Origin of the sequence: Ramlibacter sp. AN1133 (genome assembly GCF_037890035.1) — a bacterium.
GTDB lineage: Bacteria > Pseudomonadota > Gammaproteobacteria > Burkholderiales > Burkholderiaceae_C > Ramlibacter.
This window is the reverse complement of the sequence record NZ_JBBKTQ010000027.1, coordinates 1-56,123: the sequence shown is the minus strand read 5'-3', so window position 1 is coordinate 56,123 and position 56,123 is coordinate 1. Positions and strand designations below refer to the sequence as shown.

General features: G+C 70.1%; 50 protein-coding genes and 1 riboswitch (1 of these 51 running past the window's edge). Of the genes, 33 read left to right on the top strand and 17 right to left on the bottom strand.

Features of this window, described 5'->3' with window-relative positions:
* Positions 1–1,251, top strand: the 3' portion of a protein-coding gene (locus WG923_RS25795; RefSeq protein WP_340353887.1) for a response regulator. The gene continues 387 nt to the left of window position 1, outside the view; the window shows 1,251 of its 1,638 coding nt (coding positions 388–1,638); its start codon lies off the left edge, out of view; the stop codon is at positions 1,249–1,251.
* Between the two features lie 137 nt (positions 1,252–1,388).
* On the top strand, positions 1,389–1,817 hold the full coding sequence (locus tag WG923_RS25790; protein WP_340353886.1) for an Hsp20/alpha crystallin family protein: 429 nt from the start codon (positions 1,389–1,391) through the stop codon (positions 1,815–1,817).
* An 85-nt stretch (positions 1,818–1,902) separates the two neighbouring features.
* On the opposite strand, the gene WG923_RS25785 is transcribed toward WG923_RS25790, so the two are convergent.
* Complete coding sequence (locus WG923_RS25785; protein WP_340353885.1) at positions 1,903–2,640, bottom strand: hypothetical protein; 738 nt, start codon at positions 2,638–2,640, stop codon at positions 1,903–1,905.
* Between the two features lie 185 nt (positions 2,641–2,825).
* Here WG923_RS25785 and WG923_RS25780 point away from each other — a divergent pair, with 185 nt between their 5' ends.
* Positions 2,826–3,200, top strand: coding sequence for a hypothetical protein (locus WG923_RS25780; RefSeq protein ID WP_340353884.1), 375 nt, complete (start codon positions 2,826–2,828; stop codon positions 3,198–3,200).
* 118 nt (positions 3,201–3,318) lie between these two features.
* Here WG923_RS25780 and WG923_RS25775 read toward each other — a convergent pair whose 3' ends face one another.
* Complete coding sequence (locus WG923_RS25775) at positions 3,319–4,164, bottom strand: ATP-grasp domain-containing protein (RefSeq protein WP_340353883.1); 846 nt, start codon at positions 4,162–4,164, stop codon at positions 3,319–3,321.
* A 125-nt stretch (positions 4,165–4,289) separates the two neighbouring features.
* Between WG923_RS25775 and WG923_RS25770 the strand changes: the two genes are divergently transcribed.
* Together WG923_RS25770 and WG923_RS25765 are read left to right on the top strand one after the other, a co-directional pair.
* Positions 4,290–5,315 carry a tellurite resistance/C4-dicarboxylate transporter family protein gene (locus tag WG923_RS25770; RefSeq protein WP_340353882.1) on the top strand — a complete coding sequence of 342 codons (1,026 nt, stop codon included), beginning with the start codon at positions 4,290–4,292 and terminating at the stop codon, positions 5,313–5,315.
* 140 nt (positions 5,316–5,455) lie between these two features.
* The gene (locus WG923_RS25765) at positions 5,456–5,818 is read left to right on the top strand and encodes a hypothetical protein (RefSeq protein ID WP_340353881.1); all 363 of its coding nucleotides are present in this window, start codon (positions 5,456–5,458) and stop codon (positions 5,816–5,818) included.
* A gap of 6 nt (positions 5,819–5,824) precedes the next feature.
* Here WG923_RS25765 and WG923_RS25760 read toward each other — a convergent pair whose 3' ends face one another.
* The gene (locus WG923_RS25760) at positions 5,825–7,288 is read right to left on the bottom strand and encodes an LVIVD repeat-containing protein (protein ID WP_340353880.1); all 1,464 of its coding nucleotides are present in this window, start codon (positions 7,286–7,288) and stop codon (positions 5,825–5,827) included.
* 124 nt (positions 7,289–7,412) lie between these two features.
* On the opposite strand from WG923_RS25760, the gene WG923_RS25755 reads away from it, so the two are divergent.
* A complete protein-coding gene (locus WG923_RS25755) occupies positions 7,413–7,688 on the top strand; it encodes a hypothetical protein (RefSeq protein ID WP_340353879.1) in 276 nt (91 codons plus the stop codon).
* Between the two features lie 49 nt (positions 7,689–7,737).
* Here the strand turns inward: WG923_RS25755 and WG923_RS25750 are convergent, their stop codons facing one another.
* From WG923_RS25750 to nthB, 3 genes are all read right to left on the bottom strand, one after another.
* Positions 7,738–8,100, bottom strand: a complete 363-nt coding sequence (locus WG923_RS25750; protein WP_340353878.1) for a nitrile hydratase accessory protein — start codon at positions 8,098–8,100, stop codon at positions 7,738–7,740.
* Positions 8,097–8,813 carry a Crp/Fnr family transcriptional regulator gene (locus WG923_RS25745; protein WP_340353877.1) on the bottom strand — a complete coding sequence of 239 codons (717 nt, stop codon included), beginning with the start codon at positions 8,811–8,813 and terminating at the stop codon, positions 8,097–8,099. The genes WG923_RS25750 and WG923_RS25745 overlap by 4 nt, the downstream gene beginning before the upstream one ends.
* A 92-nt stretch (positions 8,814–8,905) precedes the next feature.
* On the bottom strand, positions 8,906–9,580 hold the full coding sequence (nthB, locus tag WG923_RS25740; RefSeq protein ID WP_340353876.1) for a nitrile hydratase subunit beta: 675 nt from the start codon (positions 9,578–9,580) through the stop codon (positions 8,906–8,908).
* Between the two features lie 84 nt (positions 9,581–9,664).
* Between nthB and WG923_RS25735 the strand changes: the two genes are divergently transcribed.
* The gene (locus WG923_RS25735) at positions 9,665–9,937 is read left to right on the top strand and encodes a hypothetical protein (RefSeq protein ID WP_340353875.1); all 273 of its coding nucleotides are present in this window, start codon (positions 9,665–9,667) and stop codon (positions 9,935–9,937) included.
* On the opposite strand, the gene nthA is transcribed toward WG923_RS25735, so the two are convergent.
* Entirely contained in the window at positions 9,931–10,557 is a 627-nt protein-coding gene (gene nthA, locus WG923_RS25730) for a nitrile hydratase subunit alpha (RefSeq protein ID WP_340353874.1), read from the bottom strand. The genes WG923_RS25735 and nthA overlap by 7 nt on opposite strands.
* Before the next feature lie 41 nt (positions 10,558–10,598).
* Complete coding sequence (locus WG923_RS25725) at positions 10,599–11,021, bottom strand: RcnB family protein (protein WP_340353873.1); 423 nt, start codon at positions 11,019–11,021, stop codon at positions 10,599–10,601.
* A 293-nt stretch (positions 11,022–11,314) separates the two neighbouring features.
* Between WG923_RS25725 and WG923_RS25720 the strand changes: the two genes are divergently transcribed.
* From WG923_RS25720 to WG923_RS25695, 6 genes are read left to right on the top strand one after another with little or no spacing between them, the layout of a single operon-like run.
* Positions 11,315–13,339: a ribonucleoside triphosphate reductase gene (locus WG923_RS25720; RefSeq protein WP_340353872.1), complete on the top strand. Its 2,025-nt coding sequence runs from the start codon at positions 11,315–11,317 to the stop codon at positions 13,337–13,339.
* 28 nt (positions 13,340–13,367) lie between these two features.
* On the top strand, positions 13,368–13,559 hold the full coding sequence (gene nrdD, locus WG923_RS25715; protein ID WP_340353871.1) for an anaerobic ribonucleoside-triphosphate reductase: 192 nt from the start codon (positions 13,368–13,370) through the stop codon (positions 13,557–13,559).
* Positions 13,543–14,241 (top strand): anaerobic ribonucleoside-triphosphate reductase activating protein, encoded by a 699-nt coding sequence (locus WG923_RS25710; RefSeq protein WP_340353870.1) that lies wholly within the window; start codon positions 13,543–13,545, stop codon positions 14,239–14,241. The genes nrdD and WG923_RS25710 overlap by 17 nt, the downstream gene beginning before the upstream one ends.
* 45 nt (positions 14,242–14,286) lie before the next feature.
* On the top strand, positions 14,287–15,156 hold the full coding sequence (locus tag WG923_RS25705) for an alpha/beta fold hydrolase (RefSeq protein ID WP_340353869.1): 870 nt from the start codon (positions 14,287–14,289) through the stop codon (positions 15,154–15,156).
* Positions 15,153–16,115, top strand: a complete 963-nt coding sequence (locus WG923_RS25700) for a Bug family tripartite tricarboxylate transporter substrate binding protein (RefSeq protein WP_340353868.1) — start codon at positions 15,153–15,155, stop codon at positions 16,113–16,115. The genes WG923_RS25705 and WG923_RS25700 overlap by 4 nt, the downstream gene beginning before the upstream one ends.
* A 2-nt stretch (positions 16,116–16,117) precedes the next feature.
* A complete protein-coding gene (locus WG923_RS25695; protein WP_340353867.1) occupies positions 16,118–16,606 on the top strand; it encodes a cupin domain-containing protein in 489 nt (162 codons plus the stop codon).
* 117 nt (positions 16,607–16,723) lie between these two features.
* Here the strand turns inward: WG923_RS25695 and WG923_RS25690 are convergent, their stop codons facing one another.
* Positions 16,724–17,749: an AraC family transcriptional regulator gene (locus WG923_RS25690; protein WP_340353866.1), complete on the bottom strand. Its 1,026-nt coding sequence runs from the start codon at positions 17,747–17,749 to the stop codon at positions 16,724–16,726.
* Between the two features lie 112 nt (positions 17,750–17,861).
* Here WG923_RS25690 and WG923_RS25685 point away from each other — a divergent pair, with 112 nt between their 5' ends.
* Genes WG923_RS25685 through WG923_RS25660 form a run of 6 tightly spaced genes read left to right on the top strand, consistent with a single transcriptional unit; the run spans position 17,862 to position 25,769 of the window.
* Positions 17,862–19,535 (top strand): AMP-binding protein, encoded by a 1,674-nt coding sequence (locus tag WG923_RS25685; RefSeq protein ID WP_340353865.1) that lies wholly within the window; start codon positions 17,862–17,864, stop codon positions 19,533–19,535.
* Positions 19,532–21,154 carry a carboxyl transferase domain-containing protein gene (locus WG923_RS25680; protein WP_340353864.1) on the top strand — a complete coding sequence of 541 codons (1,623 nt, stop codon included), beginning with the start codon at positions 19,532–19,534 and terminating at the stop codon, positions 21,152–21,154. Before WG923_RS25685 ends, WG923_RS25680 begins: the two co-directional genes overlap by 4 nt.
* A gap of 58 nt (positions 21,155–21,212) precedes the next feature.
* Entirely contained in the window at positions 21,213–22,337 is a 1,125-nt protein-coding gene (locus WG923_RS25675; RefSeq protein ID WP_340353863.1) for a hypothetical protein, read from the top strand.
* Positions 22,334–23,116 (top strand): enoyl-CoA hydratase/isomerase family protein, encoded by a 783-nt coding sequence (locus WG923_RS25670; RefSeq protein WP_340353862.1) that lies wholly within the window; start codon positions 22,334–22,336, stop codon positions 23,114–23,116. The genes WG923_RS25675 and WG923_RS25670 overlap by 4 nt, the downstream gene beginning before the upstream one ends.
* An 11-nt stretch (positions 23,117–23,127) precedes the next feature.
* Positions 23,128–23,775, top strand: coding sequence for a DUF4126 domain-containing protein (locus WG923_RS25665; RefSeq protein ID WP_340353861.1), 648 nt, complete (start codon positions 23,128–23,130; stop codon positions 23,773–23,775).
* Positions 23,775–25,769 (top strand): acetyl/propionyl/methylcrotonyl-CoA carboxylase subunit alpha, encoded by a 1,995-nt coding sequence (locus tag WG923_RS25660; protein ID WP_340353860.1) that lies wholly within the window; start codon positions 23,775–23,777, stop codon positions 25,767–25,769. The genes WG923_RS25665 and WG923_RS25660 overlap by 1 nt, the downstream gene beginning before the upstream one ends.
* A gap of 178 nt (positions 25,770–25,947) precedes the next feature.
* On the opposite strand, the gene WG923_RS25655 is transcribed toward WG923_RS25660, so the two are convergent.
* Positions 25,948–27,021 (bottom strand): alpha/beta fold hydrolase, encoded by a 1,074-nt coding sequence (locus tag WG923_RS25655; protein ID WP_340353859.1) that lies wholly within the window; start codon positions 27,019–27,021, stop codon positions 25,948–25,950.
* An 89-nt stretch (positions 27,022–27,110) separates the two neighbouring features.
* Here WG923_RS25655 and WG923_RS25650 point away from each other — a divergent pair, with 89 nt between their 5' ends.
* The 6 genes from WG923_RS25650 to WG923_RS25625 all read left to right on the top strand — a co-directional run bounded on the left by WG923_RS25650 (position 27,111) and on the right by WG923_RS25625 (position 32,131).
* The gene (locus tag WG923_RS25650; RefSeq protein WP_340353858.1) at positions 27,111–28,031 is read left to right on the top strand and encodes a 2-hydroxyacid dehydrogenase; all 921 of its coding nucleotides are present in this window, start codon (positions 27,111–27,113) and stop codon (positions 28,029–28,031) included.
* Positions 28,032–28,035: 4 nt separating this feature from the next.
* Entirely contained in the window at positions 28,036–28,944 is a 909-nt protein-coding gene (locus WG923_RS25645; protein WP_340353857.1) for a hydroxymethylglutaryl-CoA lyase, read from the top strand.
* Between the two features lie 2 nt (positions 28,945–28,946).
* Entirely contained in the window at positions 28,947–29,450 is a 504-nt protein-coding gene (locus tag WG923_RS25640) for a YbaK/EbsC family protein (RefSeq protein ID WP_340353856.1), read from the top strand.
* Positions 29,447–29,674, top strand: a complete 228-nt coding sequence (locus tag WG923_RS25635; RefSeq protein ID WP_340353855.1) for a DUF1289 domain-containing protein — start codon at positions 29,447–29,449, stop codon at positions 29,672–29,674. Before WG923_RS25640 ends, WG923_RS25635 begins: the two co-directional genes overlap by 4 nt.
* Positions 29,671–30,318: a 2-hydroxychromene-2-carboxylate isomerase gene (locus WG923_RS25630; RefSeq protein WP_340353854.1), complete on the top strand. Its 648-nt coding sequence runs from the start codon at positions 29,671–29,673 to the stop codon at positions 30,316–30,318. Before WG923_RS25635 ends, WG923_RS25630 begins: the two co-directional genes overlap by 4 nt.
* Before the next feature lie 109 nt (positions 30,319–30,427).
* A complete protein-coding gene (locus WG923_RS25625; protein WP_340353853.1) occupies positions 30,428–32,131 on the top strand; it encodes an MFS transporter in 1,704 nt (567 codons plus the stop codon).
* A gap of 175 nt (positions 32,132–32,306) precedes the next feature.
* Here WG923_RS25625 and WG923_RS25620 read toward each other — a convergent pair whose 3' ends face one another.
* Both WG923_RS25620 and WG923_RS25615 read right to left on the bottom strand, forming a co-directional pair.
* Positions 32,307–33,356, bottom strand: a complete 1,050-nt coding sequence (locus WG923_RS25620; protein WP_340353900.1) for an ABC transporter substrate-binding protein — start codon at positions 33,354–33,356, stop codon at positions 32,307–32,309.
* A gap of 143 nt (positions 33,357–33,499) precedes the next feature.
* A complete protein-coding gene (locus WG923_RS25615) occupies positions 33,500–33,808 on the bottom strand; it encodes a hypothetical protein (RefSeq protein WP_340353852.1) in 309 nt (102 codons plus the stop codon).
* 161 nt (positions 33,809–33,969) lie between these two features.
* On the opposite strand from WG923_RS25615, the gene uvrA reads away from it, so the two are divergent.
* The gene (gene uvrA / locus WG923_RS25610) at positions 33,970–39,843 is read left to right on the top strand and encodes an excinuclease ABC subunit UvrA (protein WP_340353851.1); all 5,874 of its coding nucleotides are present in this window, start codon (positions 33,970–33,972) and stop codon (positions 39,841–39,843) included.
* A 63-nt stretch (positions 39,844–39,906) separates the two neighbouring features.
* On the opposite strand, the gene WG923_RS25605 is transcribed toward uvrA, so the two are convergent.
* On the bottom strand, positions 39,907–40,440 hold the full coding sequence (locus tag WG923_RS25605; protein WP_340353850.1) for a porin family protein: 534 nt from the start codon (positions 40,438–40,440) through the stop codon (positions 39,907–39,909).
* Between the two features lie 195 nt (positions 40,441–40,635).
* On the opposite strand from WG923_RS25605, the gene WG923_RS25600 reads away from it, so the two are divergent.
* The 3 genes from WG923_RS25600 (at position 40,636) to WG923_RS25590 (ending at position 43,114) form a co-directional block, all read left to right on the top strand.
* Entirely contained in the window at positions 40,636–41,178 is a 543-nt protein-coding gene (locus WG923_RS25600) for a hypothetical protein (protein ID WP_340353849.1), read from the top strand.
* A gap of 89 nt (positions 41,179–41,267) precedes the next feature.
* The gene (locus WG923_RS25595; protein ID WP_340353848.1) at positions 41,268–42,233 is read left to right on the top strand and encodes a tripartite tricarboxylate transporter substrate binding protein; all 966 of its coding nucleotides are present in this window, start codon (positions 41,268–41,270) and stop codon (positions 42,231–42,233) included.
* A 110-nt stretch (positions 42,234–42,343) separates the two neighbouring features.
* A complete protein-coding gene (locus WG923_RS25590; protein WP_340353847.1) occupies positions 42,344–43,114 on the top strand; it encodes a gamma-glutamyl-gamma-aminobutyrate hydrolase family protein in 771 nt (256 codons plus the stop codon).
* A gap of 175 nt (positions 43,115–43,289) precedes the next feature.
* Here the strand turns inward: WG923_RS25590 and WG923_RS25585 are convergent, their stop codons facing one another.
* The 3 genes from WG923_RS25585 to WG923_RS25575 form a co-directional block, all read right to left on the bottom strand.
* The gene (locus WG923_RS25585; protein WP_340353846.1) at positions 43,290–44,087 is read right to left on the bottom strand and encodes an HAD family hydrolase; all 798 of its coding nucleotides are present in this window, start codon (positions 44,085–44,087) and stop codon (positions 43,290–43,292) included.
* Positions 44,088–44,101: 14 nt separating this feature from the next.
* Positions 44,102–45,361, bottom strand: coding sequence for a S41 family peptidase (locus WG923_RS25580; RefSeq protein ID WP_340353845.1), 1,260 nt, complete (start codon positions 45,359–45,361; stop codon positions 44,102–44,104).
* A gap of 67 nt (positions 45,362–45,428) precedes the next feature.
* The gene (locus WG923_RS25575; protein ID WP_340353844.1) at positions 45,429–47,069 is read right to left on the bottom strand and encodes a peptide chain release factor 3; all 1,641 of its coding nucleotides are present in this window, start codon (positions 47,067–47,069) and stop codon (positions 45,429–45,431) included.
* An 89-nt stretch (positions 47,070–47,158) separates the two neighbouring features.
* Between WG923_RS25575 and ligD the strand changes: the two genes are divergently transcribed.
* The 3 genes from ligD (at position 47,159) to WG923_RS25560 (ending at position 53,238) form a co-directional block, all read left to right on the top strand.
* Positions 47,159–48,418, top strand: coding sequence for a non-homologous end-joining DNA ligase (gene ligD / locus WG923_RS25570; RefSeq protein WP_340353843.1), 1,260 nt, complete (start codon positions 47,159–47,161; stop codon positions 48,416–48,418).
* Positions 48,419–48,559: 141 nt separating this feature from the next.
* Positions 48,560–52,375 (top strand): DUF7379 domain-containing protein, encoded by a 3,816-nt coding sequence (locus WG923_RS25565; protein ID WP_340353842.1) that lies wholly within the window; start codon positions 48,560–48,562, stop codon positions 52,373–52,375.
* A gap of 23 nt (positions 52,376–52,398) precedes the next feature.
* Positions 52,399–53,238: a M12 family metallopeptidase gene (locus WG923_RS25560; RefSeq protein WP_340353841.1), complete on the top strand. Its 840-nt coding sequence runs from the start codon at positions 52,399–52,401 to the stop codon at positions 53,236–53,238.
* 37 nt (positions 53,239–53,275) lie between these two features.
* Here the strand turns inward: WG923_RS25560 and WG923_RS25555 are convergent, their stop codons facing one another.
* Entirely contained in the window at positions 53,276–54,352 is a 1,077-nt protein-coding gene (locus tag WG923_RS25555; protein ID WP_340353840.1) for an ATP-dependent DNA ligase, read from the bottom strand.
* Between the two features lie 66 nt (positions 54,353–54,418).
* Positions 54,419–54,489: riboswitch (S-adenosyl-L-homocysteine riboswitch) on the top strand.
* Positions 54,490–54,555: 66 nt separating this feature from the next.
* Between WG923_RS25555 and ahcY the strand changes: the two genes are divergently transcribed.
* Positions 54,556–55,992 (top strand): adenosylhomocysteinase, encoded by a 1,437-nt coding sequence (gene ahcY / locus WG923_RS25550; protein ID WP_340353839.1) that lies wholly within the window; start codon positions 54,556–54,558, stop codon positions 55,990–55,992.
* Positions 55,993–56,123 lie beyond the last annotated feature (131 nt).

The window sequence follows — 56,123 nt, the reverse complement described above, 5'->3', positions numbered from 1 at the left end:
GAGCTGCACCGCAAGGGCCGCGAGCTGGAACAGGCCAACCGCAGCCTGAGCGAGCTGAACGCCTCGCTGGACCAGCGCGTCACCGAACGCACGCTGGAACTGCAGAAGAGCGAGTCGCGCCTGCTGGAAGCCAACCGCCGCAAGGACGAATTCCTGGCGACGCTCGCCCACGAACTGCGCAACCCGCTGGCGCCGGTGCGCAACGCGATCCACTACCTGAAGCTGCGCGGCCCCGACACGCGCGACGTGCAGTGGGCCAGCGAGGTGATCGACCGCCAGGTCACCGCGATGGGCCGCCTGATCGACGACCTGATGGACATCAGCCGCATCAACCAGGGCCGCATCGAGCTGCGCCGCCAGCTGGTGCCGCTGGACGCCGTGCTGGCCGACGCGGTGGAAACCACGCAGCCGCAGATCGACGGCGCCGGCCACAAGCTCAGGCTGCTGCAGCCGCCGATGAAGCTGATGGTGGATGCGGACCGCGCGCGGCTCGCGCAGGCCTTCGCCAACCTCCTGAGCAACGCGGCCAAGTACACGGATCCGGGCGGGCAGATCGAGGTGCGCGCCGTCAGCGAGGGCGGCCGGGCCGTGGTGTCCGTCCACGACAGCGGCATCGGCATCGCGCCGCACCGGCTGGAGAGCGTGTTCGAGATGTTCTCGCAGGAGGAGCCGGCGCTGGCGCGCTCGCGCGGCGGCCTCGGCATCGGGCTGGCGCTCACGCGCCGGCTGGTGCAGTTGCACGACGGCGACATCACGGCGTGCAGCGAGGGCGCCGGCAAGGGCAGCGTGTTCCGCGTCTGCCTGCCGCTGGCCGCCACGCTCGTCGACGACGCGTCCACGGGTGCGCAGCAGCGGCCGGCCGCGGCGGAGGGCAGCCTGCGCATCCTGGTGGCGGACGACAACCGCGACGCCGCCGAGACGCTCGGCATCCTGCTGGAGGTGATGGGGCACGAAGTCAGGACGGTGCACGACGGCCAGGCCGCCGTGGAGGCCGCCGCCAGCTTCGATCCGGAACTCGTGCTGCTGGACATCGGCATGCCGGGCCTCAACGGCTACGACACCTGCCGGGGCATCCGCGCCCAGGCCGGTGGGGCGAACCGCACGGTCGTGGCCGTGACCGGCTGGGGCCAGCCGCACGACGTGCAGAGCGCGCACGATGCCGGCTTCGACCGCCACCTGGTCAAGCCCGTGGACATGGAAGCACTCATGCAGTTGATCGGCGACCGGGTCGCGGCCGGCGGGCGGGGCTGAACGGCGCAGCCGCGCCGAACTTGATGCGCAACAAGTTCGGGCCCACAAGGCGCTTGCCGCGCTGGCGACGAGCCTCCATATTTCCAGGGGAGGCGGCAGCGACGCCGCCGTGTGGAAGCATTGACAAGGAGGACACCATGAACGCGCTGACGAGACGCGGGGGCCTGTTCGACGAACTGTTCCGCGATTTCGCCCCAGGCTATTTCATCCAGCCCCTGCACGGGGATCCGCTGCCGGCCCAGATCAAGATGGACGTGCAGGAACGCGACGGGTCCTTCGAAGTGCAGGCCGAGATTCCCGGCGTGAGCAAGGAAGACATCCGCGTCGAGATCGACGGCAGCATGCTGAGCCTGCAGGCGGAAGTCCGGCAGGAAGACCGCCAGGAAGGCGGCGAGGGCCGGCCGCTGCGCAACGAGCGCTACTACGGCGCGGTGTCGCGCACCGTGCAACTGCCCGCCGAAGTGGACGAGGCGCAGGCCAAGGCCCGCTACGAGAACGGCGTGCTGCGGCTGACGCTGCCGAAGAAGCAGGAAGCGAAGTCGCAGCGGCGCGTGACGGTCGAATGAGCGGCCAAGGGAAGGGCCTTCCGGATGGAAGGCCCTTTCGATACGACAGGGCGTGCGGCCGGGAGGCCGCGCCCCGCAGCGCGCGTCAGCGGCTGTAGAAGCCGTAGCGCTGGCCCGTGTTCACGTGCGCCGCGATACGCTGGTTGCCGCTGCGCAGGATGACCTCGGCATCGCGGAACGCACCGGGGTCGTCACGCCGGCGCAGCGTGTATCTGCCCACGTAGACGCCGGGGCGCACTTCGCGCAGGGGCAGGTTGCGCACCACCTCCGGCACGTTCACCGCCACGCGGGCGCGGGGCGTGCCTTCCACGCGGAAGCGCAGCACCTGGCCGGGCTCGAGGTCGTCCGAAGGCGACATCGTGAACGCGCTGACCGTGGCAGTCGTGGCCGGGCCTGCGCCCATGCCGAGCGACTGGAACGACGGCGGGAAGTCGAACGCGACGGCCACCGGGCCTTCGCCCCAGCCCGCGCGCACCGTCATGGCCTGCCGCGGATCGATGCGTTCGCCGCGCCGGATCACGTGCGTGCCGACGTATTCGCCCGGGGCGCGCTCGCGCAGCGCGATGCGGATGCCGCTGGCGCCGAGGGTGGCGTTGGCCCAGCGCGCGTCGGGCGTGCCGTACACCTGCACCCGCAGCGTGGCGCCCGGGCTCAGGCCCGCATCGGAGTTGAGCGACATGTTGGTGATGCGACCGGGCGCGACCTGCGCCACGCGGTACTGCGGCGCGTATTGCGCCGCGGCCGGCTGGGCCACGATGGCGGCACCGAGGGGAGCCAGCAGCAGCAGGGCCGCGGCGACGTTCTTGCGAAGAGTGGGTTTCATGGAATCTGACCTCCTGTGGATTGCGGTTTCCATGGAGGTGAGATTAGGGCGCGCCCCATGAACGCATGGTGAACGGACACGAGGCTCCCGTAGGAGCAGCGCGTTCGGCGCTGCGGAAGCCGGCCTACATCGCGGATGCCTCGGCAGCGCGCGCCGGTCGCCGCGCGCGGCCTATCATCGCGCGCATGACGGCAGCCGCGCTCCATTACCTCGACTTCGACTACAGCGAGGACGCGCACGGGCACGGCTGCTTCGATGCGATGGCCTCCGCGGCGCCGGCGCAGCTGCGCCGTCTGCAGGACGAAGTCGCGCGCGTGCTCGATTGGGCCCATGCGCAGTTCGGTGCCCCGGGCGCGCTCGACGAAGGCGGCGAGTGGGATTGCGAATTGCAGGCGGTGCGCGAGGTCGCCACCGCGCTGGAGGTGCGCCACCGCAGCGGCGCGGGCCTGGAGTTGCACCCGGGCGCGACCGGCGAGCCGCGCGTGACGATCAGCGTCACCCTGACCGGGACGGCCGCCTTCTGCACGGCGCTGCGCGAAGCCTTCGCCCTGGAGTCTTGATTTTTTTCGGGCTCGGCCCTTCCACTTCAGCAGGCTGGCGGCGGCGGCGCCGCGAGGGGGTCACCGGCCCCGCGCTTCCACGTCCCGCCTGCCGCCAGCCTGCATGGAACCCTCGTGCTCACGCCACCGCACCCTGCAGGAGCCCGGCCCATCCGGCCGAGACGTGCAGCGTCGGCGGCTGGCGCTGCAAGGGGACCTGGCCGCCCAGCACGTTCTCGATGTGGCGCGCGAGCAGCGCGGCGCCCTGCGCCACGCCCGCGAGGCAGGGTGCGCGGTCGAAGTCCACGACGACCGGGCCCTCGCGTCCCTGCACGATCTCGATCCCGTACACGCTCAGGCCGAACACGCGGCCGCAGCGCAGCGCGATGTCGTGCAGTTCCGCCGTGACGGGAACGGCGCCGCCCGCTTGGCGTTCCGTCGCGAACACCAGCTCGCCGATCGCCTGCAGTCGCAGGTCCGGCCCGCGGCGCTCGATGAACTCCTGCACCAGCACGGGCTGCTCGCGCAGCGGGATGCCGACCAGGTCGTCCGGACCGTGCGCCACCACGTTCTTCGCGCCGCCGCAGTCCCGGTAGGGCTTGACGATCACGGTGCGGTCGGAGGCCAGTTCGCACAGCATCGCGAAATCGGCCGTCACCCACGACCGCGGAACCGGCACGCCAGCGGCCGCCAGCCGGCTCGCGGCGGTGATCCGGTTCTGCGCCAGGGCGCAGGCCGGGTAGGGGTTGAGGAACTGGCCGCCGCGGTCATGCAGGACGGCCGCCACGCTGAGGGCGAGTTCGCTGCGCGATTCGAGCACGTAGAGGTCGTGCCGCACGCACAGCCGGTCCGGACACAGCAGCGCCGCCTCCGGGATCCCACGGGTCACCGTGAAGCCCCGGTCGGCCAGCATCGCCATCGCCGACACGAAGGTCGCGCATGGCTGCAAATGCGCCTGCTCGTCGAGCAGGAAATGGATCTTCATGGGCTCCGATGCTAGGCAGCGAGCCGCGCCTGCGCGAGGTCAGGTGGTGACGGCCGGCCCGTACTGCCTGCGCGAAATGCCGGCACCTTGGTTCTTCTCGGCCGAACCGCGTTAGATTTGTGAGGATGCGTTTCTCCTCGCCTTCCTTCGCGCTGGTCATGGCGACGGGCATCGTCGCGATCGCGGCGCGCCAGCAGGGCTGGCCGCGGCTCGCGCTGCTGCTGTTCGACTCCAACGTCGTCGCCTGGCTCACGCTGTCGCTCGCCTCGATGTGGCGGCTGGCGCGGCACCGCGGGGACGTCGCGGGCGACCTCGCGAGCCTGCAGCGCGCCCCGGCCTTCTTCACGGCGGTGGCGGGCACGGGCGTGCTGGCCGGCGGCATGCTGGTGCTCGACGTGAACTTCGTCTTCGCGTGCGTGCTCGGGCTGCTGGCGCTGGTGCTCTGGTTCGTGCTGACCTACGCCGTGTTCGCGGCGGTGATCACGGGCGAGGACAAGCAGCCGCTCGAACGCGCCATCGGCGGTGCCTGGCTGCTGGCGGTGGTGGCCTGCCAGTCGGTGGCCGTGACCGCGGCGCTGCTGTCGGGGCATTTCGCGCAGCCCTGGCGCCTGCAGCTCAATTTCCTCGCGCTGGGCATGTGGCTGTTCGCGGGCATGCTGTACACGTGGATCATCGCGCTGATCTTCTACCGCGCGCTGTTCCTGCGCTTCGCGCCGGCCGACCTCGCGCCGCCGTACTGGATCAACATGGGCGCGATGGCGATCTCCACGCTCGCCGGCGCGCAACTGGTGGCCAACGCGGCGCAGGCGCCGTTCCTGGAGGCGCTGCTCCCCTTCCTCAAGGGCTTCACCATCCTGTACTGGGCCACCGGCACGTGGTGGCTGCCGCTGCTGGTGGCCCTCACCGCCTGGCGTTACCTGGTGCGGCGCGACGCACTGCGCGCCGAGGGGCTGGACTGGAGCATGGTGTTCCCGCTCGGCATGTATTCGGCCGCGACGCACCACATGGATGCGCACGTCACCGCGGGCCTGCTGGCGCCGCTCGACACCTGGTTCTTCGGGCTCGCGCTGCTTGCCTGGGGCGCCACGGCCCTGGCGCGCACCTCCTTGTGGTGGCGCGGAGCGCGCGCTCGCGCGCCGGTCCCGGACTGACACCCGTCTCTGGTCCGGTACGGTACCGTTCCGGTGATTATTCCTTTAGGGAATCTTCTCATCCGTGGAGCGACGGAGCGCCTTGCGGCCGCGTATGTACGGCTTGTAAAGTCGGCCTCCCGTCACAGCGCAGCCGTCCCATGATCTCCCACTCACCCGAACAGGCCGCCATCGCGTCCGAACTCGAACGGCAACTCACTGCGTACGAGGACGGCCTGCGCGAGCTGCTGCAGCGGCGCTGGGATCCGGAGCTGTACCGCGAACTGTCGGACCGCTTCGACGGGATGCAGATGCAGGCCACGCTGCTGCCCAAGCTGGCGGCGAGCTGGACCGAGCTGCTGATCACGCGCGTCGACCTCACGCATGCCCTGTGGGCGCTCAGTTCGCCCAGCCGCGTGAACGGCAAGGTCGTGGCGTACCACGCCCGGCACAAGGTGCTGATCGAGGAAGTGCGGCGCAAGTGCCGCGAGTACATCGCCAAGGGCGAGCGCGTCAGCGCCTGATCCCCTTCACTGCAGGCCCGCCAGCGCCCGCCCTTCCGGGGTGAGCCGCAGGATGTGCAGACCCGTGTTGGCCCGGTCCACCGCGTAGACGTAGCCGCGCTCGTCGACCTCCACGTTGTTGGTCTGGATCGCGATGCGGCAGCGGTCGCGTCCGTCCACCTTCACGCAGCGCGGCGCGGTGTTCGCGGTCGTCGCCGGGATGTAGAAGCCGACCTCGCGCGGCTGGAACGGGTTGCGGATGTCGAGCGCGCGCACGCCCGCATTGAAGTGCGCGAGGAACACCAGCTTGCGGTAATACACGGCCGCGAAACTCTCGTTCGACGAGTGCGTGCCGAAGCGGCCGCCGCGGCTGCAGAAATGCCCGCTCGCTTCCGGCACCGTGAAGCTGGAGATGAACTGCGGCCGCGTCTCCACCGTGATGTCCAGCAGCCAGGCCATCTGCCGCGGCTCGGCGCACTCGTTGGCGATGGCCTCGTTGACGACCAGCAGCACGTCGCGCCGGGCCTCGCGGTCGTGCGCGAACTCGGGCACCTCCAGGCCGAGGATGGGGAAGGTGGTGTGGGCGCCTGTCATGGGCGCCATGTCCAGCCGCGCGACCTGCGGCGCCAGCAGGTTCTCGCTGGTGGGTTCGCGCGGCCCGCGCAGCAGCTTCTGCCGGTCGACGATCTGGACGATGCCGTTCTTGTTGGTGCCGTAGCCGAAGTAGACGCGGTTGCCGGCGGGGCCGGTGGAGATCGCGCCGTGCAGTTCCTGCGGCGCATCGCCGGTCGCGCCCGGCTGCTGCCCCGGCAGGCCGAAGTTGCGGATGAACACCGGCCGTGCCGGGTCCGACAGGTCGTAGACCTGCGTCATGCGGCGCGTGCGCCAGCCCTCCAGGCCCGACACCAGGTAGGCGATGCCGCTGTCGCATTCCCAGAAGTTCTTGTGCGTCCCCTTCAGGCCGCCGAGCTGCGCCAGGCGCACGGGCGCGGCGGGATCGCTCACGTCCCATACTTCGTGCGCCGAATTGCCGAAGGTGCGCAGCATGTAGAACTTTGCCGCGTCCGCCTTCGGCAGGCCGCGGCCGGAGCACACCCGCACCATCTGCGCGCCGCCGGCCTCGTCCAGCCCTTCCTCGCCCGGGACGTGGGCCAGCAGCCTCGGGTTGGCGGGGTCGGTCACGTCGAGGATCGAGGTGCCGTTGAATTCCGCGCGGCCGGTGAGCGGATTCAGGGGGCGCGGGTTCTGCGCGCTGCCGCCGTGGTGGCCCACGTACAGGATCCAGCGGCCGTCCTGGTTCTGGAGCGTGGGCTGGTAGGCGCTGCGGGCCTGCAGGTCGTGGTGGCCCACCAGTTCCATGTTGCGGGCTTCGGCGGCGTGCTGCGCGCGCGCGGCGGCGCAGGAGAGCAGGGCGGCCGCCAGCGCCGCGCAGGCGCGGAGGGTGGCCATCGCGTGCGGGCGCGCGCCGTTGACGTTGAGCGGGACGGTCATGCGGCCTCCGGGATGGGAGACGCACACTAGTTCTGCGGTGTCACGCCGTCAATGGAATATTTCCCGCCGACCGACAGGGCCCCCCGAGGCAGTGCAGACTCCGGCCAGGAACAAGGAGCTTCCGGTGATCGTCGTCTTCTGGATGGAACATGCGCAAGGGCAAGGACAGCCGCAGGCGCGCAGCTTCGCCTCGGACGCGCTGGCGCAGGCGCTGCGCTGGGCGGAGGAACTGCGCGCGCGCCGCAAGGCCGGCGAAGCGATCAGCCACGTGGCGATCCAGTCCGAGCTGCCCGAGGCCGTGGGCCCGGCGGGGGTGGCGGATGCGCCCGCGGACTATGCGCACTACAAGCGGCGCATCGATCCCGCGATCCCGCTCGGGCGGCCCTCGGGCGGCAGCTAGGAGCCTGGGCGGCAGCGAAACGCGCAGGCTCGTTGCCCTGCCGCCGGGGCTAGTCGCCCGAAAAGTCCGAGGGCTGCAGTTCGATCGGCTGGCCGTGCGGCGTGCGGTCGGACGCGTGGTCCCAGGCTTGCTGGTAGCGCTGCAGTTCGACCGGCGACGAGGCGCCCTTGTCCGCCACGATCTGCTCCAGCGCCTCGAGCCACTGGCGGTAGTAGGCGTCGGCGGCGTCCTCGCCCGGCTGCGCCGGCGCGGTCTGGATGCGCTCGGCCAGCGCCTTCGCCCATTCGGTCCAGGAGAACAGGCCGCGCTCGTACAGCGCGAGCGTCATCGCGAAGGCCTGCGCCTGCCAGGGCGCGCGGAACACGGGCCCGTTCTCGTCGCGCGGCTGTCCGGGGAGGTTGCCGAGGCTCATGCGGGTGGGGACAGCATGCGTGCGTACTCGGTGCGCACGAAACCGTAGCAGCGGCAGGCCGCGGCTTCCAGCCCGTCGCGGTCCGTCACCTGGATGCGGCCGCGGCTGTAGCGGATCAGCCCCCGCTGCTGCAGCGACCCCGCCACCTGGTTCACGGTGGCGCGCCGCTCGCCGAGCATCTGCGCCAGGAATTCCTGCGTGAGGTCGAACTCGTCGCCGTCCACGCGGTCGTGCGTCTGCAGCAGCCAGCGCGCGCAGCGCTGCTCCACGGCATGCGCGCGGTTGCAGGCCGTGCCCTGCGCGATCTGCACCATCAGCGCATTCGCGTAGCGGTGCAGCACGCGGCCGAACGGGGGCTGCGCCGCCACGCACTCGCGCAGGTCGGCCGCGCTCATGCGCCAGCCCGTGCCCTCCACCTGCACGAACACGCGGCCGAAACTGAGCTGCGCGCCCAGCAGCAGGCCCACGCCCAGCATGCCCTCGCTGCCGATGGTGGCCACCTCGACGTCCGTCTGCGCGGCCGCGGAGCCGAGCATCGACAGCACGCCGGCGGTGGGGAACCAGGCGTGCGTCATCGGCGCCTGCTCCAGGTACAGGTCCTCGCGCAGCGCGAGGGGCACCGGGACCAGCCGCGGCGCGAGGGCGCGCAGCGAGTCGTCGTCGAGGAGCGCGAGCAGGCGGTTGCCCCGCACCTCGGAATGCACAGTGTCCATGCGCTCGTTCTGGAAGGGAAGAAGTGGCCGAGTGCCCGTTATAGCGCCAAGCGCTCCCTTTGAGGGGAGCCATCCAGGGACCAACTGGGCCGTCACGCGAAATCCAGGTAGGCTTCCCACGCATCGATGGACACGCGCAGTCCTGGGGCGGCATCCGGCCCCCACAGTTCGGCGCCCTCGAACACCACCGTGTAAAGCGGCTGCGGGTCCTCGCCCAGGCCCCGGGCGTGGGCGTCGGCGAAGACGTGCGCGCCGTGCACCCTGGCGATCGTCCCCACCTTGCCGCGCGCGTATCCGGGCAGGCGCGTGTGGTGGGGCACGGGCCGGGCGCGGGTGCGCACGCGATCGCCGGGCGCGAAGCGCGGCGCCCGCGCGTCCGGCCGCACGGTGGGGGAGCCGGCCGCGAGCGCGGCGGCGACCTGGTCCGCCCGCAGCACCCGCGCGAGCGGCACCGGCGGATGCAGCATGCGCCCGGCCGCGAGTTCATCGGCATGCAGCTGCCCGCGCTCGAGCATCAGCTTCTCCAGCGCCGCGAGCCAGATCTGGTAGTAGGACAGGCGCAGGTAGCCGGGCAGCGTCTCGCGCGCCGAACGGCTCATGTCGATGTTCCAGCTGCCGGTGGCGCCCATGGCGAGCACGAGCGCGAGGGCCGCGGGCTCCCACGCGGCGTGGAAGCGCACGTCCTCGTCTTCCGGCTGCACCGGGCCGAAGCCGGGGCGGCCGCCCAGGTCGGCATGGGTCGTGTACGACGCGGCAGGATCGGTCATGCGGCCATGATGGCATGCGGGGTGATCGCGCGCCAGCGGGTGCCTGCAGGCCGCGCCGCATAATCGGCGCGGGAGGTGAATCGCATGGACAACAGGCACCTTGCGTTGCTGCTGGCGGCGGTGGTGGGCAGCGGCGCGCTCGCCGGCTGCGGGGGCGGCGGCGGCAATCCGGGCCAGTGCAACGGCAGCCCCGCGGTCTGCGGCGAGGGGGACGCGCCCGCGACCACGAGCGGCACGAGCACGACCACGACCACCACGACCGGGACGACGACCAACACCGGCACGACCACCACCACCGGCAGCACCGCGGCCAGCGCGCCCGCCGAAACCAACTTCACCGCCGGCACCGGCTATTGAGCCGGCGCCTTCGGCAGCCCGGTGCCTATCATCGAATCGCGCGTGACCAGCTCGGCGAGCTGCTCCTCGCTCATGCCTTCGGTGCCCGGGGGGCGCTGCGGGATGACGAGGTAGCGCACTTCCGCCGTCGAATCCCACACGCGGACCTGCTTGCCGGGCGGCAGCGTGACGCCGAATTCCGCCAGCACGCCGTGCGGATCGCGCACCGCGCGCGAACGGTAGGGCGCGCTCTTGTACCAGACCGGGGGCAGCCCCAGCACGGGCCACGGGTAGCAGCTGCACAGGGTGCACACGACCATGTTGTGCACTTCGTCGGTGTTGGGCAGGGCCACCATGTGCTCGCCCTGCCGGCCGGTGTAGCCGAGCGATGCGATTGCCGCGGACGCATCGCGCATCAGCCAGTCGAAATACGCCGGATCGGACCACGCCTTGGCGACCACGCGCGCACCGTTGCGCGGGCCGATGCGGGTCTGGTAGGTCTCGACGATCGCGTCCAGCGCGCCCGGGTCGATGTAGCCCTTCTGCGTGAGGATCGTCTGCAGCGCGCGCACGCGCAGGTCGGTCTCGTCGAGATCGCTGTGCGCGTGCGGATGCGCTTCGGAAGGGTCGTGCTCGCCCATGCGCGCGACTATGCCGCAGGCGGCACGGGCATGCAATCTCGTCAGCCGATCAGGCTGCGGAGGATGTCGACCACCAGGTTGTTGTTGGACACCAGCACGACCTGGTTGTCCACCACCGCGTAGCGGTAGCCGGCCGGCGGCGGCGGCAGCGTGCTGCGCACCCGCTGCGGGACCACGAACACGGCGCCCGGCGGCAGCGCCTGGCCCACGACGACCCGGTGGGCGTGGCCCGGGGGCAGGCAGCCGTTGTGCTTCCTGGCCAGGCCCGGCGGGCAGGCGCGGTTCACGTGGCGGGGCTCGGCGATCACGACTCGCCGCTCGATCACGCGGACTTCGTCGCGGTCGCGGTCGTCGTGCCCGCGGCCATGGCCATGGCCGTGCCCGTGGCCGCCATCCGCCAGCGCGGGCCCGACGGCGACGGCCGCCAGCAGGGCGGCGAAGAGGGTGTTCTTGGTGAGCTTCATGGGGAGTCTCCTGTCCAGGTTTCGTCCCAGCATTGCCCCGTTGTGCCCGCGCGATTGTAGGAACGCCGCGCGTGTCCGCGAGCGCCGGGACGGACCCGGGGTGCCGGGGCGACACACGCCTGTGCCGTCGCCTGCGCCAGAGCCAGTGCCCACTCCGAGGTCGGCCGCCACGCTGCCGGCGGGTCGCCGCCCGTCACGCGGCCGTGGAAACTTGAGCTGGATCAAGACACTAGATGTAGGGTGTTGCCGATACTCCGGGCGCTACATATAGCGTTTTGAGGAGGGAAGAGACGATGAACGTGGCCCTGCATCCCGCGCCGCGGGAAGTGATCAAGCGCAGCGGCGAACGCGCGCCGTTCGATGCGAGCAAGATCGAGAACGCGCTCGCCCGCGCCGGTGCCGCCAGCGGCGAATTCGACGCCGACGAAGCCGCGCTGCTCTCGGCCCAGGTGCGCAAGGTGCTGATGTTCCGCTTCCACGGCCAGGCGCCCCAGATCGAACAGATCCAGGACGTGGTGGAGCAGACGCTGATCGCCGCCAACCACCTGAAGACCGCGCGCGCCTACATCGTGTACCGCGAGCAGCACGCGGCCATGCGCCGCGGCCGCCAGACGCTGGTGGACGTGCAGGCGTCGATGAGCGAGTACCTCTCCCGCACCGACTGGCGCGTCAACGCCAACGCCAACCAGGGCTACTCGCTGGGGGGCCTGATCCTCAACGTGGCGGGCAAGGTCACGGCCAACTACTGGCTGTCGCACGTCTACACGCCGGAGATCGGCGACGCGCACCGCAGCGGCGACATCCACATCCACGACCTCGACATGCTCTCCGGCTACTGCGCCGGCTGGTCGTTGCGCACGCTGCTGCACGAGGGCCTGAACGGCGTGCCCGGCAAGGTCGAGGCGGGGCCGCCGCGGCACATGTCGTCCGCCGTGGGGCAGGTGGTCAACTTCCTCGGCACGCTGCAGAACGAGTGGGCGGGCGCGCAGGCCTTCTCCTCCTTCGACACCTACATGGCGCCCTTCATCCGCAAGGACGGCATGACGTACGAACAGGTGCGCCAGTGCGTCCAGGAACTGGTGCACAACCTCAACGTGCCTTCGCGCTGGGGCACGCAGACGCCGTTCACCAACCTCACCTTCGACTGGACCTGCCCGGACGACCTGCGCGAGCAGGTGCCCGTGATCGGCGGCGAGGAAATGCCCTTCACCTACGGCGAGCTCGGCGCCGAGATGGACATGATCAACCGCGCCTTCATCGAGGTGATGATCGAAGGCGACGACAAGGGCCGGGTCTTCACCTTCCCGATCCCCACGTACAACATCACGAAAGACTTCCCCTGGGAGTCGGAGAACGCCACGCGCCTGTTCGAGATGACGGCGCGCTACGGCCTGCCGTACTTCCAGAACTTCATCAACTCGGAGCTCGAGCCGAACATGGTGCGGTCCATGTGCTGCCGCCTGCAGCTGGACGTGCGCGAGCTGCTCAAGCGCGGCAACGGCCTGTTCGGCAGCGCGGAGCAGACCGGCAGCCTGGGCGTGGTGACGGTCAACTGCGCGCGCCTGGGCCACCTGCACCGCGGCGACGAGGACGGCCTGCTGCGCGCGCTGGATCGCCTGCTGGAGCTGGGCAAGCAGAGCCTGGAAACCAAGCGCAAGCTGATCCAGCGGCTGATGGACCAGGGGCTGTTCCCGTACACGAAGCGCTACCTCGGCACGCTGCGCAACCACTTCTCCACGCTGGGGGTGAACGGCATCAACGAGATGATCCGCAACTTCAGCGCGGGCGAACACGACATCACCAGCGCCTGGGGCGAGGCCTTCGCGCTGCGCCTGCTCGATCACGTGCGCGAGCGCATCGTCGCTTTCCAGGAAGAAACCGGCCACCTGTACAACCTGGAAGCCACGCCGGCGGAGGGCACCACCTACCGCTTCGCGCGCGAGGACCGCAAGCGCTGGCCCGGCATCCTGCAGGCGGGCACCGACACGCATCCCTACTACACCAACTCGTCGCAGCTGCCGGTGGGCTTCACCGACGATCCCTTCGAGGCGATGCAGCGGCAGGAAGCGCTGCAGTCCAAGTACACCGGCGGCACCGTGCTGCACCTGTACATGGGCGAGCGGCTCTCGAGCGCCGAAGCCTGCCGCACGCTGGTGCAGCGCGCGCTGACGCGCTTCCGGCTGCCCTACATCACGGTCACGCCGACCTTCTCGATCTGCCCCACCCACGGCTACCTCGCCGGCGAGCACAAGTTCTGCCCGAAGTGCGACGAGGAGCGGCTGGCGCGCAAGCGTGCCGCCCTCGCGCTGGCCGCCTGATCCCCTTGAAGCCACGAAAGGAGTGCGCATGACCGTCCCCCCCAACACCCTGCAGCCGGACTTCGTTCGCTGCGCCGACGGCGTCGAGCTGTCCGACGAGGAGCGCCAGCCCTGCGAGGTCTGGACCCGCGTGATGGGCTACCACCGGCCCGTCGCCAGCTTCAACACCGGCAAGAAGGGCGAGCACCAGGAGCGGCGCTTCTTTGCCGAACCCTGCTGACATTGCCAGCACCGCCCGCCTGCGGGTGGGCGGCCTGCAGCGCTGGACCAGCATCGACTTTCCCGGCCGGCTCGCCGCGGTGGTCTTCTGCCAGGGCTGCCCCTGGCGCTGCAGCTATTGCCAGAACCCCGAGCTGCTCGATGCGCGAGCGGGGCCGCAGCTCGCCTGGGAGGAGGTCGTGAACTTCCTGCGCGGCCGCCGCGGCCTGCTCGACGGGGTGGTCTTCTCCGGCGGCGAGCCGACGCTGCAGTCGGACCTGGGCGCCGCGATCCGGGAAGTGCGCGGGCTCGGCTTCGAGGTCGCGCTGCACACCAGCGGCATGTACCCCGAGCGCCTGCGCGAGGTGCTTCCGCTGCTGGACTGGGTCGGCCTGGACATCAAGGCACCGTGGCACCGCATGGACCCCATCACGGCTTCGCGCGGCAGCGCCTCGCGCGTGCTGGATTCGCTGCTGCAGGTGCTCCTGAGCGGCGTGGCGCACGAGTGCCGCACCACCTGGTCGCCGGAGCTCTTTCCCTTGCACGAATTGCACACGCTGACGGAGGAACTGGCCGCGCTGGGTGTCAGGCGCTGGTGCCTGCAGCAGCTGCGCGGCGGGACGATGCCGCATGCGGCGCCGTGGCGCGGCGACCTGGCGCTGTTCACTTCGCGGTTCGACGCGTTCGAATTCCGGCCTGCGTAGAACCGCCCTTGCCAGCGGGCGCTTTCGCTGGCACAAAGGCGCCCCATGCCTGTGCAGAACATCCGGGGCGTCCAGATCCACTACGAAGTGACGGGGGAGGCCGGCCCGTGGGTCGCGCTGGTCACCGGCGGGCGGCGCGGCTTCGCCGAGTTCCGCTCGCTGGCGCGCAGGATCGCCGATCGCGGCTTCCGCGTGCTGCTGCACGACCGGCGCAACACCGGCGCCTCCGACGTGCTGATCGAGGGCGAGGAGGGCGAGGAGGAGATCTGGGCCGACGACCTGGTCCTGCTGCTCGAAAAGCTGGATGCGCTGCCGGCCTTCGTCGGCGGAACCTCGTCCGGGGCGCGCCTGTCCATGCTCACGTACCTGCGCCATCCCGAAGCCGTGCGCGGCCTGCTGCTGATGCGCGTGACCGGCGGCGCGTTCGCGGCGGGGCGGCTGCCGAACATGTACTACGGCCAGTTCATCGAGGCGGCGCAGCAGGGCGGCATGGCCGCCGTCTGCGCCACCGAGCAGTACCAGGAGCGCATCGCGGCGAATCCCGCCAACCGCGAGCGCCTGATGGCGATGGACCCGCGCAAGTACATCGCCGTGATGCAGCACTGGCTGGAGATCTTCAACCGCGGCCCGCGCGCGCCGGTGCTGGGCATGGCGGAGGAGGCGATGCGCTCGATCCGCGTGCCGACGATCGTGGTGCCTGGCAACGACAACACGCATTCGTCCGCCAACGGCCTCGCGGCCGCGAAGCTGATTCCCGGCGCCGAGCTGTTCCGCCTGCCGATCGAGGACCAGGACGTGCCGCTGCTGCCCTTCTCGGACTGGGCGCCGCAAGAGGAAGCGCTCGCCGACGCGCTCGCGCGCTTCATGCGCCGCGTGCTCGCCGGCCACACTGCTGCAAGCAAGGAGACGACGTGAAGATCCTGGGAACCCTCTGGCTCGCGTGCCTCTGCGCGCTGCCCCTCGCGGCCGCGGCGCAGGGCTATCCCAACAAGGTGGTGCGCATCATCGAGCCGGCGGGGCCGGGCAGCGCGGTGGACGTGTTCGCGCGCAAGCTCGGCGAAGGCCTCAGCACCAGGTGGGGCCAGTCGGTGGTGATCGACAACAAGCCGGGCGGCAACAGCGCCATCGGCGCGCGCGAGGCGGCGCGCGCGGCACCGGACGGCTACACGCTGTTCCACGCCAACATCAACAACTCGTTGAACGACCTGCTGCTCAATGACGCCTGCTGCAGGCTCAACGAGGCACTGCTGCCCGTCACGCTGCTCACCGCCACGCCGCTGGTGATGGTGGTGAATCCCGGCCTGGGCGTGAAGACGCTCAAGGAGTACCTCGAGCTGGCGAAGAGGGACCCGCAGGCCCTCACCTTCGCCTCCGGCGGCACCGGCTCGGTGACGCAGTTGGTGGGCACGAAGCTGAACATGGCCACCGGCCTGAAGATCCAGGAAGTGCCCTACAAGGCGATCGGCGCCGAGATGCCCGACCTGCTGGCCGGCCACGTCAAGACCGGCTACCTCGCACCGGTGGTGGTGGCACAGCAGATCAAGGCCGGCAAGCTGGTGGCGCTGGGCGTCGCCGGCAACCGCCGCATCCCGATCCTGCCGGACGTGCCGACGCTCGCGGAGGCGGGCCTGCCGGGCGTGGAAGCTTCGGGCTGGAACGGCCTCTTCGTGCCCGCCGGCACGCCGAAGGAGATCATCCAGCGGCTGCAGGCCGACATCGCCGGCGTCATGGAGACGCCGGCGTTCAAGGCCGATGCACGCGAGCTGGGCTACGAGCTCGGGGGCGCGAGCGCCGAGGAGTTCTCGGCCTACATCAAGTCCGAAGTCAGCAAGTGGGGCGGCGTGATCCGCGACGCGAAACTCAAGGCGCAATGACCATGGCACAAGCTCCTTCCGTGCGCCGGGTGATCACGGGCCACGATGCCAGCGGCAAGGCGATCGTGAAGATCGACGAGGTCTGTACCGATTTCGTCGAAGGCCGGCCCAACGGCTTCCTGCGCAACATCTGGACGACCGACACCACGCCGGCCAGCAACGACGGCCAGGACGATGCGAGCGCGCGGCCGGGCCGCTTCACCATGATCGAGAACGGCACGGTGTTCCGCATCCTGCATTTCCTGCCGGGCGTGCAGAAGCGGGTGCACCGCACGGACTCGATCGACTACCTGGTGGTGATGGCGGGCGAGATCGACATGGAACTCGACGAGGGCGAGCAGGTGCACCTGAAGGCCGGCGACGTGATGGTGCAGCGGGGCACCGTGCACAACTGGGTGAACCGCGGCACGGAGCCCTGCACGATGGCGGTGATCCTCGTCCACGCGAAGCCGGTGGAAGCGGGCGGCAGGACGCTGAACGCCTTCGGTTGAAGTCCGTGCGCCAGCTTCGGCCCTGGCAAGGTCGAAGTCGCACCCATGCAGCAGCCGCCGCCGCTGCCGCGGCCCGACGCGCGGATGCCGGCCCTGCCGGCGCGCTGAGCGACGCGGCTAGGCACCGCGCCGGAACTCCCCCGGCGACACCCCCGCCCATTGCCGGAACGCGCGCGCGAAGCTCTTCTCGTTGCGAAAGCCCACGGCCGCTGCCACCTGCTTGACCGGCCGGGTCGTGCGCCACAGCAGTTCGCGGGCGCGCTCCAGCCGCACTTCGTCCTTCAGCTGCTGCAGGCTCGCGCCTTCTTCCTTCAGTTGCCGGTGCAGGGTGCGCGACGACACGTTCAGCAACTCCGCCAGCGCCTCCGCGCTGTGGCTGCGCTCCGGATGCGCGGCGAGCGCCTGCCGCACCTGCGGCACCAGCAGTCGGTCGCGCCGGTACTGCAGCACCGTGATCGACAGGGCGCGCTGCAGCATCTGCGCGAGCGCCTTCTCGTCGCGCCGCAGCGGCAGCTTCAGGTACTGGGCATCGAAACGGATCTCCGCCTGCGGGGCTTCGAACTGCAGCGGCGCCGGGAACATGTGCGCATAGGCGTCCGCGTGCGGCGGCGCCGCGAAGGGGAAGCTGGCGGCCTGCAGCGGGATGCGCGAATCGACGTACCAGCAGGCCAGCCCGTGCACGTTGCGCAGGAGGAAGGCGAGGCCCAGCTCGCGCACCTCGCGCGGGATCGGCCGGCGTTCCTCGATCGCGATCGCCGCGACGGCGCCGGTCACCGTCAACGACAGCCGCACGTCCCCGGTGAGCAGCCCATGGTGGCGGCACCAGCGCTTGAGCGCCACGCCGAGGACGGGCGCGCTGAGCGAGGCGCGGGCCAGCATGCCGTAGCTGCCCCAGGGCAGGCGCCGGCCATAGGCGCCCAGGCCCTCGTCGTCCAGCTCCTCCATGGCGGCCGCCGACAGCAATTCCATCTGCCGCGCCGTGATGCGGGCCTCCGCTTTCTGCAGCTGGGCTGGCGTGATCTGTGCCTTCTTGAGCGCCCGTTCGGGCCCCTGGCCGTGCATCCGGTAGGCCGCCGCGATCGCTCGGGCGAAGGCCATCGGGGTGACGGCGGCGGGCGGGCGCCGGACGGACGGGCTGGGCATGGCGGCCAGTGTGGTCGAGCTTGGCAGGATTTGCAACCCGACGCGGCCGCCCCCGCAACCCGCTTGGCCCTATGCTGTCCCCCTGCGCCTGATCCGAACGGAGACAAGAAACGTGCTCGCCCAGCCTTCGGTCGCCCATGCCCGCGGCGACACCGCCACGCCGCTGCTCGAACAGACCATCCCGGCGTTCTTCGATGCCATGGTGGCCCGCCAGCCGGACCACCCCGCGCTGGTGAGCCGCCACCAGGGCCGCCGCTACAGCTACCGGGAACTGCAGCGCGAAGCGCGCCGGCTGGCCAGCGCCCTGCTGGGCCTGGGCCTGGAGCGCGGCGACCGCATCGGCATCTGGTCGCACAACAACGCCGAGTGGGTGCTGATGCAGCTGGCCACCGCGCAGGTGGGGCTGGTGCTGGTCAACGTCAATCCGGCCTACCGCACGGCGGAACTGGAATACGCGCTGAACAAGGTGGGCTGCAAGGCGCTGGTGACGATGGCGCGCTTCAAGACGAGCGATTACCTGGGCATGCTGCGCGAACTCGGCCCGGCGCGCCTGCCCCACTTGCAGCACACGGTCTGGATCGATGTCGCCGGCGAAGGCGCGGAAGAGCCCGGCATGCTGCGCTTCTCCGACCTGCTGGCGCGGGGCCGCGTCGACGATCCGCGCCTGGACGTCATGGCGGCGGCCCTGCAGGCCACCGACGCGATCAACATCCAGTTCACCAGCGGCACCACCGGCTTCCCCAAGGGTGCCACGCTGACCCATCGCAACATCCTCAACAACGGCTTCTTCATCGGCGAGGCGATGAAGCTCACGCCGGCCGACCGCCTGTGCATCCCGGTGCCGCTGTACCACTGCTTCGGCATGGTGCTGGGCAACCTGGCTTGCTTCACGCACGGCGCCACCATCGTGTATCCCAACGACGCCTTCGATCCCCTGGCGGTGCTGGAAACGGTGCAGGCCGAGCGCTGCACCGGCCTGCACGGCGTGCCGACCATGTTCATCGCCGAACTGGACCACCCGCGCTTTGGCGAGTTCGACCTGTCCTCGCTGCGCACGGGCATCATGGCCGGATCGCCCTGCCCGATCGAGGTGATGAAGCGGGTGGTGAAGGACATGCACATGCACGAGGTGACCATCGCCTACGGCATGACCGAGACCAGCCCGGTCAGCTGCCAGAGCAGCACCGACACGCCGCTGGAAAAGCGCGTGGCCACGGTCGGACAGGTGCAGCCGCACCTGGAGGTGAAGATCGTCGAGCCCGGCACGGGCGAGGTCCTCGCCACGGGCCAGCCGGGCGAGCTGTGCACCCGCGGCTACTCCGTGATGCAGGGCTACTGGGACGACCCGGAGAAGACGCAGGAGGCCATCGATGCGCAAGGCTGGATGCACACCGGCGACCTCGCCACGATGGACGACGAGGGCTACGTGAACATCGTCGGCCGCATCAAGGACATGGTGATCCGCGGCGGCGAGAACATCTATCCGCGCGAGGTCGAGGAATTCCTCTATCGCATGCCGCAGGTGCAGGACGTGCAGGTGGTCGGCGTGCCGGACCGCAAGTACGGCGAGGAGCTGTGTGCCTGGATCATCACGCGGCCGGGCCAGGCGCTCACCGAGGAACAGGTGCGCGCCTTCTGCGCCGGGCAGATCGCGCACTACAAGGTGCCGCGCTACATCCGCTTCGTCGAGGCGCTCCCGATGACGGTCACCGGGAAGGTCCAGAAGTTCAAGATTCGCGAGGCCATGAAGAAGGAACTGGGCCTGCAGGAGGAACGCACCGCATGACGACACTGGCCAGCCAGCTCAATCCGCGCTCCGCGGACTTCCAGGCCAACGCGGCCGCCATGCAGGCGCTCGTGGACGACCTGAATGCGCAGGTCGCGCTGCATGCCGCCGGCGGCGGAGAGATCGCGCGGCAGAAGCATTCGGCGCGCGGCAAGCTGCCGCCCCGCGAACGCGTGCAGATGCTGCTGGATCCCGGCACGCCCTTCCTGGAAATCGCGCCCATCGCGGCCCACGGCATGTACCTGGCCAAGGACGGCACGATGGAGGCGCCCAGCGCCGGCATCATCACGGGGATCGGCCGCGTGAGCGGTATCGAGTGCGTGGTCGTGTGCAACGACGCCACCGTCAAGGGCGGCACCTACTACCCGCTCACCGTCAAGAAGCACCTGCGCGCGCAGGAGATCGCCGGCCAGAACAACCTGCCGTGTGTCTACCTGGTGGACTCGGGCGGCGCCAACCTGCCGAACCAGGACGAGGTGTTCCCCGACCGCGACCACTTCGGCCGCATCTTCTACAACCAGGCCAACCTGAGCGCCCAGGGCATCCCGCAGATCGCGGTGGTGATGGGCTCGTGCACCGCCGGCGGCGCGTACGTGCCGGCGATGAGCGACGAGACCATCATCGTCAAGGAGCAGGGCACCATCTTCCTCGGCGGCCCGCCCCTGGTGAAGGCCGCCACCGGCGAGGTGGTGAGCGCGGAGGACCTGGGCGGCGGCGACGTGCACACGCGCCTGTCCGGCGTGGCCGACCACCTGGCGATGAACGACGAGCACGCGCTGGCGCTGGCCCGCCGCGCCGTCGCCACCCTGAACCGGCCCAAGGACTGGCCGGTGGAGCGGCGCAAGCCCGAGCCGCCGCGCTACGACGCGAGCGAGCTGTACGGGATCATCCCCACCGACACGCGCAAGCCCTTCGACGTGCGCGAGATCATCGCCCGCCTGGTCGACGGCTCGGAATTCCACGAGTTCAAGGCGCGCTTCGGCAGCACGCTGGTGTGCGGCTTCGGCCACATCGAGGGCATGCCGATCGGCATCGTCGCCAACAACGGCATCCTGTTCTCGGAGTCGGCGCAGAAGGGTGCGCACTTCATCGAGCTGTGCTGCCACCGCAAGACGCCGATCCTGTTCCTGCAGAACATCACCGGCTTCATGGTGGGCCGCAAGGTGGAGAACGAAGGCATCGCGCGCCACGGCGCCAAGATGGTGACGGCGGTGGCCACCGCCTCGGTCCCGAAGTTCACGGTGATCATCGGCGGCAGCTACGGCGCCGGCAACTACGGCATGTGCGGGCGCGCCTATTCGCCGCGCTTCCTCTGGACCTGGCCGACGGCGCGCACCTGCGTCATGGGCGCGGAGCAGGCCGCCAGCGTGCTGGCGACCGTGCGCCGCGACGGCATCGAGTCGCGCGGCGGCAGCTGGAGCGCCGAGGAGGAAGCGGCGTTCCGCCAGCCCGTCCTCGACCAGTTCACCCGCCAGTCGCACCCGTACTACGCCAGCGCGCGCCTGTGGGACGACGGCGTGATCGACCCCGCCGACACGCGCCGCGTGCTGGCGCTGGGCCTGTCGGCGGCACTCAATGCGCCGATCGGCGAGCCGAGGTTCGGCCTGTTCCGGATGTGACGTGCTCCTCCAGAATGGAACCTTCACTGGAGGAGCAGGAATGGTGACGCTTCGGAGAATGATGTCTTGGGCCGGCGCGCTGGCGCTGGCGGCGCTGGCGAGCGGCTGCGCTTCGGTCGCGGGCGGCAACACGCAGCAGATGTACGTGCAGGCGCGCACGGCGGAGGGCACCGCCGTCGACGGCGCGGACTGCACCCTCAGCAACGACAAGGGCAGCTGGCGCGTGCGCGCGCCCGGCGGCAGCTCCATCGTGCGGTCCTACAAGCCGATGGAGGTGCGCTGCGAGAAGCCGGCGTTGCCGCAGGGCATCGTCTCCGTGGAATCCGGCACTCGCGCAGCGATGTTCGGGAACATCCTGATCGGAGGGGTGGTCGGCGCCGTCGTCGACCACGCTTCCGGGGCGGCGTACGAGTATCCGGAGCAGGTCCGCGTGGTGATGGGGCGCACGTCAACCTTCACGCTGCCGCGCGGCACCCAGCCCGGGGGCTACGAGCCGAAGGCCACCGCATTCGCCCCGCTCAACGACGCGGACGCGGTGCCGCACCTGGGCCCGCGCGGCCGCGATGCGTATCGCGAGTGGCTGACGCGGCCTTTCCCGCGCGCCTTCGCGGTCGCGCCCAACGGCCACTTCTTCACTGCCTGGAGCACGCGGCCACAGGATGCGTCGCTGCCCACCGATCCCAAGGAGCGCGCGGTGACCGGCTGCGAGCGCTCGGCGAAGGTGCCCTGCAAGCTGTATGCGGTGAACGACAAGGTGGTGTGGGACGCCGAGCCCGTGCTGCCGCCGGCCAGCGCCGCGGCGCGGGTCGCCGCTCCGGTCGCCGCCGTGGCGGCACCGGTCACCGGGGTGGCGGTGACAGCCACTGCCGCACCCGCGCGCCCGCAGCCGGGTTTCATCGCGACCGGCTACGCGGCGATCGAGGACGTCGACGCGCTGCCCTATCTCTCCGACCGCGGCCGCGCCGCCTACCGCGAGTGGCTGACGCGGCCCACGCCCAAGGCCTTCGCGATCTCGGACCGCGGCCACTGGTGGGCCGCCTGGAGCCTGCACCCGCAGGACCTGTCGCTGCCCACCGACCCGAACGAGCGCGCCCTCCTGGGCTGCGCGCGTTCTTCCGGCGCGCCCTGCAAGCTGTACGCCGTCAACGGCTCGGTCGTCTGGAAACCCAGGGAGACCCCATGAACCATCTGCAACTGAGCTACGAGCGCGGCGTCTCCACCGTCACGCTCAACCGCCCCGAGCTGCGCAACGCCTTCAACGACGAAGTGATCGCCGAACTGACGGCGGTGTTCATCGAGATCGGCAAGCGCGACGAAGTGCGGTGCGTGGTGCTGGCCGGCAACGGCCCCGCCTTCTGCGCCGGTGCCGACCTGAACTGGATGAAGCGCATGGCCACCTACGAGCGCGAGGACAACATTGCGGATGCCTCGGCCATGGCCCGCCTGCTGGAAGTGATCTGGCGCTGCCCCAAGCCCACCATCGCGCGCGTGCACGGCGACACCTATGCCGGCGGCACGGGCCTGGTCGCCGCGTGCGACATGGCGGTGGCCTCGGAGGCCGCGGTCTTCTGCCTGAGCGAGGTGAAGCTGGGGCTGGTGCCCGCCACCATCAGCCCGTACGTGATCCGCGCGATGGGCGCGCGTGCCGCGCACCGCTACTTCCTCACCGCGGAGCGCTTCAGCGCCGCCGAGGCCCACCGCATCGGCTTCGTGCACGAGGTGGTGAAGGCCGATGCGCTCGATGCGAAGGTGAACGAGATCGCGACCGCGGTGGTGCAGGCCGGTCCCCAGGCGGTCAAGGCCTGCAAGAAGCTGCTGCACGACGTGGCGGGGCACGAGATCACCGCTGGCCTCGTGCGGCGCACCGTGGAAGGCATCGCCGACATCCGCGCCAGCGACGAAGGCCGCGAAGGCGTGCAGTCCTTCCTCGGCAAGCGCAAGCCGAACTGGCTGCTGCCGTAGCTGGCGCCGACATGAATCTCGACTGGCTCGGCCACCTCGCGCCCGACACGCCGCAGCTGCTGGCCCTGGCGGCCGCACTCGGCTGGGCGAGCGGGTTCCGCCTGTATGCGGCGGTGTTCCTCACCGGCTTCGCGGGCTGGATGGGGTGGCTGCCGCTGCCGCCCGGGCTGCACGTGCTGCAGCACCCCGGCGTGCTGGTCGCCAGCGGCTTCATGCTGTTCGCCGAGTTCTTCGCCGACAAGATCCCCTTCGTCGATTCGGTGTGGGATGCGATCCACACGGTGATCCGCATCCCGGCCGGCGCCGCGCTGGCGGCCGGTGCGCTGGGCGCCGACAACCAGGCGATGGGATGGATCGCCGCGATCCTGGGCGGCAGCCTCGCGGCGACGAGCCACGCCGCCAAGATGACGACGCGGGCGGCGGTGAACACCTCGCCGGAGCCCTTCTCCAACATGGCCGTCTCGCTGGCGGAAGACGGGCTGGTCGTGTTCATGCTGTGGCTGTCGGCGACGCATCCGGTGCCGTTCGCGATCGTGCTGGTGATCAGCATCGTGCTCGCCGTGATCCTGCTGGTGGTGCTGGTGAAGTTCCTGCGCAAGGTGGTGCGCGGGCTCGGTGAATTCTTCAAGGGGCGGCCGCTGCCGCGGGAGCTGGGTTGATGTTCAAGAAGATCCTGATCGCGAACCGCGGCGAAATCGCCTGCCGGGTGGCCGCGACGGCGAGGCGCATGGCCATTCGCACGGTCGCCGTGTACTCCGATGCCGATGCGGACGCCAAGCACGTGCACGCCTGCGACGAGGCCGTGCACATCGGCGGCAGCGCGCCCAAGGACAGCTACCTCCGGTGGGAACGGATCATCGAGGCGGCCATGGCGACGGGCGCGCAGGCGATCCATCCGGGCTACGGCTTCCTGAGCGAGAACGAAGGCTTTGCCGCGGCCTGCGCCGAGGCGGGCCTGGTGTTCATCGGCCCGCCGGCCTCCGCGATCCAGGCGATGGGCCTGAAGGCGGAGTCCAAGCAGTTGATGGAGAAGGCCGGCGTGCCGCTGGTGCCCGGCTACCACGGCGCCGACCAGGATCCGGCCCTGCTGCAGCGCGAGGCCGACCGCATCGGCTACCCGGTGCTGATCAAGGCCAGCGCCGGGGGCGGCGGCAAGGGCATGCGGGCGGTGGACAAGGCCGCGGACTTCGCGGCGGCGCTCGCCTCCTGCCAGCGCGAGGCACGCAACAGCTTCGGCGACGAGGCCGTGCTGGTCGAGAAGTACGTGACGCGGCCGCGGCACATCGAGATCCAGGTGTTCGGCGACACGCAGGGCAACTACGTCTACCTGTTCGAGCGGGACTGCTCGGTGCAGCGCCGGCACCAGAAGGTGCTGGAGGAGGCGCCCGCGCCGGGCATGACGGAAGCCATGCGGCGGCGCATGGGCGAGGCCGCGGTGGCCGCGGCGCGCGCCGTGAAGTACGTCGGCGCGGGCACGGTGGAATTCATCGTGGAGCAGCGCCACGGCGAAATGAACTTCTTCTTCATGGAGATGAACACGCGGCTGCAGGTGGAGCATCCGGTGACGGAAGCGATCACCGGCCTCGATCTCGTCGAATGGCAGCTGCGCGTGGCCGCCGGCGAGCCGCTGCCGCTGAAGCAGGAGGACCTTCGCATCCACGGCCATGCGATCGAGGCGCGGATCTGCGCGGAAAACCCGGACAACAACTTCCTGCCCGCCACCGGTACGCTGCACGTGTACCGCAAGCCGCGGGCCGCGGCCTTCGAGCGCGCGCTGGTGCGCATCGACGACGGCGTGCGCGAAGGCGATGCGATCTCGCCCTACTACGACTCGATGATCGCCAAGCTGATCGTGCACGGCGCCACGCGCGAGGAGGCGCTGGCGCGGCTGGACGAGGCGCTGGCGGAGACGCACATCGTCGGCCCGAGCACCAACGTGCAGTTCCTGCGCCACGTCGTCACCAGCCGCTCGTTCGCGCAGGCCGACCTGGACACGGCGCTGATCCCGCGCGAGTCCGCGGTGCTGTTCCACCAGCTGCCGGTGGGGCTGGAGCTCGCGGCGGCGGCAGCAGTCGCGCGCACCTTGCTCGACGAGCGCGTGCTCGCCGGCGACGACCCGTTCAGCCGGCGCGATGGCTGGCGCTCGCACGGCGTGGCGACGCGGCGCTTCGCCTTCGGCTTCGGCGGCGAGCAGAAGGAGGCGACGCTGACGACGCTGCATGACGGCGCCCTGATGCTGGCCATCGGGACGGGGGCGCCGGAGCGGCTGTCGTTCCGGACCGCGGGCGCCGACGCGATCGAACTGCAGTACGGCGCGCGCCGCATGCGCGCCGCGATCTACACCCAGGGCGAGACGGACCACGTGTTCACCGAAGCCGGCGCCGCGCAGATCGTGTCGGTGGACCTGCTGGCGCACGCGGGCGACAACGCGTCGGAAGGCGGGCGCCTCACGGCGCCGATGCCCGGCAAGGTGATCTCGTTCGCCGTCAAGCCGGGCGAGCAGGTGCGCAAGGGCCAGCCGCTGGCGGTGATGGAGGCCATGAAGATGGAGCACACCATCGCGGCGCCGAACGACGGCGTGGTGGCGGAACTGCTGTTCGCGCCGGGGGACCAGGTGCAGGAGGGGGCGGAGCTGCTGAAGTTGAGTGCCTGAGAGCGCTGGGGTTCACGCCTTCGGCGTTCACCGCCAGCCTACGAAGTGCGGCGCAGGCGGCAACGTAGGCTGGCGCTGGAGCGAAGCGAAAGCCCAGCGATGCGCGAAGTGCGGCGCAGGCGGCAACGTAGGCTGGCGGTGGAGCGAAGCGAAACCCCAGCGATGCGCGAAGCGCTCCTCACATCGGCGCCAGCTGCGGCGCCGTCTTCAGCACATTCTCCAGCTCCTGCTTCCAGAACCTCGCATTCCCCGTCGTCCCATGCCCCAGCGTCTGCTCGCTCGCCGGAATGACGTAGGCCCGGCCGTTCTTCACCCGCCTGAGCTCGCGCTCCAGGATGCCCAGTTCGACGGGATTGCGCTCGTCGTCGGCCGAATTGATCGCCAGCAGCGTCGCCGTGATCTTCTCCAGCCCCGCCGAGGGGTTGTAGTCGGCCGACGACTCCCACTGCAGCAGGTGGTCGTTGGCATCGCCCCGGAAGCCCTTCAGCCGCGCCTCCAGCGCTTCGTCGGCCTTCTCGCGGTTCGGCCCGGCCTTCATGTACGAGTGGTTGCCGCCGTTGGTGGCGGTGGCGAAGAAGATCGACGCGAGCTGGAAGCCCGGGGGCTGCGCCGTGTAGTTGCCGTTGTTCCACGCCGGGTCGCGCCGGATCGACTCGGTGAGCAGCCGGCGCAGCGTCCAGTTGCGGCCCGACATGGGCGTGGGCAGCGAGGCCATGGGCACCGCGATGTCCATCATGCCGGGGTACTTCTGCGCCCACATCCAGGTCTGCATGCCGCCCATGGAATTGCCGATCACCAGCCGCAGGTGCGGGACCTTCAGGTGCTCGCGCACCAGCCGGTACTGCGCCTCGACCATGTCGTCGTAGTTGTACTTCGGGAACTTCATGCGCAGGCCGTCCGAAGGCTTGCTGGAGCCGCCGGTGCCGATCGCATCCGGCAGGATCACGAAGTACTTCGTGGCGTCGAGCGGCTGCCCGGCGCCGAACAGCTCGCCGCCGAAATTGGGCGTGAGCATGCTCGCGGCCGACCCCGTCGTGCCGTGCAGCACCAGCACCGGCTCGCCGCCCGGTTCGCCGACGGTCTGGTAGTGCACCTTCAGCTCCGGCAGCACCTCGCCGGTGTGGAAACGGAAGTCGCGGACCACCCACGTGCCCTGTTTCGGCGCGGGGAAGTCGGCGGCGGGCGCCTGGAACGCGGCGGCGAGCAGGGCGGCACCGAGCCACACGGCGCGCAGGAAGGAACGCGGGGTCATCTGGTCTCCTTGTCTTGCGTGAACAGCCGCCGCAGCTTGGCACTGCCGCCGCACCAGCGTCAACGGGGACGTCCCGCACAATAAGCACCATGCGTATCGTCGTCTGCTGTACCGAGATGAAGCCGGCGCCCTGGATCGCGGGGCTCAGCGCCGCGCTGCCCGGCGCGACCGTGGAGGAGTGGCGCCCAGGCGCGCCCCAGGCGGACCACGCCGTCGTCTGGGCGCCGCCCCAGCAGCTCTTCGACGAGCAGCCGCGGCTGAAGGGCGTCTTCAACACCGGCGCCGGCGTCGACGCGCTGCTGAAACTGCGGCTGCCCCCCGAAGCCGTGCTGGTGCGGCTGGACGACGCCGGCATGTCGGTGCAGATGGCGGAGTTCGTCTGCCATGCGCTGGTGCGGCACTTCCGCGAGCTCGACGGTTACGAGCGCGACGCTGCCGAAGGCCGCTGGAGCTTCCGTCGCCCGCGCCCCCGCAGCGATTTCCCGGTGGGCGTGATGGGCCTCGGCGTGCTGGGGCAGCGCGTGGCGCAGGCGGTCGCCGGCTTCGAATTCCCGGTGCGTGGCTGGAGCCGCGGCGCGAAGGACGTCCCCGGCGTGCAGTGCTTCGCCGGCGCGCAGCAGTTCGATGCCTTCCTCGCCGGCACGCGCGTGCTGGTGAACCTGCTGCCGCTGACGCCGGAGACGGAGAACATCATGAACCGCGCCACGCTGGGCCGGCTGCTGCCCGCAGGCTACGTGATCAACGTGGCACGCGGCGCGCATCTCGTCGACGAGGACCTGCTGGCGCTGCTGGACGGCGGGCACCTGGCGGGCGCGGCGCTCGATGTCTTCCGCACCGAGCCGCTGCCGCCGGGGCATCCGTTCTGGGCGCACCCCAGGATCACCGTCACGCCCCATACCTCGGCGCGCACGCTGCGCGACGAGAGCATCGCGCAGATCGCGCGCAAGATCCGCGCCTTCGAGCAGGGAGAACCCCTCGTCGGCGTGGTCGATTTGCAGAGAGGATACTGAAGCCATGCAACTCCCGAGCAAGGTGAAGCTCGTCGACGTGGGCCCGCGCGACGGCCTGCAGAACGAGAAGGAGCCGGTTCCCGCCGCCATCAAGATCGCACTGGTGCACCGGCTGCAGGAGGCCGGCCTGCGCGAGATCGAGGTGACCAGCTACGTGTCGCCCAAGTGGGTGCCGCAGATGGCCGACGCCGCGCAGGTGATGGCGGGCATCGCCCGGCGCCCCGGCGTGCGCTATTCGGTGCTGACGCCGAACCTGAAGGGCTTCGAGGCCTCGCTGGAAGGCCGGCCCGACGAGATCGTGATCTTCGGCGCCGCGAGCGAGGCCTTCAGCCAGCGCAACATCAACTGCTCGATCGCGGAAAGCATCGAGCGCTTCGCGCCGGTGGTGGAAGCGGCGCGGGCGAAGGGCATCCACGTGCGCGCGGCGATGTCGACCGCGGTCGGCTGCCCCTACGAAGGCGAGATCGCGCCCGAGCGGGTCGAGATGTTCGCGCGGCGCATGAAGGAGATCGGCGTGCAGCACCTCGGCGTGGCCGACACGATCGGCGTCGGCACGCCGCGCAAGGTGCAGCGCGCGATGGAGGCCGCCCTGAAGCACTTCTCGCCCGCCGACGTCTCCGGCCATTTCCACGACACCTACGGGCAGGCCCTCGCCAACACGCTGGCCTGCCTGGAGATGGGCATCTGGCAGTTCGATGCGTCGGTGGCCGGCCTGGGCGGCTGCCCTTATGCGAAGGGTGCCACCGGCAACGTGGCGACGGAGGATGTCGTGTTCATGCTGGACGGGCTCGGCATCGAGACGGGGATCGACCTCGACCAGCTGGTGGACGCCGGCAAGTTCATCAGCGACTTCCTGGGCCGCAAGCCGAACTCGCGCGCGGCGACGGCGATCCTGAACAAGAGGACGGCGTAGGCATGTGCGGAGCTGAACTCCAGTCCCTCCCCGAAGGCGTGCAGCGCGTCGCGCGCGCCCTGCAGGACGCCGGCCATCCCCACGCGCCCCTGATGCTGGACGACGCCGCGCGCACCGCGCAGCAGGCCGCCGATGCGCTGGGCATCCACGTCGGACAGATCGCCAAGAGCATCATCTTCCGCCGCAAGTCCGACGACGCGGCCGTGCTGGTGATCGCCTCCGGCGACCGCCGTGTCGACGAGAAGAAGGTCGATGCGATCGTCGGCAAGACCGGCCGTGCCGACGCCGAGTTCGTCAAGGCGAAGACCGGTTTCTCCATCGGCGGCGTGTCGCCGATCGCGCATGCGCAGCCACCCGTCACGCTGATCGACCGCGAGCTGTTCCGCTTCGACGAGATCTGGGCCGCCGCGGGGCATCCGCACGGCGTGTTCAAGCTGCGGCCGCAGGACCTGGAGCGGCTCACCGGCGCGCCGGTGGCCGACGTGGTGCAGGCGCCGCCGGGATGAGTTCGTCGACCAGGCAGTTCCTGCTGGAGAAGGCGGCCACGATCGAACTGTCGGACTTCGTGCCCTCGCCCTGCATCTCGGTGTGCCGCATGGACGCGGCGACCGGCCTGTGCGAGGGCTGCTACCGTACGCTGGACGAGATCGCGGCCTGGGGCCGCGCCACCGAGGAGGAGAAGCGCGCCCTCTGGGACGAACTGCTGCTGCGCGCCAAGGCCGATCCATGAAGCACATCACCTTCCACTTCGACTTCATCTCGCCCTACGCCTACCTGGCCTTCGAAAAGCTGCCGGAGGCGCTCGAGGGCCTGAGCTACCGCGTGGACTACCGGCCGGTGCTGTTCGCCGGCATGCTCAAGCACCACGGCCAGCTCGGGCCGGCCGAGATCGCGCCCAAGCGTGACTGGACCTATCGCCAGGTGCTGTGGCTCGCGCATGCGCATGGCATTGCCATGCAGCTGCCCGCCGCGCATCCCTTCAACCCGCTGGGCGTGCTGCGGCTCGCCCTCGCCTGCGGGCAGGACGGGCTGGTGAACCGCTACATCGCCGAGACGGTGTTCCGCCACGTCTGGCGCGGCGGCGCCGATGCGGCAGACGCGCAGCGGCTGGAGGAACTGCGCGTGCTGCTGCAGCCGCAACGCGACCCCGCCGGTGAGGAGGTGAAGGCGGAACTGAAGGCCAACACCGAGGCGGCGATCGCGCGCGGGCTGTTCGGCGTGCCGACGTGCGAAGTCGATGGCCGGCTGTTCTGGGGCTTCGATGCGCTGCCCATGCTGCGGGAGTACCTGGAAGGCAATGCGTGGTTCGCGGATGGGGCGTGGGAGCAGGCGGCGGCGCTTCCGGCCGGGCAGACGCGTAAAGGAAATCCGTAGCTCCTTCGCATCGTGAAAGCGCGACTGCGGGTTTGACCCTAATCGGTCAGAGCCGGATAAGTTTCGCGTCAGAGCAGGGTCAGAGCGTGCGCGAAGAATGCGGCGCGTGATGCAACGCAACCCCGCACGACCGACGATCGCCGCTGTTCCCGCGCCGGCCGCCAGCCCGATGACGCCGGAGCAGAAGAGGGTGATCTTCGCCTCCTCGCTCGGCACCGTCTTCGAGTGGTACGACTTCTACCTGTACGGCTCCCTGGCGTCGATCATCGCGAAGCAGTTCTTCTCGGGGCTCGACCCGAGCGCGGCGTTCGTGTTCGCGCTGCTCGCTTTCGCCGCAGGCTTCCTGGTGCGCCCCTTCGGCGCACTGGTGTTCGGGCGCCTCGGGGACCTGATCGGGCGCAAGTACACCTTCCTGGTCACCATCCTGATCATGGGCCTGTCGACCTTCATCGTCGGCCTGCTGCCCTCGTACGGCTCCGTCGGCGTGGCGGCGCCGGTGCTGCTGATCGCGCTGCGCCTGCTGCAGGGCCTCGCGCTCGGCGGCGAATACGGCGGCGCGGCGACCTACGTGGCGGAGCATGCGCCGCAGGGCCGGCGCGGCGCCTACACGGCCTGGATCCAGACCACGGCGACGCTGGGCCTGTTCCTGTCGCTGCTGGTGGTCCTCGGCACGCGCACGCTGCTGGGCGAGGCGGCCTTCGCCGACTGGGGCTGGCGCGTCCCGTTCATCCTGTCGGTGCTGCTGCTGGCCGTCTCCGTGTGGATCCGGCTGTCGATGAACGAGTCGCCGGCGTTCCGCCGGATGAAGATGCAGGGCCGCAGCTCCAGGGCGCCGGTGAAGGAATCGTTCGGGCAGTGGCGCAACCTGAAGGTGGTGATCCTGGCGCTGGTGGGCCTGACGGCCGGGCAGGCCGTGGTTTGGTATTCGGGCCAGTTCTATGCGCTGTTCTTCCTGACGCAGGCGCTGAAGGTGGACAGCGCCACGGCCGACCTGATGATGGCCGCCGCGCTGGTGATCGGCACGCCCTTCTTCATCGTGTTCGGTGCGCTGTCGGACCGCATCGGCCGCAAGCCGATCATCATGGCCGGCTGCCTGCTGGCCGCGCTGACCTACTTTCCCGTGTTCGGTGCGCTGACGCGTGCGGCCAATCCCGATCTCGCCGCCGCGCAGGCGCATGCGAGCGTGGTGGTGCACGCCGATCCCGCGCAATGCTCGTTCCAGGGCAGCCCCATCGCGCGCGAGATCGACTTCTCCAGTTCCTGCGACATCGCCAAGCGCTTCCTCGCGCAGAACTCGGTGAGCTACGACAACGCGCAGGCTGCCCGGGGCCAGCCGGCGACGGTGACCATCGGCGCCAAGGCGATCGTGGCGCCGGCCGCGGTGGTCGGCCACGGCCGCTTCGACGAAGCCAGCAACCGGAAGATCGCTGCGTTCAAGAACGAAGTGAACGGGGCGCTGCAGGCGGCGGGCTATCCCGCCGGTGCCGACCCCGCGAAGATGAACGTGGCGATGGTCATCGCGCTGCTGGCGTACCTCGTGATCCTGGTCGCGATGGTCTACGGCCCGATCGCGGCGATGCTGGTGGAGCTGTTCCCCACGCGTATCCGCTACACCTCCATGAGCCTGCCGTACCACATCGGCAACGGCTGGTTCGGCGGCCTGCTGCCGACGACCGCGTTCGCGATCGTGGCGCAGACCGGCAACATGTACAACGGCCTCTGGTACCCGATCGTCATCGCCGCCGCGACCTGCGTGATCGGCACGCTGTTCGTCCGCGAAACGCGGGACGTGGATATCTACGCGCTGGATTGATCGATTGGCAGCGGGAAAACAAGATACCGAACGCAGAGGGCGCAGAGGATACGCAGAGGACGCAGAAGGAACCCCAGGAAATTCTCTTGAAGGTCTTTTCTGCGTCCTCTGCGTACTCTCTGCGCCCTCTGCGTTCGGCTGTTAGGTTTGTTCCCTTTCGCGGCAGGCGCGAACGCTATCGCTTGAACTTCCCATCCGACCCGATGATCGACAGGTCGGCGAATTCCATGCCGGTGTGGTCTTCGGGCGAGTAGCTGATCTCCATGCCGCCGAGGTCGAACTTGTGCAGGCCTTCGAGGGCGGCCTGCACCTTGGCGCGCGTGGGGTTCGGGCCCGCGCGGCGCAGCGCTTCGACCAGCACCTTGGCGCCGGCGTAGCCCTCCAGCATCGCGGGGCTCAGCTCCAGCTTCTTTTCCTTCGCCAGCGCCGCGGCATCGCGCACCATCCCGAGCGCCAGGGCCCGCTCGGACGGGAACACCTGGGTCACCATCACGCCGGTGCCCGCCTCGCCCAGGCCCTTGACGAACCCGGCCGACGCGTTGTTCGAGAGGGTCACCACCTGCAGGCCCGGCAAGGTGGCGCGCACCGTCTTGATGCCTTCGATCACCGCGGTGCCCGAGGCGATCCAGACCACGGCCTGCGCACCCGCCTTCTCGATCGATTGCACGATCGCCTTGTAGTCCGGCCGCACGCGATCGGCCTTGATCGCGATGGCGGGCGCGAAGCCGGCGCGGTAGAAGCCCTTGCCCGCTCCCTCCAGCCCGTCGAGGCCGAACGAGTCGTCGGCATACACGACCGCGATGCGGTTGATGCCCAGCGCGCGCAGGTGCGTCACCGCCTTCTCCGCCTCGCGCTGGTAGGGCGCGCGCACGTTGAACACGTACTTCTTCACCGGCTCGTGCAGCACCATCGCGCCGGTGGAAGGCGCGACCAGCGGCACGCCGTTCTTCTCCAGCAGCGGAAGGATCGCCTCCGTGTGCGGCGTGCCGCGGTTCAGGAACAGGGCGACGACATGCTTGTCCTCGATCAGTTCCCGCGCGTTCGAGGCCGCCAGCCCCGGATCGAACCGGTCGTCCATCGAGATCAGTTCGATCTTCTGCCCGTTCACGCCGCCCCTGGCGTTCACGGCGTCGATCCAGAGCTTCGCGCCCTCGGTGGTCTCCTTCACCCCGGACGCCACCAGGCCGGTGAAGCCGGCGGTCTGGCCGACGAGGATCTGCGACATGGCCAGCAGCGGGGCCAGCGCGGCCACGGCCGCCACGATCAAGCGCTTCACTTGTGTCTCCCACGGCGCAAGACGCGTCGTTTGTCACTAAGTGTAAGCGATAGCTGTGCGGCGGTTACAACAACCGCGCCGGCGCGGAGGAATTAGGTCCGGCTGAACATGCTGCCCGGCAACACGGTGCGGAAGGCCCCCAGCAGGCTGTCGATGCGCTCGTGCGCCTGCGCCAGGCAATGCTGGGCGACGACCACCTGGAACACCTGGTCGCGCAGCAGCCAGAGCTCCTGCGGCCTTTCGGCGGTGTGGAGCCGCCACCGCAGGCGGTCGCAGTCCGTGCCGTCGCAGTCGTCCAGCACGGCCAGCAGTTGTCGGCGCACGGCTTCCACTCCCGCTTCCGGCGGGCGCAGCTGCCAGTCGAAGGGGCAGCCCGGTAACCACTGCTTCCACGATTCCATGGCGGCATGCGGGAGTGGGGACGGCGGACGATAAGTCAATGCATGCTTGCTGGTCTGTAAAACTTTGTTGTTCCTTCGACGGACGGCCGACACATAACCCTTCCGCCTCCTCATCGGTGCCCCCTCCCTACAATCTTCGGCCTTGCTTGCAGAAGGCCTTCATGTCCCAGGGAACGATCCGCATCCGCGGCGCCAGACAACACAACCTCAAGAATCTCGACCTCGACCTCCGCACCGGTGAGCTGACCGTCGTCACCGGCCCCAGCGGCTCCGGCAAGTCCAGCCTCGTGTTCGACACCCTCTACGCCGAGGGCCAGCGCCGCTACGTCGAGACCTTTTCCGCCTATGCGCGCCAGTTCCTGGAGCGCATGGACAAGCCCGCCGTCGACCGCGTCGAAGGCGTGCCGCCCGCGATCGCGATCGACCAGACGAACCCCGTCCGCTCCTCGCGCTCCACGGTGGGCACGATGACGGAGCTGAACGACCACCTGAAGCTGCTGTTCGCGCGCGCCGCGCAGCTGTTCGACCGCAAGACGGCCCTGCAGGTGCGGCACGACACGCCGGAAACCATCTACGAGCAGTTGATGGAGCGCACGCGCTCCGGCGATCCGCGGCTGGTCGTGACCTTCCCGGTCGAACTCCCGGGCGGCACCACGCCCGAGGAAGTGGAGCAGTGGCTGGCCGCCAGCGGCTTCACCCGCGTGCAGGCGGAACGCGAAGTCGCCACGCCCACCGGCCCGCGCAAGATCCTCGACGTGGTGGCGGACCGCTTCCGCATCCAGGGCGTGGAGAAGATCCGCGCGATCGAGGCGATCGAGGTGGCTCTCAAGCGCGGCAGCGGCCGCGTGTGGGTGTATGCGGGCGACGAGGACGCGAAGGAGGTCTGGAAGTTCTCCACCGGCCTGCACTGCCCCGACTCCGACATCCGCTACACCGACCCGGTGCCCTCGATGTTCTCGTTCAACTCGCCGGTGGGCGCGTGCGAGACCTGCCGCGGCTTCGGCCGCGTGATCGGCGTCGATTACGGCCTGGTGATGCCGAACGACAAGCTCACGCTGCGGGCCGGCGCGGTCAAGACCTTCCAGACCCCGGCCTGGTCCGAATGCCAGGACGACATGATGCGGCACGCCGAATCGGCCGGCATCCCGCGCGACACGCCCTGGTACAAGCTCACGCCGGAACAGAAGCAGTGGGTGGTGCAGGGCGCGCCCAACTACCGCGAGGGCAACTGGAACAAGCAGTGGTACGGCGTCAAGCGCTTCTTCGAGTACCTGGAGAGCAAGTCGTACAAGATGCACATCCGCGTGCTGCTGTCCAAGTACCGCAGCTACACGCCGTGCCACGCCTGCGGCGGCGCGCGCCTGAAGACCGAGTCGCTGCTGTGGCGCCTGGGCAGCAAGGCCGATGCGGACGCGGTGCTGGAGCCCGCGCGGCGCTTCCTGCCGGTGGGCGTGGACTGGACGCGCGAGCAGCTCGAGGCGCTGCCCGGGCTGTCGGTGCACGACCTGATGCTGCTGCCGATCGACCGGCTGCGGCGCTTCTTCGACCGCGTCGAGCCCGAGGCCGAGGCCCATGCCGGCGGCGGCGAACTGCAGGCGCTCAAGCTGCTGTTCGACGAGATCAACACCCGTCTGCGCTACCTGGTGGACGTCGGCATCGGTTACCTCACGCTCGATCGCCAGAGCCGCACGCTCTCCGGCGGCGAGGTGCAGCGCATCAACCTGACCACCGCGCTCGGCACCTCGCTGGTCAACACGCTGTTCGTGCTGGACGAACCTAGCATCGGCCTGCATCCGCGCGACATGGGCCGCATCACGCAGGCCATGCACCGCCTGCGCGATGCCGGCAACACGCTGGTGGTGGTGGAGCACGACCCGGCGGTGATGGTCGCCGCCGACCGCATCATCGACATGGGGCCGGGCCCCGGCGAGAAGGGTGGCGAGATCGTGTTCGACGGCACGGTGCAGGAGCTGCGCAAGGCGGACACGCTGACCGGCGCCTACCTGGGCGCGCGCAAGCACGTCGGCATGGGCTTCAAGCGCGCCGTGACGGATGCCACCCCGCGCCTCGTGCTGGAAGGCGCGCGCGAGCACAACCTGCAGAACGTGTCCGTGGAGTTCCCGCTGCAGCGGCTGGTGGTGGTGACGGGCGTGTCCGGCTCGGGCAAGTCCAGCCTGGTGCAGGACATCCTGGCGCCTGCGCTGCTGCGGCACTTCGGCCGCGCGACCGAAACGCCGGGCCTGCACGACCGCGTGCTGGGCGCCGACCACCTCGGCGACGTCGTGTTCGTGGACCAGTCGCCGATCGGCAAGACCGCGCGCTCCAACCCCGTGAGCTACGTCGGCGCCTGGGACAGCCTCCGCGAGATCTTCGCGACCTCGCCGCTGGCGAAGCAGCGTGGCTACACGGCCGCGAAATTCAGCTTCAACTCGGGCGACGGCCGCTGCCCCACCTGCGGCGGCTCCGGCTACGAGCACGTGGAGATGCAGTTCCTGTCCGACGTGTACCTGCGCTGCCCGGATTGCGACGGCAAGCGCTACCGGCCGGAGATCCTCGAGGTGACCATCGAGCGGCAAGCGGTGGGCGCCGTCGCGCCGCGCGTGATGAACGTCGCGGACGTGCTGGAACTGACCGTGAGCGAGGCGGCCACGCTGTTCGCCGGCGACCGCGACGTGCTGCGTTCGCTGCAGCCGATCGTGGACGTGGGGCTGGAATACGTGAAGCTCGGGCAGCCCGTGCCCACGCTGTCGGGTGGCGAATCGCAGCGCCTGAAGCTGGCGGGCTTCCTCGCCGAGGCCGCGCGCTCGCCCACGCACTCGCGCCAGGGCATCGCCAGGAAGGGCACGCTGTTCCTGTTCGACGAGCCGACCACGGGCCTGCACTTCGACGACATCGCCAAGCTGATGCGCGCGCTGCGCAAGCTGCTGGAGAACGGCAACTCGCTGGTCGTGATCGAGCACAACCTCGACGTGATCCGCGCGGCCGACTGGCTGGTGGACCTCGGCCCCGAGGGCGGCGACGGCGGCGGCCTGGTCGTCGCCGAGGGCCCGCCGGAGGACGTGAAGCTGCATCCGAGCTCGCACACGGCCAAGGCGCTGCGCGAGTACGACACGACGCTGGGCGCCGTCTCGGAGAAGCTCGATGGTTCCTACGCCCGGAAATTGGAATCTGACCCCAATTCGGGGCGCCGCAAGGACGCGATCCAGATCGTCAACGCCAAGGAGCACAACCTCAAGAACTTGAGCGTCGACATCCCGCACAACAAGTTCAGCGTGATCACGGGCGTGTCGGGATCGGGCAAGTCGACGCTCGCCTTCGACATCCTGTTCAACGAGGGCCAGCGGCGCTACCTGGAATCGCTGAATGCCTACGCACGCTCCATCGTGCAGCCGGCGGGCCGGCCGGAGGTGGATGCGGTGTACGGCATCCCGCCGACGGTGGCGATCGAGCAGCGCCTGTCGCGCGGCGGCCGCAAGTCCACCGTGGGCACCACGACCGAGGTGTGGCACTTCCTGCGGCTGCTGTACGTGAAGCTGGGCGTGCAGCACTGCGTGAACGACGGCGCCGAGGTGCGCCCGCAGACGCCGGACAGCATCGTGGCGCAGATCATGAAGCGCTACCGCGGCCAGCACGTGGGGCTGCTGGCGCCGCTGGTGGTGAACCGCAAGGGCGTGTATACGGAGCTGGCCGACTGGGCGCGGCCGCGCGGCCACACGCACCTGCGGGTGGACGGCAACTTCCTGCCCACCACCGGCTTCCCGCGCATCGACCGCTTCAAGGAACACACCATCGAACTGCCGGTGTGCGATTTCGACGTGACGCCGGCCAACGAAGGCCTGCTGCGCGAGAAGCTGGCCACCGCGCTGGAGCACGGCAAGGGGGTGGTCCACCTGCTGGCGCCGCTGGACGGCCTGCGCACGGCCTTCAGCCAGGGGGTGGTGAAGCACGAGGGCATCGGCAAGGTGGAGGTCTTCTCCACGCTGCGCGCCTGCCCGGTCTGCAACACCAGTTACCCGGAGCTGGACCCGCGCCTGTTCTCGTACAACAGCAAGCACGGCTGGTGCCCCGACTGCGTGGGCACCGGCGTGAAGCTCACGCGCGAACAGCGCAAGGCCCTGGACGACACGCTGCTCACCGCGGAAGGCGACAAGGGCCGCGAGCAGACCTTCGCCGAAGTCGAGGTGGAGGACGTGTCCGACGAGACCTGCCCGTCGTGCCAGGGCAGCCGCCTGAACCGGCAGGCGCGCGCGGTGCGCTTCGACGAGACGGCGATTTCCAGCATCGCGGCGCTGGCGGTGCACGACGTGCGCAAGTGGGTGGAGAGCCTGCAGGCGCGCGACGTGCTGAGCGTGCGCGAACAGGGCATCTCGCGCGACCTCATTCCCGAGATCCGCTCGCGGCTCGAATTCCTGGAGGAGGTCGGCCTCGGCTACCTGACGCTGGACCGCGGCGCGCCCACCCTGTCGGGCGGCGAGGCGCAGCGCATCCGGCTGGCGGCGCAACTCGGCTCCAACCTGCAGGGCGTGTGCTACGTGCTGGACGAGCCCACCATCGGCCTGCACGCGCGCGACAACCAGATCCTGCTGGACGCGCTGCACAAGCTCGGCGCCAAGGGCAACACGCTGGTGGTGGTGGAGCACGACGAGGACACGATCCGGCGCGCCGACCACATCATCGACATCGGCCCGAGCGCGGGCAAGCGCGGCGGCCGCGTCGTCGCGGAAGGCACGGCGGAGCAGGTGACGCAGGAGCCCGACTCGCTCACCGGCCGCTACCTGCTGCACGCGATGAAGCACCCGCTGAAGCCGCGCCGGCTGGTCAACGGCGAGGACACCGGCGGTGCGATCCCGGTCGCGGAAACGCCGGCGGCCAAGGTGAAGGGCAAGAAGCCGCGCTCCCTGCTCGCACAGATCGCCTCCACACTCCCTCCCCCCCTGGGGGAGGGCGGGGGTGGGGGCACGCCCGGCACCACGACCTACCTCAAGCTGCGCGGCGCCGACCTCCACAACCTCTCCGACGTCGACGTCGACGTCCCGCTCAAGCGCCTCGTGGTCGTCACCGGCGTCTCCGGCTCCGGCAAGTCCACGCTCGCGCGCGACGTGCTGCTGCACAACGTGCAGGCGGCGGTGCAGCAGCGCTCCACCCGGGCTGGCCGCGAAGCCGACGACGCCGGCAAGCGCGCGAAGTGGATCGGCTGCAAGTCGCTGGATGGCTACCAGGTGATCGATCGCGTGCTGGAGGTGGACCAGACCCCCATCGGCAAGACGCCGCGCTCCTGCCCCGCCACCTACATCGGCTTCTGGGACACGATCCGCAGGCTGTTCGCCGATACGCTGGAGGCGCGCGCCCGCGGCTACGGCCCGGGCCGCTTCTCCTTCAACACCGGCGAAGGCCGCTGCCCGCTGTGCGAAGGGCAGGGCGTGCGCACCATCGCGATGAGTTTCCTGCCGGACGTGAAGGTGCCCTGCGAGGCCTGCCACGGCGCGCGCTTCAACCCGGAGACGCTGGCCGTCACCTGGCGCGGCAAGAGCATCGGCGACGTGCTGCGCATGGAGGTGGACGAGGCGGTGGAGTTCTTCGCCTCGATGACGAACATCAGCCACCCGCTGCAGTTGCTGCGCGACGTGGGCCTGGGCTACCTCACCCTGGGCCAGCCTTCGCCGACGCTTTCCGGCGGCGAGGCGCAGCGCATCAAGCTGGTGACCGAGCTCTCGAAGGTGCGCGACGACGTCACGCGGCGCGGCCAGAAAGCCCCGCACACGCTGTACGTGCTGGACGAGCCGACGGTGGGCCTGCACATGGCTGACGTCGAGAAGCTGATCCGCGTGCTGCACCGGCTGGTGGACGGCGGCCACAGCGTGGTCGTCATCGAGCACGACCTCGACGTGATCGCGGAGGCCGACTGGATCATCGACCTCGGTCCGGACGGAGGGTCCGCCGGCGGCAAGGTGGTGGCGGCGGCCCCGCCCGAGGAAGTGGTGGCGAAGGGCACGCACACGGGCAAGGTGCTCGGCCCGGTGCTGGCGCGCGCGTGAGCGTCCGCTGAAACGAAAAAGGCCCGCCGGGCGGCGGGCCTTGGTCCCTGGAGAACCCCTGGCTCAGAAGCGATAGCCGAAGCTGACGGTCCAGCCGCGGACCTTGGCCGTGTCCTTGTCCAGCAGCTGCATCCAGTCCGCGCCCACGTACATCTTCGGGTTGAAGTTGTAGTTCACGCCGACGCCGTAGGCGAAGTCGCTGTCGCTGCCGCTGGCGCTGAAGCCCGGCACGCTGAAGGTCGCCTTGGTGCGGGCCCAGCCGAGGCGGCCGAACACTTCGAAGTTGTTGAAGTCGTACTTGGGCTTCACGAAGATGCCGAAGGCGTGCTTCACCTTGGCGTCCACGCCCAGGTCGCTGTCGCTGCTGGTGCCGATGGCCAGCATGCCTTCCGCCGCGAAGTACGGGTGGAAGTTGTAGCCGATGATGCCGCGCAGGGCTTGCGGCGTGGCATCGAAACCGGTGGAGCTTTCCTTGACTTGCAGGAAGCTGTAGCCCAGTTCGCCATAGAGGGGCGAAGCATTGGAGCGGGCTTGTTGCGCCTGGGCGGTGCCCAGCATCAGGAGCGCGGCGGCGGCCGCGATGGCGATACGTTTCATTGGTACTTCCCTTGGATATCGATCCTTGTTGCACCCGGGTTTTCCCGGGCTTTGCGAGTGTCGAGGGCCCGCGTGCGCAGCGTCAACGACGGGTCGGTAAAGATGTCTCCTGTGCGCGACGTCGCGCGCAGGTGTCGTGCGATCGGTCAACAAGCAGCATCGTGGCTTAGGATGTGGCGACGCAGGAGGTGCGCCATGAAGGACCTGGTCCGCCCCTTTCTTCTTCCGGTGCTGGCTGCCGGGATGCTGTGCGCGTGCGGCGGCGGCATCAGCCTGAGCTTCGTCGACGACGGCGGCGGCGACGAATTCTTCGACGGCGCGTTCCGCAGCGGGCGGCCGGCATTCGCCACCGTCTCCGCCGCGACCGAGCCGCGCCTGAACGGCAGCTACAGCAGCAGCGACGCGCGCCTGTCGCACGTGTTCCGCTTCCGGGCGCGCGGCGATGCGCCCGAAACCTGCCGCTTCCAGTTCGAAGGGCTGCGGCAGCCCGAGTCGGGCGCCTTCATGAGCGGCGAGATCCAGTACCTGCCCGATTCGGACCAGCTGCGCGCCAGCTTCATCGTGATCGACGGGCGGGAGTTCCGCGTCGACGGCAACAACGGCGTGGCCCTGGACCGCGCCAGCAACTCGGTCGTCTACAACGGCGCCGTGCTCGCGTCGACGCAGGGCACGGGACAGGCGATCACGCTGGGCGGCAGCATCCCGATGCGCAACGAAAGCAGGCCTTCCGGCTGCTGACTGTCGCGCAAGTTACGGACGGGGCCACGCGAGTGGCGCAGACGCGTTCCAATACGCGTTGAACGCCAATCAACCCTTCAGGAGACAAGATGCGTCGTCGCCACCTCGTCCAGCTCGCGGCCGCGAGCCTCGCCGCGGCCAGCCTGGGCGCGCATGCCCAGGCAGCCTTTCCCGCCAGGCCGATCAAGCTGCTGATCGCGTTCCCCGCGGGCGGCCCCACCGACATCACCATGCGCCAGCTCGCCGAGAACGCGGGCAAGGTGCTGGGCCAGCCCGTCGTCATCGAGAACAAGCCGGGCGCCGGCGGCACGCTGCCCGCGCAGCAGCTGCAGAGCGCGGCGGCCGATGGCTACACCCTGGCGCAGATCCCGCTCGGCGTGTTCCGCCTGCCGTACACGACCAAGATCGCGTGGGACCCGGTCAAGGACATCAGCTACGTGATCAACGTGACCGGCTATGCCTTCGGGATCGTGGTGCCGGCCGACAGCCCGCTGAAGAACTGGAACGACTTCGTCGCGTATGCGAAGGCGAATCCGGGCAAGCTGAGCTACGGGTCGACCGGGACGCTCACCAGCCCGCACCTCACCACGGAGCTGGTCGCGCAGAAGCTGGGCATCCAGCTCAATCACATTCCCTACAAGGGCAGTTCGGAGCTGATGCAGGCGATCGGCGGCGGGCACATCATGGCCGCGGCCGATTCCACCGGCTTCGCGCCGCTGGTGCAGGCCGGCAAGCTGCGCGTGCTGAACACCTGGGGCGACAAGCGCCTGGACAAGTTCCCCGATGCGCCCACGCTCAAGGAGCTGGGCCTCGACATCGTGCAGAACTCGCCCTTCGGCATCGGCGCGCCGCGCGGCACGCCGCCCGAGGTGGTGAAGAAGCTGCACGAGGCCTTCAAGAAGGCGATGGAGGATCCCAGCTACGTGCAGGCGCTCGCGCGCTACGACATGCTGCCGATCTACATGGACTCGGCGCAGTACACGCGCTTCGCGCAGGACACCTTCGCGCGCGAGAAGCAGCTGATCGAGAAGCTGGGCCTCGCCAAGGGCCAGTAAGGCTCGTCCGCCCGCGTCGGCACCGTCCGACGCAGCTTGTCGGCGGCGCGGCGCGCCGCCCCTGCCGGGGCTTGGCACCATGGACGCGAGGCAAGGTCCTCCGTCCTGCCATGGCCACGCCCCGACACAAACCCCTGATCTGGCTGCCCGCCTGCCATCGCCACCTGGACCTGGACGATCCGGGCGGCTACAGCGTGCTGGCGGACCGCTACGCCCTGGCGGTCACGGCGCTGGGCCTGCAGCCGGTGCTGTTCCCGATGGCAGAGGCGGAGGACGTGCCGTTCCTGCTGCCGCTGGTCGACGGCGTGCTGCTGACCGGCTCTCCGTCCAACGTGGAGGCCACGCACTTCGGCGCGTCGGCACTTTCCACCGACCTGCTCGATCCCCGGCGCGACAAGCTCACGATGCGGCTGGTGCGCGAGTCGCTCGAGCGCGCGGTGCCGATTTTCGGCGTGTGCCGTGGCCTGCAGGAGATGAACGTGGCGCTGGGCGGCAGCCTGCACCAGACCCTGCACGCGCAGCCCGGGATGCTGGACCACCGCGAGCCCGAGGGCGAGCCGCTGGAGGTGCAGTTCGCCGAACGGCACGAGGTGCAGCTGGAGCCAGGCAGCCAGTTCGCCGAATGGGCGGGCGGCACGCGCGCCTGCGTCAATTCGCTGCACGGCCAGGGCATCAAGCGCTTGGGCGAGGGCCTGGTGGCCGAGGCCCGCGCGCCGGACGGACTGGTCGAAGGCGTGCGCGTGACCGGCGCGCGCACCTTCGCCTACGGCGTGCAGTGGCATCCCGAGTGGCAGCACGAACGGCATCCGTTCTACGAACGCACCCTGCGCGCCTTCGCCGCCGCGTGCCGCGAACACGTGCGGCGGCGGGGGGAAGACTGAAACCGGAACCGAACTGCCGGACGCAGAGGACGCAAAGGGTACGCAGAGGACGCAAAAGGACATCCCTCAAAGGAAGAAGTCATCCTTTTTCTCCTTTCCTTTTTTTTGGTTTTTTCTGCGTCCTCTGCGTACCCTTTGCGCCCTCTGCGTCCGGCAGTCCGGTTTTCTCGACGGCCTACCCCCCCACCCGCCCCTCCAGAAGCGCGCGCGCCACTTCCGCGAAGCCGGCGCCGCGTTCGCCCTCCGTCACGTACGCCGGCTTGTGCGCGAGTTCGTGCTCGAAGCGGCGGATGTTCGCCACGCCCACGCTGTGCGGGAAGTGCTCGAACATCAGCACGTCGTTGGTCGAATCGCCGACATAGACCCAGCGTTCCAGCTCCGCCTCGAGCTCGCGTCCGAGCAGCTCGCGCACCGCCCAGCGGGCGCCGGAGAGCTTGTGGTGGTCGCCGTACCAGCCGTTGACATGGATCGAGCTCACCGTGGCGTTCATGCCTTCCGCGCGCAGGATCGCCACCACCTGCGCGATGCGGTCCGGCGGCAGGTGCGTGAACTCGCTGTGGTCGATCGCGATGTCGGTCTCGCGCCCGCCGCTGTCGCGCGAGAGCGTCGCGCCGGGCACTTCGCGCAGGACGCGCTGCGCCACCTCCTGCATGCGCGCGAAGTTCGCGCGCCGCACGCCTTCGTCCTGCACGTACAGCTTGCGCAGCGCGCCGTCCGCGCCGCGCGTGAGGGCGACCGCTCCGTTCTCCGCCACGATGCCCGCCAGCGGCCAGGCGAGCGCGAAGGGCTCGCTCCAGCCGACCGGCCGGCCGGTGATGGCGATCACGTGCACCCCGTGCGCGGCGAGCGCGTGCAGGGCCTGCAACGCATCGGGCGTGATCGCGCCTTCGGTGGTGAGCGTGTCGTCAATGTCGGTGAGCAGCCCGAGCGTTGCGCGGCGCGCGGCCGCGGGCCACGCGCGCAGGGGCTGCATGGATGCGCGCGCCGTCAACGCTGCGAGGGCAGCAGCAGGCGGCCGGCCCAGGCAGGCCGCGTCGGCTGTTGGCGCGCAGTGACGATCGGGCTGGAACCCTGCTGCACGGTCAGGCCCGTCGCGGTGCCCGCCGGGCAGGCGCCGGTATCGATGAAGGTCAGGGCCCCCTTGAGCAGCGGATCCCTCTGCTCGTCCTCGGCCAGCACCGTCGGGTCGTCCTGCACCTGGCAGGTCGGGGCGATGCCGGTCGTGTAGTCGCCGAAGCCCTTCGCGTTGGTGCCCTGGAACTCGATCGGGAAGTAGGCGAGCCCGCAGTTGTTCTTCTGGCTGAAGCCGTAGGGCTTGCCGCAGGTCGTGCTGCCGATGCGGATCACCTGCACGTCGATGCCGCGCAGGCTGTTGATGATGGATTCGCTCGCCGAACACGTGTGGTCGGAGGTCAGGACGAACACGCGCGGCAGGTTCAGCTGCGGCAGTTGCGTGCCCAGCGGGTTCTGGTTGACGCCCGTGGCCGTGCGGTCCGCCACCTGCACCCGGCTCGAGAAGAGGAACGTGCTGTTGGTGGTGTCCTGCGGGCGCTTGTCGTTGTACTGCAGCCGCTCGAACACCTTGCCCTCCGCCGAAGGCCCGGTGATCATGGACGCGGCCGCCTGCGCGACATAGAGGAAGCCGCCGGTGTTGAAGCGCAGGTCCAGCACCAGGTCCGGCACGTTGGCCGCCTGGATCTGGCGGAAGGCGGTGATCAGGTCGTCCTGCGCGCCGAGTTCATGGTCGTTGAACTGGATGTAACCCGCCCGCCGGCCGCCGGGGCTGGTGACCACCTTGGTCACCGGCACGGCGTCGGTGTGGTTGGAAAGCACCCCGGGGTCGAGCGACAACGCTTCGGCGGAGGGGGAGGAGAGCAGCCGCACCTGCGATTGCGGCAGCACCGCGCTGAAGCGGTCCTTGGCCACGCCGTTGACGTCCGGCGTGCGCACGAGCAATGCGTTGAAGTAATCCGGGATGTTGCCGAAGCGCGCCGGGTCCACGTCGACGATTTCCTTGTACCAGAAGTACACCTCGTCCAGGTACGCGCGCGTGAACTTCTTCTGCGTCTCCAGGTCGCAGATGCCTTCGTACTGGAAGGAGGACCCGAGCGAGGTGGTCGGCCGGATGGCGGGCGGCGGGACCGCGGCGGCATCTCCGCCCCCGCCCCCGCCCCCGCAGGCGGCAAGCAGCAGCAGCGTGCCCGCGCACAGCGCGGCCAGCGAACGGGACAAGGGCGGCTTCTTCATGGTGTATCCGGAGCGCGTTCGGGTTTCCATTATTGCCACGGCGGCGCCGCCACGGCGCCCTTCGCGCTCAACCCGCCTTCTGTAAAGCGAGTCCGGCGTGCTCGCGCAACAGGTGGAAGTGGATCTTCGGGAAGCGTTCCTGCGCGAGCCGCACGTCGTACGGCGAGGTGCACAGGAAGGCGAGGGCGTCCGCCGCATCGAGTGCCAGGCGCTGCGGGTAAGCATCGGTAAATGCCTTGAGCTCGGCCGGCGTGTCCGCCGTGATCCAGCGAGCGCCCGTGTAGGGGCAGCCTTCCAGCCGCACGTCGCAGTCGTATTCGGTGCCCAGGCGGTGCTGCACCACCTCGAACTGCAGCTGGCCGACCGCGCCCAGCAGCATCGGGCCGCCGACGTGCGGCCGGAACACCTGGATCGCCCCTTCCTCGCCCAGCTGTGCCAGACCCTGCTGGAGCTGCTTGGTGCGCAGCGGGTTCTTCAGGATCACGACCTGGAACAGCTCCGGCGCGAAGAAGGGCAGGCCGGTGTACTGGAGGTTCACGGAACCGTCCGTGATCGTGTCGCCCAGCTGCACGCCGCCGTGGGTGGTGAAGCCGATGATGTCGCCGGCGTAGGCCTCGTCGACCGCCTCGCGGCGCTGCGACAGGAAGGTCACGACGGAGGTCGGGCGCAGTTCCTTGGCCGTCCGCTGCACCTTCAGCTTCATGCCGGGGGTGTACTTGCCGGAGGCCATGCGCACGAAGGCGATGCGGTCGCGGTGCGAGGGATCCATGTTGGCCTGCACCTTGAACACCACGCCGGAGAAGGCCGTGTCGTCGGGCTGCACGATGCGCTCCTGCGGCTGCCGGTTGACGACGGCGTTGCTGGTGCGCGGCTGCGGCGCGGGCGCCAGGTCCACCAGCGCGTCCAGCACTTCCATCACGCCGAAGTTGTTGACGGCGGAGCCGAAGAAGACCGGCGTCTGCTTGGCCGCGAGGAAGGCGGCGTGGTCCCACTCCGGCGAAGCGCCGGCGGCCAGCTCCATGCTCTCGGCGGCGTGCTCGTATTCGGCGCCGAAGCGGCGCTGGAGTTCGGCGGCGTCGGACAGCGGGACGGTGTCGAAGTCCTGCGGGCGGCGCTCGCTGCCCGACTCGAACACGGTCATGGCCTGGCGGCGCAGGTTCATGATGCCGCCGAAGGTCTTGCCCTTGCCCACCGGCCACGTCATCGGCACGCAGGGCATGCCCAGCTCGCGCTCCACCTCGTCGAGGATGTCGAGCGGCTCGCGCACCTCGCGGTCCATCTTGTTGACGAAGGTGATGATGGGCGTGTCGCGCTGGCGGCAGACCTCGATCAGGCGCTTGGTCTGCGCTTCCACGCCGTTGGCCGCGTCGATCACCATCAGGGCGGCATCCACGGCCGTCAGCACGCGGTAGGTGTCTTCCGAGAAATCCTTGTGACCGGGCGTGTCGAGCAGGTTGATCACGTGGTCGCGGTACAGCATCTGCATCACCGACGAGGCCACCGAGATGCCGCGCTGCTTCTCGATCTCCATCCAGTCGGAGGTGGCGTGGCGCGACGCCTTGCGGCCCTTCACCGCGCCGGCGATCTGGATCGCGCCGGAGAACAGCAGCAGCTTCTCCGTCAGCGTCGTCTTGCCGGCGTCGGGGTGCGAAATGATGGCGAAGGTGCGGCGGCGCCGGACTTCGGCGCTGAGGGGCGAGGCGGACAAGGAAAGGAACTCCGGGAAGGGCAACGGCGCGCGTGGCACACGGCCGTGTCTGACCCGCCATTTTCCCATGACCGTGTAACTTGCGTGGCATGGCCCAGGCAAAGGACGAGACGACACTGGAGATCGACGGCCGCGAGGTCGTGATCACCCACAGCGGCAAGCTGCTGATCCCCGAGGCAGGGATCACCAAGCTCGACCTCGTCGAGTACTACCTCGCCGTCGCCGAAGGAGCGCTGCGCGGCGCGGGCGGCCGGCCGTGCATGCTGGTGCGCTACCCCAACGGCATCCACGACGAATTCTTCTTCCAGAAGCGCGCGCCGTCGAAGCGGCCGGACTGGCTGGAGGTGGCCGGGATCCGCTTCCCCTCCGGCCGCAGCGCCGAGGAGGTCGTGCCGCGCCATCCGGCGGACCTGGCCTGGATGGCCAACCTGGCCTGCCTGGAACTGCATCCGCATCCCGTGCGCGCCGAGGACCTGGACCACCCCGATGAGCTTCGCGTGGACCTCGACCCGGTGCCCGGCGTGGAGTGGCCGCAGATCCAGGAAGTCGCGCGCGTGGTGCATGCGGTGCTGACGGACCTGGGCCTGAAGGGCTGGCCCAAGACCTCGGGCTCGCGCGGCATCCACGTGCTGGTGCGCATCGAACCGAAGTGGAGCTTCGACGAGGTGCGCCGCGCCGCGCTGGCGCTGGCGCGCGAGGTCGAAAAGCGCGCGCCCGGCCTCGCCACGAGCAAGTGGTGGAAGGAGGAGCGGCGGGGCGTGTTCGTCGACTACAACCAGAACGCGAAGGACCGCACCGTGACGTCCGCGTATTCGGTGCGGCCGAAGCCGGATGGGCGCGTGTCGGCGCCGGTGAGCTGGAAGGAGCTGGACGAGTGCGATCCGGCCGACTTCACTCTGCGCACGATGCCGAAACGGTTCCAGGAGATCGGCGACCCGCATGCGGAGATCGACCGGTGGCGCTGTTCGCTCGAGTCGCTGCTGGAGCTGTCACGGCGGCAGGAGGCCGAGGGGCACGGCGACGCGCCGTGGCCGCCGCATTACCGCAAGGCCAGCGGCGAGCCCAGGCGCGCGCCGCCTTCGAAGAAGCCGCTGATCGAAGTCGCGCGGGCGGATCGCGAAGCGGAGGCGGTCGCGGCGGCGCAGGCGTGGAAGGCGAAGCACCCCAAGGTGGCGCAGCACCTCGAACCGGCGGACGTGCTGGTGGACCGCATGCGCGGAAGTTCCTCGCTGTGGTACCGGGTGCGGATCAACCTGGAGCATGTGCCGGCGCGGCTGCGTCCCACCGAGCCGTCCGATGCACCGCGTGGTCGGGCGAAGCCGCGCAAGGACGCGAAGCCGAAGGCCTGAGCCGCCCCTCCCTCCGATGAAGGAGCCGGTGCGCAGGCGGGCATTCGGCCTGTTCCCTTCCCCGCAGGCGCTGCCTAGAATGGCCCTGGGGGCGCGCCAACAAGCAACCGTCGAACGATGCGCGCCCGGGAGGGATCGCACATGGCGATGCAGAGGCGCGCTTCCGGTGTGTGGGTCGATGCGCGCGCGGGGCTCGTGCCCCAGCCCCGGCCCGTCAACCTCCGCCTGGCACGGCGCGGCGGTTTCGCACCGCCCGCCCCCGCGGGCGCACGACGGCGCGGCGCGGCCCCGCCCGTCGCGCCGATGACCGAGGAGGAAGCGGTCGTCAATGCGATGGAGGGGCAGGATCTCGAGCTGGTCGAGGCGATCCCGTTCCAGCCTCCGGCCGCCCCGGCACGACGCGGCGCCAGGGCAGCGGCGGCGCCCGCCGCAGCGGCGCCCACGGCCGTGGACCTGGCGGTGCCGGTGGGCCCCGACGAGCGGGCCGTGATCCTGGTCGACCATGACGGCTGCTACGAATGGAAGCTGCCGCAGGAACTCGCGGCCCCCGCGCCCGCGGAGGCCGCGCCGCCGGCGAAGCGCGGGGTGCGACGCGGCGCGCCGCCCGCCGTGGCCGCCGCCCCGCAGCACACCGACGTCTTCCACATCGAACTGCCGCCGGCACCGCCCGCACCCGCCGCGGCGGCCATGCGCAGGCGCGCCACCGCGCGCGGCGGCCTCGCGACCAAGCTGGGGCTCGGCAAGGCCGTGTTCTACGTGTTCCGCTTCATCGCCCGCCCGGTGGTGCACGCGCTGGTGGAGTTCCTCGAGAAGGACGTGAGCAAGGGCCTGGTCCACATCCGTGACGCGGACCCGCTGAAATGGACGCCACTGGCGGACACCGAGTCCCCGCCGGTGCCGGCCGGCCGCCCCGCCCGGGTGCTGCTGATGGTGCACGGCACCTTCAGTTCCACCATGGGCAGCTACGGCGACCTCGCCACGCATCCCGCCGGCCGCGACTTCCTGGCCGCGGCGCTGGAGCACTACGACCTCATCCTCGGCTGGGACCATCCCACGCTGAGCGTGCTGCCCACGCAGAACGCCATCGCCTTCGCCACCCGGCTGGAGCGCATGGGATTCGCCGAGCCGCCGATCGTGGATGCGGTCAGCTACTCGCGCGGCGCCCTGGTGCTGCGCAGCCTGGTGGAGCAGGTGCTGCCTTCGTCGCGGCTGAAACTGCAGTTGCGGCGCGCGGTCTTCGTCGGCGCCACCAACGGCGGCACCGAGCTCGCCAACCCGGACAACTGGCACCGCCTCGCGGACCGCTATACCAACCTGGCAGCGGCGGGGGCGCGCGCCGCGGGCCTGCTGCTGCCGGCCGCCGCGGCGCCGGCCCGCATCCTCGCCGCGGCCATCCAGGGCATCGGCGTGCTGGTGAAGGCGCTCGCGACCGGTGCCGTCACGGACCAGCAGGCGCCCGGGCTGGCGGCGATGGAGCCCGCCGGCGAATTCATCCGCGACATCAACGGCGACCAGCCCGGCCAGCCCCGGCCCGAGCAGACCTACTACTGCGCCATCACCAGCGACTTCGATCCCGACCTGGCGCAGCAGCAGGCCAACCCCGAGGTGATGCCGCCGGGGCTGCTGATGCGGCTGGCGGACAAGGCGGCCGATGCGCTGTTCGGGCAGCCGAACGACCTGGTCGTGCACATCGCCTCGATGACGCAGATCGACGAGAAGGTCGGCAAGTACATCCGAGAGCGCTTCGATTTCGGCAAGACCGGCGTGGTGCATCACTGCGCCTATTTCTCCCAGCCGCAGACGGCGCAGCGGCTGCTGCAGTGGCTGCAGCTCGGTGCCCTGGCCGCGGAGCCGGCACCGGTGGTGCGCGCCGGCGTGTCCGCGCAGCCGCCGGCCCCCGTGGTGCGGCTGCGCAGCACGCAGGCGGTGAAGGAGGCGCTGCAGCAGGTCAAGTCCGCCGGCAAGCCGTGGATCGTCATCGAGCGCCGGGACGAGGAGCACGGCCGGCCGGTCACGCTGCGCTATGCGCATCCGGCGCCCCTGGGCGAGGCCTGGCTCAAGGGCATGGCGAAGGTGCGCGGCGCCACGGTGCACGATGCCTTCGACCTGCACGAGAGCGGCCAGTCGCGGATGGCGCAGGCCGGCGCCGGGGGCGGAGCCGGGGGAGGCGAGCTGCGGCTGGACGAACTCGCCACCACGCGCGGCAGCGCCCAGCGCACCATCGAGCTGCGGGACGGCGAGCCGGTGAACGTGATCTCGCCGGAGGAGGTGCAGGTGCAGATGGCGCCCGCGCCGGCGCCGGCCGCGCGCCGGCGGGCCGCCCCGGCCAAGGCCGCGGCCAAGAAGGCGGCCAAGAAGGCGGCGCGCGTCGGTGGCGCTGCGGCGGCGCAGCCGGCCACCGCCACCGGCCAGAGGGCGAAGCCGCCGGCCGCGGCCGCTGCCGTCGAATGCCACTTCCGCGCCGAGACCGACGACGAATACGTGCTGGGCCAGGTCCACACGGTGGACGTGACGATCGCGCGCGAACTGCTGCAGGCCACCGGCCGGCGCGCCGCCAGCAAGGTCGACCGCGCCAGGGTGAGCAAGGCGCGGCCGCTCATCGTGGAGTGCATCCCCGCGCTGCGCGTCTCGCTGGTCCATCCCGAGGACGCCCGCGTGGAGGTCGCGGTGCCGGAGCCCGGCACGCCGCTGGACCTGCGCTTCGACGTCCAGGGCAACGAGGCGGGCAGCGCGCAGGTGCGCGTGCAGGTCCGGCAGGGGCCGATCCCCCTGGTCACCCTGGTGCTGGACCTGCAGGTGGTGCAGGAGCGCAGCGGCACGCGCCGCAGCGCCACCGCATCGGCGGGACTGGCCGCCTTCCCGCGCAAGTTCCCGCAGCAGCCCGACGAACTGCGCATCCACCAGGTGCAGCCGCTCGGCGCCAAGACGCAATACCAGTACGAGCTCGAGCTGCGCGAGCTGGGCGTGCGCATGCCCTTCGAGTCGCCGCTGCTGGACGGCGACCCGGCCGCCACCATCGCCGGGATCCACAAGGACATCGAGGACCGCTGGGCGCAGAGCCAGGGCCAGAAGGAAGCGTTCGCACGCGACCTGCTCGCCATCGGCGCCAGGCTGTTCGACGCGCTGTTCCCGCGCGAGCTGCAGGACCAGCTGTGGGAGCACCGCGACACCATCGGCAGCGTGCAGGTGATCTCCAGCGAGCCCTTCATCCCCTGGGAGCTGGTCAACCTGCGCGATCCGCGCACGCAGCGGCCGGGCCGCGATTCGGTGTTCCTCGGCGAGCTCGGCGTCGTGCGCTGGCTGATCGACGGCTACGCGCCGGACCAGGTCAGGATCCGCAAGGGCAAGGTGCGCTACCTGGTGCCGGAGTACCAGGGCGACGATGCGCTCGCCGGCGCGCAGGACGAGATCGCCGTCATGCGCAAGCGCGGCGGGGTCGAGGTGCCGGCGCAGGCCGAGGAGGTCTACAAGCTGCTGGAGACACCCGGCTCCTTCGATCTTCTCCACGTCGCCTGCCACGGCGCCACCGACGCGGACCACGTCGGCAACGCGCAGCTCGTGCTGCCGCCGCCCACGGACGGCTCGGGCAGCCAGAACGCCGTGCTGGCGGAGACCGTCCGCTACACGGCCAACCTGCAGTCGGACGGCGACCGGCCGATGGTCGTCCTCAACGCCTGCCAGAGCGCCCGCGCCGGCTATGCGCTCAAGGGCCTGGGCGGCTTCGCCGCGGCGTTCATCCACGCCGGCGTGGGCGTGTTCGTCGGCTCGAGCTGGTCGATCGGCGACCAGCCGGCCTACGGGTTCGCGCGGGAGCTGTACGCGCAGTTCATCGACCAGGGCGCGGAGCTGGCCGCCGCCTCGGCCGCGGCACGGCGCAAGGCGCGCGAGGACGGCGACGCGACCTGGCTCGCCTACGCCGTGTACGGCCATCCCCGCGCCGTCGCGAAGAAGACCTGATTCCCACCCCAAGGAGGAACGACATGGCGAAGAAAGCGAAGACACCCGCGGCGCCCGAGGAGGGCACGCCGCTGCAGGAGGTCGTGCGCCGGCCGCGCATCTGCTTCGAACGCATCATCCCCGACGAGCAGGACCCGGAGCGCCACGTGCGCCGGGCGCTGCGCGGCGAGATGCTCGCCGCCGTGGCGCAGGGCGCACGCAAGCTCGATGCGGAGCAGGTCGCGCACGTCACCCGCATGGCGCTGGTGGCGTCCAAGCGATGGGGCAAGGGCGCCGTGGTGCGCTGCCGCTTCCTGGACGGCACGCCGAAGATGCAGAAGAAGGTGCGCACGCTGTGCAAGGAGTGGGAGCGGCACGCCAACGTCACGATCAAGTTCGTGAACAAGGCGCCGTCGGAGGTCCGCATCTCCTTCTACGCCGACGAGGGCTCGTGGTCGGCGGTGGGACGCGACGCGCTCAACGCCTCCTACTTCCCCCTGCACCAGCCGACGATGAACTTCGGCTGGGTGCGCGACAACTCCGACCCGGAGGAGGACCGCGCGGTGGTCCTGCACGAGTTCGGGCACGCGCTCGGGTGCATCCACGAGCACCAGGGCCCGGAGTTCGGCCGCAAGTGGAACCGCGAGGAGGTGATGAAGTACTTCCGGGGCCCGCCCAATTTCTGGGACGACGACGCGATCGTGAGCAATGTCCTGGACAAGTACCCGCCCAAGGGCATCCTGACCACCAAGTACGACCCGAAGTCCATCATGCTCTACTCCTTCGACGGCAAGCTGTTCTCCGACGGCCTCGGTCCGACCAACGAGAACACGCTGCTGTCGCAGCTCGATCGCAAGATGATCAAGGAGATGTACCCGGCGTGAGGGGCCGCGGCGTCGCCGCCCGGGCGACGCCCGCGCGTCAGGCCCCGAACACCTTCGCCAGCTCGAACGGCGTCGTCACCTCCAGCTGGTCGTAGCGGCACTCCTGCGCCGGCTTGTCCGGCCGCCAGCGCAGGAACACCGCAGCATGCCGGAAGCGATTGCCCTGCAGGTGGTCGTACTTCACCTCGCACACGCGCTCGGGCCGCAGCGGCTCCCAGCTCAGGTCCTTGCCGCCGCTCCAGCGGCTCTGCGCGCCGGGCATGCGCTGCGTATCGCCCACCGCCGCGCCGGCCCATTCGCGCCACGGGTGGTCCTTGATCGCGTCGCGGCGCAAGGGCTCCAGCTCCTGCGCCAGTTCCTGCCGCATCGCCATCGTGAACGAGGACGTCACGCCCACGTGCTGCAGCGTGCCGCTGTCGTCGTACAGCCCCAGCAGCAGCGAACCCACGGCGTCCTCGCGGTCCTTGTACCAGCGGAAGCCCGCCACCACGCAGTCCGCGCTGCGCACGTGCTTGATCTTGAGCATCGCGCGCTTGCCCGGCTGGTAGGCCGCGGATTCCAGCTTGGCGATCACCCCGTCGAGGCCGGCGCCCTCGAACTTCTCCAGCCACTCCTCGGCCTGCGCGCGGTCGCGGGTGACGGGCGTCAGGTGCAGCGGCGGCCTGGCCTTGCCCAGCAGGCGCTCCAGGCGCTCGCGCCGCTCCGACTGCGGCAGTTCCATCGTCGACTTGCCGCCCGCGGCCAGCAGGTCGAAGGCCACGAAGCTGGAGGGCGTGTCCTTCGCCAGCCTGGCCACGCGCGAGGCCGCCGGATGCAGGCGCATCTGCAGGGCATCGAAGTCGAGCCCGCCGCGGCTGGCCACGACGATCTCCCCATCCAGCACGCAGCCCTTGGGCAGGGCCTCGTGCAGCGCCTTCTCCAGTTCGGGGAAGTAGCGGTTCAGCGGCCGCAGGTCGCGGCTCTGCAGGTAGGTCTGCTCGGCGCCGCGGAAGACGAGCGCGCGGAAGCCGTCCCACTTGGGCTCGAACAGGAAGCCGGGCTCGGCGGGCAGCGCATCGGCGATCTTGGCCAGCATCGGCTCGATGGGCGGGGAAGGGAGTCCGGGGGTGGCCATGTGCACTTTTTAACCCCTAAGGGGGCTCGTGTGGGGCATTCGGGCGGTTTCCGATAAAATCCCGGCCAACCCGAGGAGCGTTGCAGCGTCCGCCATGGACGCGAGGCTCGGATTCCATGCAACGACGCTCACCCACCTTTCCGTGCGGTGAGCAGATCCACGCGCCGGTTGGTGGGCTCTCCACCTCTCGTTCCGGAGCACCCATGAACGCCGTTCTCAAGACCGCCGCGCCCGCCGACAGCGCGATCACCGACATCTCGCTGGCCGACTGGGGCCGCAAGGAAATCCGCATCGCCGAGACCGAGATGCCCGGCCTGATGGCGATCCGCCAGGAATTCGCCCAGGCCCAGCCCCTGAAGGGCGCCCGCATCACCGGCTCGCTGCACATGACGATCCAGACCGCCGTCCTGATCGAGACGCTGCAGGCGCTGGGCGCGCAGGTCCGCTGGGCCTCGTGCAACATCTTCTCCACCCAGGACCACGCCGCCGCCGCCATCGCCGCCGGCGGCACGCCGGTGTTCGCCAAGAAGGGCGAATCGCTGGAGGAGTACTGGGACTACACGCACCGCATCTTCGACTTCGGCGCCAAGGGCAGCGAGGGTGAAGGCCCCAACATGATCCTGGACGACGGCGGCGACGCCACGCTGCTGATGCACCTGGGCCAGCGCTGCGAGAAGGACCTGTCGCTGATCGACACGCACTCCTCCGAGGAAGAGCGCATCCTGCACGCGTCCATCCGCAAGAAGCTGGCCGAAGACCCGACCTGGTACAGCCGCAAGTCCGCCCAGATCATCGGCGTGACGGAGGAGACCACGACCGGCGTGCACCGCCTGCAGGACATGGCCAACAACGGCAAGCTGAAGTTCCGCGCGATCAACGTCAACGACTCGGTCACCAAGAGCAAGTTCGACAACCTGTACGGCTGCCGCGAATCGCTGGTGGACGGCATCAAGCGCGCCACCGACGTGATGATCGCCGGCAAGGTCGCCCTGGTCGCCGGCTACGGCGACGTGGGCAAGGGCTCGGCCCAGGCCCTGCGCGCGCTGTCGGCGCAGGTGTGGGTGACCGAGATCGACCCGATCAACGCGCTGCAGGCCGCCATGGAAGGCTACCGCGTGGTGACGCTGGACTACGCCGCCGACAAGGCCGACATCTTCGTGACCTGCACCGGCAACCGCGACGTCATCACCTACGCCCACATGGCGAAGATGAAGGACCAGGCGATCGTCTGCAACATCGGCCACTTCGACAACGAGATCGACGTCGCGTCGCTCGAGAAGAAGTGCCAGTGGGACGAGATCAAGCCGCAGGTCGACCACGTGATCTTCCCGGACGGCAAGCGCATCATCCTGCTGGCCAAGGGCCGCCTGGTGAACCTGGGCTGCGGCACCGGCCACCCGAGCTACGTGATGTCCTCCTCCTTCGCCAACCAGACGCTGGCGCAGATCGAGCTGTTCACCAAGTCCTCGCAGTACGAGGTGGGCAAGGTGTACGTGCTGCCCAAGCACCTGGACGAGAAGGTGGCGCGCCTGCAGCTGTCGAAGCTGGGCGCGCAGCTGACCGAGCTGACCGATGCGCAGGCCGCGTACATCGGGGTGAGCAAGAGCGGGCCGTACAAGCCCGACACGTACCGCTACTGATCTCTTCCTCCCTCCCCCTCCGGGGGAGGGTCGGGGTGGGGGCGCTCCGTCGCCGGAAAGGGGGGGGCCCCCCCACCCCCCCCCCCCCCCCGCGGGGGGGGGGGGCGCGAACCCCCCCCCCCGCCCCCCCC

Excerpts from the sequence above, each read along its gene's own strand:
- WG923_RS25790 (WP_340353886.1), top strand. The coding sequence starts at position 1,389 with ATGAACGCGCTGACGAGACGCGGGGGCCTGTTCGACGAACTGTTCCGC.
- WG923_RS25785 (WP_340353885.1), bottom strand. The coding sequence starts at position 2,640 with ATGAAACCCACTCTTCGCAAGAACGTCGCCGCGGCCCTGCTGCTGCTG.
- WG923_RS25780 (WP_340353884.1), top strand. The coding sequence starts at position 2,826 with ATGACGGCAGCCGCGCTCCATTACCTCGACTTCGACTACAGCGAGGAC.
- WG923_RS25775 (WP_340353883.1), bottom strand. The coding sequence starts at position 4,164 with ATGAAGATCCATTTCCTGCTCGACGAGCAGGCGCATTTGCAGCCATGC.
- WG923_RS25770 (WP_340353882.1), top strand. The coding sequence starts at position 4,290 with ATGCGTTTCTCCTCGCCTTCCTTCGCGCTGGTCATGGCGACGGGCATC.
- WG923_RS25765 (WP_340353881.1), top strand. The coding sequence starts at position 5,456 with ATGATCTCCCACTCACCCGAACAGGCCGCCATCGCGTCCGAACTCGAA.
- WG923_RS25760 (WP_340353880.1), bottom strand. The coding sequence starts at position 7,288 with ATGACCGTCCCGCTCAACGTCAACGGCGCGCGCCCGCACGCGATGGCC.
- WG923_RS25750 (WP_340353878.1), bottom strand. The coding sequence starts at position 8,100 with ATGAGCCTCGGCAACCTCCCCGGACAGCCGCGCGACGAGAACGGGCCC.
- WG923_RS25745 (WP_340353877.1), bottom strand. The coding sequence starts at position 8,813 with ATGGACACTGTGCATTCCGAGGTGCGGGGCAACCGCCTGCTCGCGCTC.
- nthB (WP_340353876.1), bottom strand. The coding sequence starts at position 9,580 with ATGACCGATCCTGCCGCGTCGTACACGACCCATGCCGACCTGGGCGGC.
- WG923_RS25735 (WP_340353875.1), top strand. The coding sequence starts at position 9,665 with ATGGACAACAGGCACCTTGCGTTGCTGCTGGCGGCGGTGGTGGGCAGC.
- nthA (WP_340353874.1), bottom strand. The coding sequence starts at position 10,557 with ATGGGCGAGCACGACCCTTCCGAAGCGCATCCGCACGCGCACAGCGAT.
- WG923_RS25725 (WP_340353873.1), bottom strand. The coding sequence starts at position 11,021 with ATGAAGCTCACCAAGAACACCCTCTTCGCCGCCCTGCTGGCGGCCGTC.
- WG923_RS25720 (WP_340353872.1), top strand. The coding sequence starts at position 11,315 with ATGAACGTGGCCCTGCATCCCGCGCCGCGGGAAGTGATCAAGCGCAGC.
- nrdD (WP_340353871.1), top strand. The coding sequence starts at position 13,368 with ATGACCGTCCCCCCCAACACCCTGCAGCCGGACTTCGTTCGCTGCGCC.
- WG923_RS25705 (WP_340353869.1), top strand. The coding sequence starts at position 14,287 with ATGCCTGTGCAGAACATCCGGGGCGTCCAGATCCACTACGAAGTGACG.
- WG923_RS25695 (WP_340353867.1), top strand. The coding sequence starts at position 16,118 with ATGGCACAAGCTCCTTCCGTGCGCCGGGTGATCACGGGCCACGATGCC.
- WG923_RS25690 (WP_340353866.1), bottom strand. The coding sequence starts at position 17,749 with ATGCCCAGCCCGTCCGTCCGGCGCCCGCCCGCCGCCGTCACCCCGATG.
- WG923_RS25680 (WP_340353864.1), top strand. The coding sequence starts at position 19,532 with ATGACGACACTGGCCAGCCAGCTCAATCCGCGCTCCGCGGACTTCCAG.
- WG923_RS25675 (WP_340353863.1), top strand. The coding sequence starts at position 21,213 with ATGATGTCTTGGGCCGGCGCGCTGGCGCTGGCGGCGCTGGCGAGCGGC.
- WG923_RS25670 (WP_340353862.1), top strand. The coding sequence starts at position 22,334 with ATGAACCATCTGCAACTGAGCTACGAGCGCGGCGTCTCCACCGTCACG.
- WG923_RS25665 (WP_340353861.1), top strand. The coding sequence starts at position 23,128 with ATGAATCTCGACTGGCTCGGCCACCTCGCGCCCGACACGCCGCAGCTG.
- WG923_RS25660 (WP_340353860.1), top strand. The coding sequence starts at position 23,775 with ATGTTCAAGAAGATCCTGATCGCGAACCGCGGCGAAATCGCCTGCCGG.
- WG923_RS25655 (WP_340353859.1), bottom strand. The coding sequence starts at position 27,021 with ATGACCCCGCGTTCCTTCCTGCGCGCCGTGTGGCTCGGTGCCGCCCTG.
- WG923_RS25650 (WP_340353858.1), top strand. The coding sequence starts at position 27,111 with ATGCGTATCGTCGTCTGCTGTACCGAGATGAAGCCGGCGCCCTGGATC.
- WG923_RS25645 (WP_340353857.1), top strand. The coding sequence starts at position 28,036 with ATGCAACTCCCGAGCAAGGTGAAGCTCGTCGACGTGGGCCCGCGCGAC.
- WG923_RS25640 (WP_340353856.1), top strand. The coding sequence starts at position 28,947 with ATGTGCGGAGCTGAACTCCAGTCCCTCCCCGAAGGCGTGCAGCGCGTC.
- WG923_RS25635 (WP_340353855.1), top strand. The coding sequence starts at position 29,447 with ATGAGTTCGTCGACCAGGCAGTTCCTGCTGGAGAAGGCGGCCACGATC.
- WG923_RS25630 (WP_340353854.1), top strand. The coding sequence starts at position 29,671 with ATGAAGCACATCACCTTCCACTTCGACTTCATCTCGCCCTACGCCTAC.
- WG923_RS25625 (WP_340353853.1), top strand. The coding sequence starts at position 30,428 with ATGCAACGCAACCCCGCACGACCGACGATCGCCGCTGTTCCCGCGCCG.
- WG923_RS25620 (WP_340353900.1), bottom strand. The coding sequence starts at position 33,356 with ATGTCGCAGATCCTCGTCGGCCAGACCGCCGGCTTCACCGGCCTGGTG.
- WG923_RS25615 (WP_340353852.1), bottom strand. The coding sequence starts at position 33,808 with ATGGAATCGTGGAAGCAGTGGTTACCGGGCTGCCCCTTCGACTGGCAG.
- uvrA (WP_340353851.1), top strand. The coding sequence starts at position 33,970 with ATGTCCCAGGGAACGATCCGCATCCGCGGCGCCAGACAACACAACCTC.
- WG923_RS25605 (WP_340353850.1), bottom strand. The coding sequence starts at position 40,440 with ATGAAACGTATCGCCATCGCGGCCGCCGCCGCGCTCCTGATGCTGGGC.
- WG923_RS25600 (WP_340353849.1), top strand. The coding sequence starts at position 40,636 with ATGAAGGACCTGGTCCGCCCCTTTCTTCTTCCGGTGCTGGCTGCCGGG.
- WG923_RS25595 (WP_340353848.1), top strand. The coding sequence starts at position 41,268 with ATGCGTCGTCGCCACCTCGTCCAGCTCGCGGCCGCGAGCCTCGCCGCG.
- WG923_RS25590 (WP_340353847.1), top strand. The coding sequence starts at position 42,344 with ATGGCCACGCCCCGACACAAACCCCTGATCTGGCTGCCCGCCTGCCAT.
- WG923_RS25585 (WP_340353846.1), bottom strand. The coding sequence starts at position 44,087 with ATGCAGCCCCTGCGCGCGTGGCCCGCGGCCGCGCGCCGCGCAACGCTC.
- WG923_RS25580 (WP_340353845.1), bottom strand. The coding sequence starts at position 45,361 with ATGAAGAAGCCGCCCTTGTCCCGTTCGCTGGCCGCGCTGTGCGCGGGC.
- ligD (WP_340353843.1), top strand. The coding sequence starts at position 47,159 with ATGGCCCAGGCAAAGGACGAGACGACACTGGAGATCGACGGCCGCGAG.
- WG923_RS25565 (WP_340353842.1), top strand. The coding sequence starts at position 48,560 with ATGGCGATGCAGAGGCGCGCTTCCGGTGTGTGGGTCGATGCGCGCGCG.
- WG923_RS25560 (WP_340353841.1), top strand. The coding sequence starts at position 52,399 with ATGGCGAAGAAAGCGAAGACACCCGCGGCGCCCGAGGAGGGCACGCCG.
- WG923_RS25555 (WP_340353840.1), bottom strand. The coding sequence starts at position 54,352 with ATGGCCACCCCCGGACTCCCTTCCCCGCCCATCGAGCCGATGCTGGCC.
- ahcY (WP_340353839.1), top strand. The coding sequence starts at position 54,556 with ATGAACGCCGTTCTCAAGACCGCCGCGCCCGCCGACAGCGCGATCACC.